This window comes from Arthrobacter mobilis (genome assembly GCF_012395835.1).
In the GTDB taxonomy this organism is placed as follows: domain Bacteria; phylum Actinomycetota; class Actinomycetes; order Actinomycetales; family Micrococcaceae; genus Crystallibacter; species Crystallibacter mobilis.
Window position 1 is genome coordinate 1 of the sequence record NZ_JAAZSQ010000027.1, and the last position, 43197, is coordinate 43197.

38 protein-coding genes and 1 pseudogene are annotated in these 43197 nt (G+C 65.3%); 29 read left to right on the forward strand and 10 right to left on the reverse strand.

The window, feature by feature from the left end; all coding sequences use genetic code 11:
* Window positions 1–199 precede the first annotated feature (199 nt).
* On the forward strand, window positions 200–529 hold the full coding sequence (locus HGG74_RS18855; RefSeq protein ID WP_205762189.1) for a hypothetical protein: 330 nt from the start codon (window positions 200–202) through the stop codon (window positions 527–529).
* A gap of 143 nt (window positions 530–672) precedes the next feature.
* Here the strand turns inward: HGG74_RS18855 and HGG74_RS18860 are convergent, their stop codons facing one another.
* Entirely contained in the window at window positions 673–1572 is a 900-nt protein-coding gene (locus tag HGG74_RS18860) for a LysR family transcriptional regulator (RefSeq protein ID WP_168488913.1), read from the reverse strand.
* Window positions 1573–2075: 503 nt separating this feature from the next.
* On the opposite strand from HGG74_RS18860, the gene HGG74_RS18865 reads away from it, so the two are divergent.
* The 3 genes from HGG74_RS18865 to HGG74_RS18875 all read left to right on the forward strand — a co-directional run bounded on the left by HGG74_RS18865 (window position 2076) and on the right by HGG74_RS18875 (window position 5505).
* Window positions 2076–3329, forward strand: coding sequence for an NAD(P)/FAD-dependent oxidoreductase (locus HGG74_RS18865; protein WP_168488915.1), 1254 nt, complete (start codon window positions 2076–2078; stop codon window positions 3327–3329).
* Window positions 3330–3903: 574 nt separating this feature from the next.
* Window positions 3904–4920 (forward strand): zinc-dependent alcohol dehydrogenase, encoded by a 1017-nt coding sequence (locus HGG74_RS18870; RefSeq protein ID WP_281356184.1) that lies wholly within the window; start codon window positions 3904–3906, stop codon window positions 4918–4920.
* Between the two features lie 270 nt (window positions 4921–5190).
* Window positions 5191–5505 (forward strand): hypothetical protein, encoded by a 315-nt coding sequence (locus HGG74_RS18875; protein ID WP_168488918.1) that lies wholly within the window; start codon window positions 5191–5193, stop codon window positions 5503–5505.
* Between the two features lie 970 nt (window positions 5506–6475).
* Here HGG74_RS18875 and HGG74_RS18880 read toward each other — a convergent pair.
* The 3 genes from HGG74_RS18880 to HGG74_RS18890 form a co-directional block, all read right to left on the reverse strand.
* The gene (locus HGG74_RS18880; RefSeq protein ID WP_281356183.1) at window positions 6476–7417 is read right to left on the reverse strand and encodes a DMT family transporter; all 942 of its coding nucleotides are present in this window, start codon (window positions 7415–7417) and stop codon (window positions 6476–6478) included.
* An 84-nt stretch (window positions 7418–7501) separates the two neighbouring features.
* Window positions 7502–8890: an MFS transporter gene (locus tag HGG74_RS18885; RefSeq protein ID WP_168488922.1), complete on the reverse strand. Its 1389-nt coding sequence runs from the start codon at window positions 8888–8890 to the stop codon at window positions 7502–7504.
* 164 nt (window positions 8891–9054) lie between these two features.
* Window positions 9055–10296 carry an NAD(P)/FAD-dependent oxidoreductase gene (locus HGG74_RS18890; RefSeq protein WP_168488924.1) on the reverse strand — a complete coding sequence of 414 codons (1242 nt, stop codon included), beginning with the start codon at window positions 10294–10296 and terminating at the stop codon, window positions 9055–9057.
* 169 nt (window positions 10297–10465) lie between these two features.
* On the opposite strand from HGG74_RS18890, the gene HGG74_RS18895 reads away from it, so the two are divergent.
* Complete coding sequence (locus HGG74_RS18895) at window positions 10466–11416, forward strand: aldo/keto reductase (protein ID WP_168488926.1); 951 nt, start codon at window positions 10466–10468, stop codon at window positions 11414–11416.
* An 83-nt stretch (window positions 11417–11499) separates the two neighbouring features.
* Here HGG74_RS18895 and HGG74_RS18900 read toward each other — a convergent pair whose 3' ends face one another.
* Entirely contained in the window at window positions 11500–12666 is a 1167-nt protein-coding gene (locus tag HGG74_RS18900; RefSeq protein WP_168488927.1) for a zinc-dependent alcohol dehydrogenase, read from the reverse strand.
* Window positions 12667–12939: 273 nt separating this feature from the next.
* On the opposite strand from HGG74_RS18900, the gene HGG74_RS22200 reads away from it, so the two are divergent.
* From HGG74_RS22200 to HGG74_RS18920, 4 genes are all read left to right on the forward strand, one after another.
* Window positions 12940–14067, forward strand: coding sequence for a PucR family transcriptional regulator (locus HGG74_RS22200; RefSeq protein ID WP_168488929.1), 1128 nt, complete (start codon window positions 12940–12942; stop codon window positions 14065–14067).
* Between the two features lie 188 nt (window positions 14068–14255).
* Window positions 14256–15533, forward strand: coding sequence for a cytochrome P450 (locus tag HGG74_RS18910; RefSeq protein WP_168488931.1), 1278 nt, complete (start codon window positions 14256–14258; stop codon window positions 15531–15533).
* Between the two features lie 14 nt (window positions 15534–15547).
* Window positions 15548–15868, forward strand: coding sequence for a 2Fe-2S iron-sulfur cluster-binding protein (locus tag HGG74_RS18915; RefSeq protein WP_168488933.1), 321 nt, complete (start codon window positions 15548–15550; stop codon window positions 15866–15868).
* A complete protein-coding gene (locus HGG74_RS18920) occupies window positions 15865–16383 on the forward strand; it encodes an HtaA domain-containing protein (RefSeq protein ID WP_168488935.1) in 519 nt (172 codons plus the stop codon). The genes HGG74_RS18915 and HGG74_RS18920 overlap by 4 nt, the downstream gene beginning before the upstream one ends.
* Window positions 16384–16437: 54 nt before the next feature.
* Here the strand turns inward: HGG74_RS18920 and HGG74_RS18925 are convergent, their stop codons facing one another.
* Complete coding sequence (locus tag HGG74_RS18925) at window positions 16438–17244, reverse strand: HpcH/HpaI aldolase family protein (RefSeq protein WP_168488936.1); 807 nt, start codon at window positions 17242–17244, stop codon at window positions 16438–16440.
* A gap of 484 nt (window positions 17245–17728) precedes the next feature.
* Between HGG74_RS18925 and HGG74_RS18930 the strand changes: the two genes are divergently transcribed.
* From HGG74_RS18930 to HGG74_RS18950, 5 genes are all read left to right on the forward strand, one after another.
* Window positions 17729–18031, forward strand: coding sequence for a hypothetical protein (locus HGG74_RS18930; RefSeq protein ID WP_205762191.1), 303 nt, complete (start codon window positions 17729–17731; stop codon window positions 18029–18031).
* Window positions 18032–19130: 1099 nt separating this feature from the next.
* Window positions 19131–20525, forward strand: a complete 1395-nt coding sequence (locus HGG74_RS18935) for an NAD(P)/FAD-dependent oxidoreductase (RefSeq protein ID WP_168488938.1) — start codon at window positions 19131–19133, stop codon at window positions 20523–20525.
* Between the two features lie 32 nt (window positions 20526–20557).
* On the forward strand, window positions 20558–21739 hold the full coding sequence (locus HGG74_RS18940) for an epoxide hydrolase family protein (protein WP_168488940.1): 1182 nt from the start codon (window positions 20558–20560) through the stop codon (window positions 21737–21739).
* Window positions 21736–22710, forward strand: coding sequence for a PDR/VanB family oxidoreductase (locus HGG74_RS18945; protein WP_168488942.1), 975 nt, complete (start codon window positions 21736–21738; stop codon window positions 22708–22710). Before HGG74_RS18940 ends, HGG74_RS18945 begins: the two co-directional genes overlap by 4 nt.
* A gap of 202 nt (window positions 22711–22912) precedes the next feature.
* Window positions 22913–24082, forward strand: a complete 1170-nt coding sequence (locus tag HGG74_RS18950) for a phosphotransferase (protein WP_168488944.1) — start codon at window positions 22913–22915, stop codon at window positions 24080–24082.
* Between the two features lie 166 nt (window positions 24083–24248).
* On the opposite strand, the gene HGG74_RS18955 is transcribed toward HGG74_RS18950, so the two are convergent.
* Window positions 24249–25832, reverse strand: coding sequence for a GMC family oxidoreductase (locus HGG74_RS18955; RefSeq protein WP_168488946.1), 1584 nt, complete (start codon window positions 25830–25832; stop codon window positions 24249–24251).
* A gap of 413 nt (window positions 25833–26245) precedes the next feature.
* The gene (locus HGG74_RS18960) at window positions 26246–27079 is read right to left on the reverse strand and encodes a mycofactocin-coupled SDR family oxidoreductase (RefSeq protein ID WP_312856911.1); all 834 of its coding nucleotides are present in this window, start codon (window positions 27077–27079) and stop codon (window positions 26246–26248) included.
* 582 nt (window positions 27080–27661) lie between these two features.
* Between HGG74_RS18960 and HGG74_RS18965 the strand changes: the two genes are divergently transcribed.
* The 3 genes from HGG74_RS18965 (at window position 27662) to HGG74_RS18975 (ending at window position 31937) form a co-directional block, all read left to right on the forward strand.
* Window positions 27662–29176 (forward strand): aldehyde dehydrogenase family protein, encoded by a 1515-nt coding sequence (locus HGG74_RS18965; RefSeq protein WP_205762193.1) that lies wholly within the window; start codon window positions 27662–27664, stop codon window positions 29174–29176.
* 369 nt (window positions 29177–29545) lie between these two features.
* Window positions 29546–30955: an MFS transporter gene (locus HGG74_RS18970; protein WP_168488948.1), complete on the forward strand. Its 1410-nt coding sequence runs from the start codon at window positions 29546–29548 to the stop codon at window positions 30953–30955.
* A 184-nt stretch (window positions 30956–31139) separates the two neighbouring features.
* Window positions 31140–31937 (forward strand): tyrosine-protein phosphatase, encoded by a 798-nt coding sequence (locus HGG74_RS18975; RefSeq protein WP_168488949.1) that lies wholly within the window; start codon window positions 31140–31142, stop codon window positions 31935–31937.
* A 169-nt stretch (window positions 31938–32106) separates the two neighbouring features.
* Here the strand turns inward: HGG74_RS18975 and mftR are convergent, their stop codons facing one another.
* Window positions 32107–32718, reverse strand: coding sequence for a mycofactocin system transcriptional regulator MftR (gene mftR / locus HGG74_RS18980; protein ID WP_168488950.1), 612 nt, complete (start codon window positions 32716–32718; stop codon window positions 32107–32109).
* Window positions 32719–32832: 114 nt separating this feature from the next.
* On the opposite strand from mftR, the gene mftA reads away from it, so the two are divergent.
* The 11 genes from mftA (at window position 32833) to HGG74_RS19035 (ending at window position 41812) form a co-directional block, all read left to right on the forward strand.
* Window positions 32833–32931, forward strand: a complete 99-nt coding sequence (gene mftA, locus HGG74_RS18985; RefSeq protein WP_168488951.1) for a mycofactocin precursor MftA — start codon at window positions 32833–32835, stop codon at window positions 32929–32931.
* Window positions 32931–33212, forward strand: coding sequence for a mycofactocin biosynthesis chaperone MftB (gene mftB, locus HGG74_RS18990; RefSeq protein ID WP_168488952.1), 282 nt, complete (start codon window positions 32931–32933; stop codon window positions 33210–33212). Before mftA ends, mftB begins: the two co-directional genes overlap by 1 nt.
* A complete protein-coding gene (mftC, locus tag HGG74_RS18995; protein ID WP_168488953.1) occupies window positions 33209–34456 on the forward strand; it encodes a mycofactocin radical SAM maturase in 1248 nt (415 codons plus the stop codon). Before mftB ends, mftC begins: the two co-directional genes overlap by 4 nt.
* 70 nt (window positions 34457–34526) lie before the next feature.
* Window positions 34527–35822, forward strand: a complete 1296-nt coding sequence (mftD, locus tag HGG74_RS19000; RefSeq protein ID WP_168488954.1) for a pre-mycofactocin synthase MftD — start codon at window positions 34527–34529, stop codon at window positions 35820–35822.
* Between the two features lie 9 nt (window positions 35823–35831).
* Window positions 35832–36518, forward strand: coding sequence for a mycofactocin biosynthesis peptidyl-dipeptidase MftE (gene mftE / locus HGG74_RS19005; protein WP_168488963.1), 687 nt, complete (start codon window positions 35832–35834; stop codon window positions 36516–36518).
* On the forward strand, window positions 36515–37111 hold the full coding sequence (locus HGG74_RS19010) for an SDR family oxidoreductase (RefSeq protein ID WP_205762195.1): 597 nt from the start codon (window positions 36515–36517) through the stop codon (window positions 37109–37111). The genes mftE and HGG74_RS19010 overlap by 4 nt, the downstream gene beginning before the upstream one ends.
* Window positions 37108–38637, forward strand: coding sequence for a mycofactocin biosynthesis glycosyltransferase MftF (mftF, locus tag HGG74_RS19015; protein WP_168488955.1), 1530 nt, complete (start codon window positions 37108–37110; stop codon window positions 38635–38637). Before HGG74_RS19010 ends, mftF begins: the two co-directional genes overlap by 4 nt.
* A gap of 370 nt (window positions 38638–39007) precedes the next feature.
* Window positions 39008–39241, forward strand: a complete 234-nt coding sequence (locus tag HGG74_RS19020; protein WP_168488956.1) for a hypothetical protein — start codon at window positions 39008–39010, stop codon at window positions 39239–39241.
* Window positions 39242–39853: 612 nt separating this feature from the next.
* Window positions 39854–40513: a TetR/AcrR family transcriptional regulator gene (locus HGG74_RS19025; RefSeq protein WP_168488957.1), complete on the forward strand. Its 660-nt coding sequence runs from the start codon at window positions 39854–39856 to the stop codon at window positions 40511–40513.
* A gap of 387 nt (window positions 40514–40900) precedes the next feature.
* The gene (locus HGG74_RS19030; RefSeq protein WP_168488958.1) at window positions 40901–41131 is read left to right on the forward strand and encodes a hypothetical protein; all 231 of its coding nucleotides are present in this window, start codon (window positions 40901–40903) and stop codon (window positions 41129–41131) included.
* 471 nt (window positions 41132–41602) lie between these two features.
* Window positions 41603–41812: a hypothetical protein gene (locus tag HGG74_RS19035; RefSeq protein WP_168488959.1), complete on the forward strand. Its 210-nt coding sequence runs from the start codon at window positions 41603–41605 to the stop codon at window positions 41810–41812.
* Between the two features lie 325 nt (window positions 41813–42137).
* On the opposite strand, the gene panB is transcribed toward HGG74_RS19035, so the two are convergent.
* Window positions 42138–42998, reverse strand: coding sequence for a 3-methyl-2-oxobutanoate hydroxymethyltransferase (panB, locus tag HGG74_RS19040; RefSeq protein WP_168488960.1), 861 nt, complete (start codon window positions 42996–42998; stop codon window positions 42138–42140).
* Window positions 42999–43120: 122 nt separating this feature from the next.
* Here panB and HGG74_RS21770 point away from each other — a divergent pair.
* Window positions 43121–43197 (forward strand): annotated as a pseudogene (locus tag HGG74_RS21770) (GntR family transcriptional regulator); the annotation flags it as partial.

A 43197-nucleotide genomic window follows, 5' to 3' on the forward strand; every position in this document is an offset into this window, starting at 1 on the left:
GCCAGCCAATCCCAGACCAGCCACCCCAATCCTCACAGGCGGTATAAGGGACTGAGTTTCATTGGATGCGAGAACTCCCGTCTGACAACGACTTCGCCGTCTTCGCAGGTCAGGATCCAATCCTGCAGCTTCATCGCTCGATGTGGACCGAGCTGCATCCGACCGCTGTTCCCAATCAGTCGCAGGTACCTTGCATTTAATGCGCGTTTCCACGGCTTCGGGATGGAACCGGCTATCTCCATCCCGGCCTCAGTTGCGCGCCTGCTCACCGATCCGGCAACTGCCAGTGCTCCAGATCAGCCTCATGCTTGCCTGGCTGCTGGTCGAAGTGCCGCTGGACTACATCTTCAAGGTCGACTTCCGCCACACCCGGTGGATGATCATCGGCTACGTCGCCCTATTCTTCACAGCACCGGAGGCATGCTCCGTGAGCCCGCAACCGCAGGCCCCGCTGGATCGCCACGGCCGCATCCTGTTCCGTGCGATGGCCGTACTGGCCTTCGTGCAGCTCGGTTTGAACGGCCAATAGTCGGTCCCGGCTCGATCATCTTGGCGAACCTGACTGTCGAAGCCCTACTCCCGGCTCGCGAACATCCGCCCATGCCAGTAGGCGGCGTCGAGTTTTACCTGCTGCGAGCACCGCGATCTGTTCGGTACACGGACCCTGACCGATTAGCGCGGCACCTGGGGGGCGCCGATGCGCTTAACCATGGCACGCAGGCGCTCGATGGCCGTCGCGGCCGGTTTGGACAGCCGCATTCCCTGCAGGAAATACAGATTGATCTGATACAGGCTCGGGTCCTGGGTAAACTCGACCGGCAGACTGATTAGGGTTGATTCGGGGTTCTGCCATGCCGTAATGAAGATAGAGTCCGTGGACGCGGCAATCCCGGCCAGAAGGTGGAAATTATCCACTTGGACGGTGGCCCTGAGCAGGGCCGCCTCGTGCGCCGGCAGGCCGGCCAAGGTGTCGTTCCAAGCGGTGCCGGACAGTCGCGGGTATCCGGCAAGATCGGCCAGGGCCACGCTCTCCTGCGCGGCCAGAGGATGCTCGGGCCGGACCTGGAATCTGGCCGGGGTCGAGGCGAACGGCAGCCGGCGGACGCGAGTGGATGGCTTCTGTCCGAATGACTGGCCCAAGTAGAACTCGATGTCCCCGGCCAGAAGCTTGGGATACATGACGGCAGTCGAATCGACGACGACCGTTGCTTCCAGCCCGGGGTAGTCCCGGTAAAGGCCGAGGAAGAGTTCCTGGAGGGTGGCCCCGGCCAGCATCGGACCGATGCCGAATGCCAGGGAATGGTGCCCGCCGTCCCCGCTGCCGGTCAGCGACCGCTCCATCTCCTCGCCGAGGTTCAGGAGTTCATCGGCGTAGCGCAGCAGCTCGTGGCCGCCCTGGGTCAGCTGAATCCCCATTCTGCCCCGCTGCCGCTCCAGCAGCCGGAGGCCGTACTGCTTCTCCAGTGCCTGGATGCTGCGCGTCAGCGAAGGCTGTGAGAGGTTCAGTTCGGCGGACGCACGATTGAAGTTCCCGGTCCGTGCGAGCGTGCGGAAATGGAGCAGTTTGTGCATGTCCAGCATGAGAGGCTTCCCGGTCGATGCGGCTTATTAGTCAAAGCTATAAATAGCCGTAGAAACATTCATTAGACATCAAGTGATGCATACCACTTGACTGGATGTCAACACGGCACATGCCTGCTTGGTCGCAGGCCCCGGCGACGAAAGGACCCCCGGTGACTGGCTGGACGACTATCGGCAACGACCTGCTCATTCCCGCCCGGTACACCAGCGACGATCATCACGAGACCTTCCGGATTGTGCGCCATGACGACGCGACAGCATCAGCGGATGCGGCGGCGCAATCTCCCACGACAGATGCCCATCACGTCAAGCCGCCGGGGAAGGAATCCGTCCGCGGCCTCCAAGGATGGGCGAGGGCTGCTCGAAATGGCTGACGACGCCACCGAGGACAGCCACCTGACCTGTCAGATCAAATGCACACAGGCTCTTGGACGGCACGTCCGCCAATGTGGCCTGACCCGCTGAACGCGGAATCAGGGAAGGAAGACGAAGATATGAGCAGAAATTTTGATTCCCTCATCGTGGGCGGCGGCAATAGCGGCGCCCAGACGGCCCTGGCCCTCAGGGACGCAGGATACGGGGGATCGATCGGAATTGTCACCGCGGAAAGACACCCGCCCTACGAGCGGCCCCCACTCTCGAAGGACTACCTATCGGGGATCCGCACCGAGGCGGAGCTGCTGCTGCGCCCCGAAGCGTTTTGGTCCCGGGCGGAGGTGGACGTGGTTACCGAGCGCAGGGTCATCCGGGTCCGCGCCGGGGAGCACTTGGCCGTCCTGAATGACGGGCAGGAGGTTTCCTACGGCAAGCTCGTGTGGGCCACCGGCGGGGAGCCCCGCAAGCTGAACCTGCCAGGCGCCGACCTGCAGGGGGTGTTCACATTCAGGACCTTGGACGACGCCCGGGCGGTCAAGGAGGCCACGGGTTCCGCCCGCAGCGCCGTGATCATCGGCGGGGGCTACATCGGGCTGGAGGCCGCCGCGGCCTTCCGCAAGGCCGGGCTGCCGGTGGCCGTTCTGGAAGCGCAGGACCGTCTGCTGGCCAGGGTCACGGGCCCGGACGTATCCGACTTCTTCCTGCAAATGCACCGGAAGGCCGGCGTTGACGTCCGCCTCGGCGTCGGCGTAGAGGCGATTACCGGCAAGCTGGGCCGTGCGGCTGCAGTACGGCTGAGCGGGGGGGAAGAGCTTGCCGCCGACCTGGTGCTCGTAGGCATCGGCCTGATACCCAATTCCGGCATCCTGGCCGAGGCCGGAGCCGCGTGCAGCAACGGCGTCGACATCGACAGCAGGTGCCGCACTACGCTGTCCGACGTCTACGCGGTTGGGGACGTTGCCAACTTTGCGTCGGAGTTCTCCGCCACCGGTGCCCGGGTCCGTCTCGAATCCGTACCGAACTCGGCCGAACACGCGCGGATCGCCGCCGCGGACATCACCGGAACCGCACCCCCAGCTCCTGCCGTGCCGTGGTTCTGGTCCAGCCAGTACAACATGAAGCTGCAGACCGCCGGCCTGATCACGGGCTACGGCCAGACTATCCTGCGCGGCGACCCTTCCACAGGAAAGTTCAGCGTCCTCTACCTCCACAACGGTGCCGTGATCGGCGTAGACGCCATCAACAACACCAAGGACTTCGTTCAGGGCAAGGCGCTCGTGGCCGCCCGTGCCGTCGTGGACCCCGAACTGGCAGCAGATCCGCGTCTCCTGCTCACCGACGCAATCCGGACGCCCCAGGCGGCGGCTTCATGACCGTCCTGGCAGGACTGCTGCGGGAGATCCGGGACAGCCTCACTGAGGCAGGAACTGACTGAAGTGGCCGGCGTCTACCCAGAACTGTACGAGTTTCCCCTCACCGAGACGCCGAGCAGGCCAGCGGCGGGGATTCCATGGCTAGGTATTCCGGACACGTCCGGTTCCTGGGGCACGGCAGTCTGCTCGACGCGCCGATCAGGGATCCCTGGACCCAGATCCGCGGTCGCTAGATCGTGCCGGGCATTGCCCGGACGGCAGCCCGGGGAGCCGCGGCCCCGCGCATCGTCCTGGTGCTGCCCTCCGGGAAGCCACAGCCGCCGTCTCCTGGCTCAGGGACAGTTGCCCCGCTCCGAACCGAGCTTCGAAGACTCCTGCGTCTTTGGAAACATCCATCCCGGGCACCGTAACGGGCCCGCGCGGCAACCCCAGCGGCCTGCCACCTCTGAACGATCACTCAGGACAACGACAAGTTAGGACAGCAATGGAATCACACGCACGTGCCGCCGTATACGAAGGCCCCGAGAACTTCACGATCCGGCGGATACCCCTTCCGGATGTCGGACCTGCGGAGATGCTCGTGGAGGTGGTCCTCTGCGGCGTTGACGGCTCGGAACTGCACATGTACAAAGGCGAAATGGCCTGGGTCAACGAGCAGGCACCGGTGGTGTTCGGTGATGAGATCATCGGCAGGGTTTCGTCCATCGGTGCGGACGCAAAGGCCTGCCGCGGGTTGGATGTAGGCGACCTGGTCACCGTCGAATCCCGCTGGCCCTGTGAAGGCTGCCGTACCTGCGACACCGGACAGTACTACCTGTGCGAAAAGCGAAACGTCTTCACCGGCTACGGGACGCTTCCGATGTCCCATGCGCCGGGGCTCTGGGGAGGATACGCCACACACGTCTTCGTCCCCGAGTACGCCCTTGCCTACAAGGTGCCGGAAGGACTTTCCGAACGTACGGCACTCATCGCCTGCTCCCCTCTGGCTAACGGCATCCGCTGGGTGGAGAAGGGCGGCACCAAGCCCGGTGATCATGTTGCCGTGATCGGCCCCGGCACCCAGGGCCTAGCCTGCGCCCTCGCCGCCGTCAGGCTGGGGGCCAAAGTAACCTTGATCGGGCTTGAGGCCGACTGCGAACGGCTGGAGGTAGCCAAGGGATTCGGTGTCTTCCACACCGTTGCCATGGAACGCGGCGAGACCGTGGACGTGACCATTCGCCGCATTCAGGAGGCTGCAGGGGATGTTGACGTGGTGGTTGAAACGGCCGGAGCCGGCACCGCCAAGAAACTGGCGCTGGAGCTGGTCCGGCCGCTGGGAACGGTTGTAAATGTCTCCGTGACCACACCGGCTGAGCAGCCCGTGGACTGGCCGTCGCTCATCCAGCGTGAAGTCACGTTGGTCAATCCGCTGTCCCACCCTGGTGCTGTCGACCGGGCCTTCGAACTCGCGCAGGAACTGCTCGCCGACGGCATTGACATCGGCGAATGGATCACCCACGTCTACGGCTTGGAGGAAGCAGACAAGGCCATTGAGGCGGCAGCCTACAAGCTCGACGTACGGCCGGTGAAGGTTGCCCTGCAGCCACGATAACTAGGGATCCCCGCCCGGCCGACGGATTGTTCCGGTCCGCGGACAGCGTGCCGGTGGCCGAACGGCGCCGCCGCTGCCCCGGCGGCCCTGTCGGCGGCCGGCATTGCCGACGTCCTCCGCCAACGCACGCAATACGGTCGGCCGGAGCATTCCACACCAGCCGTGCGGGGCCGGAGGGAATGATTCGGAAACCGCCAAGCCCCGCAGGCAGACCTGCGCCACCGGAAAATAACTCGTCCCGGAACTCAGGTCCGCCTCCAGTCTGCGTCCTTGCAGAAAACCAAGGGATATCACATGCTTCATGAAGCTGGTCACTCACAAGCACAGGCCTGCCCGGACGCCTTCTTCCCGGCCCCGATGAGAGGCTACCCGTTTGATGAATGGGACAGACTGGTCGGGGCAACGGTTGAGGTCCGGCTCAACGGCAACCGCGTCCGCACCGGCCTGGTCGACGCGGCGACGCCCGATGGTTCGATCATCTGGCTCTCTCAGGACGGCCCCCTGGACCGGGTCCTGATCGAGAAGGCGCAAGGGTATGAAATGTGGATCAGCCCCGCGCAGCTCCGGGAACGGGAAACCCAGTAAATCCGGCCCGGCGAAGAGCGTCCGTACGGTCTGCACTATCACGGCGGTCTGGTAACTGGCTTTGCAAGACCCGCGGAGGGCCCGATCCAGAATTTATGGTTTCGGGCGAATTACCTGCTCTTCAGAAACTCACGGCAGCGGTGACACCCGGGGAGCTTGGTCACACCGTGTCCTATTTTACAGATGTGCTAATTCAATCACTTCACACAAGGTTGGTTGCCGGTGCCTTGTGGGCAAGTTCGTCATCGGCTACCGGCAAGTGCATGAACTCATTCTGCGTAGCAATGCCGGCGACTACGTAGAATATCCCCCTCATTACGGTTCCCCACCATCCGTATGCGGGAAGGTGCGGCCCCTGACCCCTTGGAAATGCTCGGGGGCCGCACTCTCAAAGATGCTTCCCTAACGCGAACGCGGTCTCTGCTGATGCCTCTTTACGCATGCCAGGATTCAGGGCCCGTCCCCCGAAAACTGCCCGCCGACAGACGTGCCAGATCCGGCTCAATGAGAGCCCGGATTCTGGCATTCCGCGGCGCCGGACTCCAGGCTGCAGTCATCCTGCTCCTCGGCCGCTGCCCGTACTGCCGGCAACGCGCACCAACCTAACGAAGTACTACTAGGCCGGCCCCACCGTGATGCGTTCTCGCTGCTCCCGGCCGTTGAGGAGTACCCATGAATGCTGAAATCTTCGATTCGCGTATACCTCGCCGCAGAAAGCACGGCGAAGGTCCGGCTGATTCTAAGGGTGGGTGGATGCAACGGGAGGTAAGTCCGGCGGGCTGGGCGGCTATGCCCGGCCTCCTGACAGGTGTAGGGGGCGGCGGGTTGTTCTTCGGGCTTCCGCCCTTCCGCCCCAGCCAACCGCGGCCAGATGGTGCCCGGGCACGCAGTCAGCGGCCCCGAGACCAAGGAACCGGGAGCCGCTCACCTGTGGGTTCTTGGGATCTGAACCCACAACCAGCCGGTCCCCTCAGTCGGTTTCCGAAAGCGGCTTCCGGTTCGTCAATAACCTCAGCCGGATAACGCCGGCCGGCTGGATGAACACCAGCGCAAGGAGCGTTATCGCCGCTCCGGTCAATTGGTTCCAGGAGATCGTCTCGCCGAGCACCAGCACGCCGAGCACAATACCGATTACGGGCGCCAGGTAGAGGCTCGACGAGGCAACCGAGGCACCCCAGCCGCGGATCACGTTCAGGCTCCACAGCACTGCAAGTCCGGAGCCGAACACACCCAGAACGATGATGGCGGTCACCACCGCCCAGTCAAGCTGCACGGGTGACAGCGCGACGACGGGGGTGAGCACGAGCATGATGACGGCCGCGATACACGTCATCAGCACCGACAGAGATGCGCCGGGAAGCTCCTCTGGCTGCACGAATTTGCGGATGTATGCGAAGCTGAAGCCGAAGCTCGCCGTCGCAAGCAGGCAGGCGGCCGACCCCCAGAAGTCGGCACGGACGTCACCTGACTGCCAGGGTGCCATGATGACGCTGACGCCAACGATGCCAAGCATCAGCCCGACGACCTGGATGATGCGCAAGCGTTCGATGCCGAAGATGAGCGCGGCCCAGATGACCGTCATGATCGGCGTCGTCGCGTTGTAGACCGAGGCCAGGCTCGAGGTGATGTACTGCTGGGCCCAGGACAGCAGCAGGTACGGCATCACGAGGTTCGTTATCGCGAGTACCGTCAGGTGGACCCAGGCCGCGGCCCTGCAAGGCAGCCTGATTCGGATGCTGAACACCGCGGCACATAGCAGGGCAGCGGCACCGAGGATGGCGCGCGTCCAGACGACCTGAGTGAAGCTCATGCCGGTGAGCGCGATCGTCATGAAAAGGTAGCCGCTGCCGCCGGCGAGGCTCAGCCCTGCGAATTGGGGACCGATCCACCTGGTCCCGGGTCTGTCTGCCATCGTTCCCTTCCGGATCCCTGTGGCGAAGCATGGAAAACGCCAAGACGTCCCCGGCGGGCTGCCGGGGACGTCATCACAACCCGGCTATGTCCGGATGTTCTGCGCTGCCGCGGTGACCGGCAGTTTCTGGGCCTCGTCGAACTTGCCGTCGGTCAGCTGCGTCTTCGCTGCCATCCGCTGTGCCATCACGGCAATAGCCGCACCGATGACAAGCAGGCCTGCAATGAAGTAGAAACCGGCGTTCGTGTTGCCCGTCGTGTCGATCAGGTAACCGGTGACGATTGGGCTGAAGAACGACGCGGCTGCACCGAGCGAGTTTACGATCGCGATCGCGGAGTAGGCACCGGCTCCGGCGAACACCCGTGACACGAGCGGCATGTACAGGTTGCCGCTCATGCCGGCCATGCCAACCATGGCCAGCGCGATGATCAGCACGCTGGGGTCACCGGCGACGGTGGTCCACAGGCACCCGATGCCGCCAAGGACCGCGCTTCCGGCGATCAGGATGCCGCTCTGGCCGGTCTTGCCCGCGATCCAGGAGAGTCCGAAGGCGTAGATCATCGCGATGAGCATCGGGATGCCGGCAAGGAGCGCCGACTGGAACATGTTGAAAGTTGTGCCGAACTGTTCCTGGAACCCGGTCACCACGGTCGGTGTCCAGACCTGGATCGTGTACGAGGCGTAGTTGATCGCGAAGAAGCCAAGGCCCAGCACCCAGGCGCGCCAGTCGCCGATGGTCGTCATGATCGACTGATGTTCGATGTTGGCGCCCTTGGCATCGGCGGCCAGAATGTCGGCGTATTGCTGCTTCTCGGTGTCGTTGAGCCAGCGGGCCTCCTTGGGCGTCTCGACGATGCCGAAATGTGCGGGGATTGCGCTGGCGACGGCGAGCAGGCCGAGGAACAGCAGCAGGAAGCGCCAGCCAGGGAACGCCTCGGCGAAGGGCAAAGCGTTACCGGCGCTGATGAGGCCGGCCGAGATGATGGGCCCGAAGATGCTCGAGAGCGCAATGGTCGATCCGTAGATGACAAAGGCCAGGGGGCGGTAGGCACGGGTAAACCATGCGGTGATGTAGAAGTAGATGGTTGGCGTGAATCCGGCCTCGGCGACGCCGAGCAGGAAGCGCAGCACGATCAGGGTCTCGAAGTTCGGCGCGAACGCGATCACACACTGCAGCAGACCCCAGGTGATCAGGATCTTGGTGATCCATTTGCGGCTGCCGGCCTTGGTCGCGAGCCCTGCCGTCGGGACCTCGAACAACACGTAGCCGACAGTGAAGATGCCGACGGCGAACCCGAACATTGTCGCGGTCATCGCCAGCGAGTCGTTCATGCCCTGGGGGCCCGCGAAAGCGAGCGAGATGCGGTCGAGGAACGCGACCAGGCCAAGGAAGCCGGCCAAGGGCATAATGCGCCACATCACCTTGCGGCTTAAGTTCCTGACGATCGCGGGGTCTATTGCCCTGGTCTCCATAGGTGTGTCTCCAAACATCGTTGTTCGCAAATTGCAGTTTTTGCGTCGCTGATTCACCGCTGCGTCAATAATGCATTCCCGGTGCGGGTCCCCGTCCCGACTGCTGTCGCCTAATCAGCCGGGGTCGGGCGACAGTCGCAGGGTCGGGCGCCGGGCCTCGCGAGTCAGGCGGCGCCGACGGAATCGAGGATGAACTTCAGGTCGGCGGACTCACGTACGGCATCGGCCGTCGTCCGCACGCCTTCCTGCACGAGCAGCTTTCCACGCGCGAAGTCGCGCACATTATTAATGCAGTCGAGAGCTATGACGACGCCGTTCCTGAGATAGACCACGCTGAACTTACCGCTGCCAATGTCGCCTCGCACCACGGCTTCGTCGTGGCCGGCCAGGAGGCCGACCGTCTGCAGCTTGGTGTCATACTGGTGCGACCAGAACCAGGGCGGCGCGGGGCTGGCCTGCGGCTGGCCGAGAATCGCATTGGCAACAATCTTGGCCTGTTCGGTCGCGTTCGGCACCGATTCAAGACGCACCCGGCTGCCGCCGGCATAAGGATGCTCACGGTTGGCGCAGTCGCCGACGGCGAAGATGCCGGCAATGCTCGTGCGGCCGTCCGAATCGACGTCGACGCCGTTACTGCAGGAGGCGCCGATACGCGCCAGTGGCTGGATATTGGGCACAAGGCCGATGCCGACAATGACAAGGTCGGCCGTCAGCAGGCTGCCATCCGAGAGCACCGCGCCGCACACGCGCCCGTCTTCACCGACCAACTCGTCCACGCCGGCCGCGAGCCGGACATCGACGCCGGCGTTGCGGTGCAGGGAATGGTAGTAATCCGAGACGATCGGGCAGGTGACTCGGGCCAGCAGCCGGTCCTGGGCCTCGATGACCGTGACGGGGACGTTCCAGTGGCGGAAGGCGGCAGCAAGCTCAAGGCCAATGTGGCCGCCGCCAATGATGGCGGCGGACCGGGCGGATCCGGCGGCTTCACGGATGCGGTCGGCGTCGGTAAGGGAACGCAGGCTCAGCACGCCGTCGAGCTCGGCGCCCGGAATGCTCAGGCGGCGGGGCGATCCGCCTGCGGCCCAGACCAGCTGGCCGTAGCCGAAGCGTTCCCCGTTGTCGTCCGTTACCATGCGGTCTGCCGGATTGATCTCCGTTACGGTCCTGCCGGTGACGAGTTCGACGCCTGTATCGCCGAAGAAGTCGTCGGACTTCAGCGCAAGGTCCGGGCGCCCAACTTCGCCCCGCAGATAGCCCTTCGACAGCGGAGGCCGGTCGTAGGGAGCATGCGGCTCGTCACCGATGATGCCGACGGTTCCTTCATAGCCACCTTGCCGCAGCGAGACCGCAACCTGGGCACCGGCGAGACCTGCACCCACAATAAGAATGTCGGACGTTGAATTCATGCGCTCTACGGCCTTTCTTGAAAATCCCTACCCGCGCGAAACGGATGATGTGGCGGCACCACCTGCGGATACAGTTCATCGTGACGCCAAGATATTTGTCTAATGCATTTTGATTTACAGAAAAATATCTCCAGAACATAAGGGTGGCTGACAAAAAGGAGGAGGCGGGATGCCTGCAGCGGCAAGAGCAGTAATAGGCACGATGAACTTCGGCGGATCGGTCGACCGGACGACGGCGCTCAAGATTATCGGCATGGCCCTCGAGGCGGGCGTGACTCGTTTCGACACGGCGAATATCTATGCGGGCGGATGCAGCGAGCAGCTGCTCGGCGAGCTCCTGCCGCGCCAACGGGACGGCCTCGAAATCGCCACGAAGGTCGGACTGCCCGAACCGGGCGCCGATACGGCGCCGCTCTCGGCCGGCAATATCCGCGCGAGCGTCGAACGCAGCCTGCACCGGCTGCGCGCCGAGCGCATCGATCTGCTGTATTTCCATGCACCGGACCGCTCCACGCCGATCGCGGAATCCCTTGCCGAGGTGGGGCGGCTCCACGAGCAGGGACGGGTGGCGGCGCTGGGACTTTCGAACTTCTCGGCCTGGCGGGCGGCCGAGGCCCGCCACATTGCAGCCGCTGCCGGGGTGCCGGTTCCTGGCACGGCACAGCAGCTCTACAACCTGCTCGCCCGGCGCATCGAAGACGAGTTCGCGGACTTCGTCGCCGCCTCCGCCGTGGAAACCACCGTCTACAACCCGCTCGCCGGGGGCCTGCTCGGCGGAGGACACCACCGTGACCGCCTTCCGGAAGCCGGCCGCTTCGGTGATCCCTCGACCGCTGCAGCATATCGGGACCGCTACTGGCATGCGGACGTGTTCGACGCCGTCGAGCGGCTCGATGTCCTCGCTGGCGACGCGGGGCTCACCCTGCCCGAACTCGCCCTGCGCTGGCTGCTCGTCCAGGACGGGCTGGTTTCCGGCGTGCTTGTCGGCGGGTCGCGGGCCCCGCACTTCGCCGCCAATCTGACGGCGCTCTCGCGGGACCCGCTGCCGGCCGATCTCGCCGCGGCCTGCTCGCAGATGACCGCGCGGCTGCGTGGCACCATGCCGCCCTTCGCGCGCTGAACGGTGAGGACCGAGGCGGCTTGGCGCCCCGGCCCTCACCCGGTTGCCGGCCCAAAGGGGTGCAGGGGGTCGGCTTGATACAGCTAGAGCGCGGGGTTGAGCACGACCTTGATAGGGGACTCCTCGGTGCGGTTGGCGGCGACGTCGATGGCGGCTGCCGCGTCACGCAGCGCGAACTCGTGGGTGACCAGCCTGCCCACATCGAGACCGTTCTCGAGCAGCTCGACGGCGAGATCGAGAGATTTGCCGACGGTGTGAGGGTGCGACATGGGGTTGAGCATCTTGATTTCCTTCATCAGCATCTGCTGGAAGTTGACCGGCTGCTCAATCGGTGATGCGACGGCGACATTGGTCACCGTTCCGAGGGGCGAGACCACCTCGTACGCCAGTTGCTTCGCCGGCGCGAAGCCGGCCCCCTCGATCACGATGTCCACCTCGCCGACCAACGCTCGAATGCGTTCCGCGGTCTCGCCCGGGTTCTCCCCCGGCGCGATTGCCACCGTGTGCGCTGCCCCGAGCGACGACGCGGCAGCCAGCCGTTCGGCGTCACGTTCCAAGCCGACGGAGACAACTGCGGAGCCGGCCCGGACAGCTGCCAGCACGCTGGCGAGCCCCTGGGGGCCGGGCCCGATAACGACAACGGTCTTGCCGGGGCCGGCCCCGGAGACCTCGGTCCAGCGCAGTCCGTTTGCGAGCACCGAGCAGGCGAAAAGCGCGGCCCGTTCCGAGAGCTGCGGCGGAATCCTGTAGAGCAGGGCGTTCCTGGGCACGTACACATGCGAGGCATAGCCGCCCCAGAGCGACGGGGCCTCGGCCAGCGGGATCGAACCATAGCCGCGGTGGCCGGTGTTGTTCAGGCAGATGAAGTACTGGCCGCGGTCGCAGTGGCGGCAGCCCTCGGGACAGGGCCAGCGGGACTCCACGGTCACGAAGTCGCCCATGTCAAGACCCCGCTCCTCCCGGGCTGCCTCGCCGATGGCGGCGATGCGCCCGACGATCTCGTCCCCGAAAATGAGTGGGGCGCGCCCGTTGAACATTTCCAGTTCGCCGTTGAACATGTGCAGCTCGGAGCCGTCGACGCCGCAGAGGGTGACTTCCAGCAGCACGTCGTCGGGACCCACTTCGGGAAGCGGGAGTTCCCGCAGTGAAAAGGTGCGGGGTGCCTCATAAACGACAGCGGTTGCCGTGGTCCCGGCCGCGGATACCGCGGCGCCATCACGGATGGAGGTCACAGAGGTCTGATTGTTCACGATTGCCTTTCCGTTAAGCGGCCGGGCTTCCCGTCTTTGGGTCTCGCGCCGCCGTGGGTACGTACGATGGGGCGAAACGGCGGCCCAAACCGGGTTATGCCTGTGAGCACAGGCTAGGCAGCAGGACCTGGCGGTAGCCAGCTATAGGGGTAGCGGTTTCGGCGTCCGGAACGCGACGGTTCGTCGCCATCAGGCACAATGGTCAGCAGGCACCCTGCCCAAAGGCAGGTTTTCGAGGTGCCGGGCATGTGGGCAATACCGGAGGTTCTGCGCGTGAGTTTCGAGATGCAAGACCTGGTCGACCGCCTTTATGCCGCCCTCGGCACTCCCGTCACCCTTACCGACAGGCAGGACCGCATGTTGGCCTACTCAAGCCAGCCTCTGGACAAGACGGATAAGGTAAGGCAACAGTCGGTGCTTGGACGGCACAGCGATGAAGCGACCCGCCCCGTCAACGACTTTGCCCGGCACGTGCAGTCGACTACACGGTTGCCGGCCGACCCGGCAGCCGGACGGCTCGAACGGGTGATAGTCCCGCTGCGCACCCAGGGACACATCGCCGGCCTTCTGTATCTGATCGACCCGGACCGCCGTGTGACCGACGAAGCCCTCGAGCGGTTCGCCGACGAGTTCGAGGCCGTCGCGCGGCAGATCGAACTCGTGCGGATGCCCCGGTCCACGTCGCAGGCGGCGGTGCGCTCGCTCCTCAGCACCAATGCCGACGAGCGGCAGATCGCGGTCGAGGAACTCAAGGGCTGCCTCGGATCCCCTGCGGACAGGCCTAGCCGCACCGTGGTGTTGGCACCCCCAGGTCGGGACCACTCCATGCCGTTCTGGTCGCGGGTTTTTGGCGCACGTTCACCGTGGAGTGAGATCGACGGACTCTACGTCTATCTGGTCACCGAGGACCTGGACCCCGACGGTGTTGCCAGCCGCGTGCGGTTCGCCGGCGGTTCCGGCGCCGTGTCCGGTGTCGCCATTGGAATTGGTGGATCCTCCCCTGGCCTCGCCGAGGCCTACCTGTCCTACCGCACCGCGCTTCGTGCGTTGCAGCTCGCGAAGTCCGGGCTCACCGGTTCGAACGTCGCGGCGTGGGACACGATGGGATCGTGGCGCACGCTGCTCTCCCTCGACCGCTCGGCTGCGGAGGCTTCGATCGACCCACGGGTGCGCCTGCTCGTCGCCTCCGAGGACGGGACCCTGCTGCGCATGCTGCGCAGCTATCTGGAGCGCGAGAAGGATAATGACGAACTGGCCACCGAGTTCCACATGCATCGCACCACGCTCTACGCCCGCTTCCGGCGCCTGCAGGACAAATACGGGCTTTCCTGGGAACACCCCGAAGACCGCCTTGCCACCATCCTCGGACTTCGCATTACCCTGCTCTACGCAGGCAGCTAACAGGGTGCGGCTGCGGGCCGGATCGCCCCCCAAGCGCAGACTGAGCTGCTCAAGGCAGGGTTTTTATATATGCAGAACATAACTAGTTCATAAATAATGCATTAGACACACCTTTCTTTCGGCGCGAGTATTGCAGGGACACGACAGACGCGGCATCCCTCAACGAGCAAGACCGAAAGGAACCTGTCATGAGCGGCTTAACCGAGTACGACAACAAGATGCTCGACCCCCATTGGTATACAACCGGCGAATACCACGAGGCATTCAAGCGCCTGCGGGACGAGGATCCCGTGCACTGGACGGAAGACTCCAGTTACGGCAAGAACTACTGGGCAATCACTCGGTACGAGGACGTCAAGGACTACCTGCTGAATCCGCAGCGTTTCAGCTCCCGCTGGGACACCCGCATTCCCCGGTCCCCGAAGCGCCGAACCCCCGAGGAACGGCACGCCCAGGGCTGGGACATCAGCATCGCCACCAACGACGACCCGATCCACGACCTGTACCGTAAGCCGATCAACAAGCACTTCAGCGTCCCTGCGATCGCCCGTCTCGGCGAGGACGTGCACGGCATCGTCGACGAGATCATCGCAGAAGTCGGAAACCGCGGCCAGGCTGATTTCGTCGAGGACTTCGCGGCGGATCTGCCCATGAAGGTCATCCTGCGGATGCTCGGAGTCCCCCGCGAGGACTGGGACATGCTGCGCATCGCCTCCTGGCAGTGGCTTGCCGCAGCAGACCCCCGGTGGATCATCGACGGCGACGAGGTCGCGACCTCGCTGCACGGACACAAGGTGCTGCTCGACTACTGCACCGAGCTGGCGCTCAAGCGCCGCCAGGACCCGAAGGATGATTTCGCCACCGTGATCGGCAATCTCGAGATCGACGGCGACAAGCTGAGCGTCCACGAAATGAAGATCTGGTTCGTCACCATGATTGGAGGCGGCCTGGAAACCACGCGCAACGCAGCCGCCGTCGGCACCTGGCTCTTCCTGAAGAATCCCGACCAGCGCCAGCTGCTGCTCGATGACCCCTCCCTCACCAAGAGTGCCGTCGAAGAGGTGCTGCGCTGGAGCACTCCGGCAAAGAACCGCCTGCGCTTGGCGACCGAGGACTTCGACTACCACGGCAAGCGTGTCAAGGCCGGCGACTGGGTGGTCGGCTTCCTGGCCTCGGCCAACAAGGACGAGCGGGTCTTCGCAGATCCGCACCGTTTCGATATCCGCCGCACCCCGAACGAGCATCTCGCCCTCGGCACGGGAATCCATCTTTGCCTGGGCCGCGCGCTGGCGCGGTTGGAACTCTCGGCGTTCTTCAAGACGGTGCTCAGCACGTTTCCCGACCTGGAACTCGTCGACGACGGCGAGCCGGCATGGATCGCCGACCGCAGCGTCACGGGCTTCACGTCCATGCCGGTGAAGTTCACTCCGGTAGACCGCCCCTCGCCCGCCCTGGCCACAGCATAAAGGAGGCCCCTCCTATGAGAACCATTAACTTCACCCTGGCCGACGGCACGGTCCGCACGGTTGAAGGAGCCGACGGCGAGTCTCTCATGCGCATCGCCCTCGGCAATGACGTGCCCGGCATTATTGGCGAGTGCGGCGGCGAACTGTCGTGCGGAACGTGCCACGTCTATGTCGACGCGCAGTGGACCGGCAAGCTGCCTCCGCAGTCGGCCGACGAAGCCGACCTGATGGACATGATGGACAGCTACCGGCCGGAGGCAAGCCGGCTGGGCTGCCAGATCCGCGCCTGCGCGGAGCTCGACGGTCTGACCGTGGAAGTGGCGCCGGACAATTGACCGGCACCGTCCCACCGGTTGAGGCCCCCGCCGGGCCGCTGATTCCAGCGCTGCCGCGCGAACTGCTCTGGGGGGTCAAGCGGAGCTTCCGCGACTATGTGCTGGCACTGGCCGACGGCGCCGAGCAGCTGCTGCCCGGCGCCGGGCGTATCGAAGGCGGCGCCTTCGCCTTCGATACGGACACCGGGTCCGAATGGGACGCCGCCGCCCAGCGGGGAACCCTCCGGTTCCACGGCTCGGTCCTGTTCAGCGGTTACCGCGACATGTTGTACGTGCGGGTCCGCGATCCGTGGATCACCATCGACGCAGGCGGAGCAGTGCTGTCCATCATGCATCCGGCTTTCCTCGAGCGGACCGCCGAACGCCTGGTGCTGGCCGAACTGGCCGACATACGTCTTGATCCTAACCGGAACTGGCGGGCGGTTCCGCGCCTGCTCGCCAGCGGCATACACACCTTCGACGAGGTCTATCCACCGGGCACGGAACTGGACCCGGTAACTCTGGTCACCGGCTGAGCTGCCATGCTGTAAGGGGATCCCTGTCCAGGGATCCCCTTACAGCATGTTCCGTTACCTGCCGAGCAGGGTTTGGGCCGGCTGGTACTCCACGAGCGCCGGTTCGGAGGAGCGGTACGCGGCGATCGAGCGTTCGGCCGCCGCACGGAGCGTCGACATGTCGCTGTCCAGGCTTCCGAAGTCGGCCAGCGCGTCGAAGCCGTAGCCGAGCGGGGCACCGGCGCGGACGCCGTGCTTGTGGGCGGTCGCCGCGACATGCTCCCAGAGCTCCACCAACTGGTCCAGGTCGGCTTCCATATCAATCCCCAGGTCCTGCGAGAGGTCGGCGAGCCCGAAGAAGATATAGTCGACGCCTTCCACCGAGACGATCTCTTCGATGTTGTCGACGCCGCGCTTGGTCTCGATCAGCGGCATCAGGATCACGTTGTCGTTCATCTCGGTGCTGTAGCCACCCCAGTTGCTGCCCGAGAAGTTTGTCGCCGGAACGACCGGGCACATGCCGCGGCCGCCGGCCTGGTAGCGCGTGGCCGCGACCGCGCGCCGGGCTTCATCGGCCGACCCGATCTTCGGGACGAGGATGCCCTGCGCACCCGCATCCAGTGACTGCTGGATCAGCGTGGGGTTGTTCTCGAGCACACGGACGATCGGCACCAGCCCGGTCGCCTGGGCTGCCAGCAGGTGGCTGATCATGTGTGAGTTGTCCATGACACCGTGTTCGCGGTCAATCAGCACCCAGTCATAGCCGGATGAACCGTAGACAGCCGTAGTGGATGCATCACTTGACATGACGAACACGCCGGTCGGCCTCCGGCCTTCGGCGAGGATCGAATCGAATGTGGCGCGGGCACGCTTCATTGCCATTCTGTGTCCTTTCAAGACTTCTCAAAACTTCGTCGCCGGGCATCGTCACCCGGAGGGAACCGACGGATGAGCGGCTCTCCGGCAAGCCTACGTAGGATGCCGGCCCCGGCAGCACGCACAGGTGTCGCGCCTTTGAGCCTCCACTGCGCACATCCGTCCGGCCACGGCTGCACCGCCGTCATCGCCGGGCCGTTCGGCGGCGGGAGTCAGGTGGTCCTATAGGGAACCAGGAGGCCGGATACCACAGGGCTGGCCCGCCCGGGGAGCGGGCCAGTATGTGAATCGGCAGGCGGAACTTCTCCTCGCCGTTCTCCAGCATCGGGCCACTGCCTTGCCGCAGCACTGGGCGCCGCTTAGCCCTATGTACCGGTGGGCCTGGCAATTGGGGGCCGCTGTCATCGCGCCAATATACGCAGACTGTATTTGTTCACGGCGAAAAATGCATTGGACAGTGAAGGTGTGGTGGAGTTGAACTGGCAGAGCCGTGATGCGCATCGCAGGTGTACCTGTCGGCCCGGGCTTCTCCGCCCCTTCCCTGAAAGAACCATCTTTCGTGAAAAACCACCTTCAAGAAATCACCGTTCATCCCCCCGCCGGAAGCGGCTGGGACACCGTCCAGGGGCAACTCGAAAGTGCCGCCGAAGATATGCGCCTTGTGGCCATGGCCGAAAAACGCCACGGAATCCTCGTAACGCGTCACCGGCAGCATACCTTTACCGTCGCCATCAGCCCCGAAGTGCCCTACGGAATGACCTACGAACGCGACGAGCACGTCTTGACCCGATAGGGAATACCAGGTGGCGCGCCCGGATGAACAGATCCGGTTGAGACCTGGAGAGATACCTCGCGGATGCCTTTGGGGACGGGCGTTTCCGCCAGGGAGCACCAGCATTATCAACGCACCGCCGTTTTCGACGGCATCGTTCTGCCGGTCACGACGGGTGGCTGCGCCGGACCGGGCCTGTCCCCGCCACCCCAGGGAAGTCAGAGGGAACCTCATGAGGTCTTCCCGTTACCGCGGACCTGAGCCGCCGAAAAAGATCGTCCCGCCTCGCTCCCTTTGCACCCTAACCACGGGGCGGGTCATTAGGGTCCGGCTGCCGGCATAGGTCTTTACCGGGAACGCAAACCAGGGAGTTCTCTCACGACGTGGCCTCGGCAGCATACGGCCGGGATCAGAATGCCAACTACAGGCTCGCAGCCACCCCCGCCCGGACAACCCTCTGACCATCAGCCGTGACAAAGGTAGTCCGGTCTGCTCCGCGGCTTCGGCGGCGACCTCGCCGGGCAGAGAACCGGCAGCTGCATCCGGGGCCTGCTGGACATTTCGCCTCTAACTGCGGCCCTGGCCCCAGAGTCCCACCGGTGCATCAAGGCCAAGCTTTGCGATCTTGGGAGGTGCGGAAGCCAAGGTTGCAGCTGGCGGAGCCGAGAAGTTCAGGTACGTGCCACCACCAGCCATGCGGTACCCGCTGCAGTGGAAGGCGTGGCAGAGGAATCCGCCGCACATCTTTCGGCTCTTCCGCCGGCGGGGCCGGGAGGATCGGCCGCCGGAGACTTCCGGTAGTACCTGCGGAAAACGCGATGCCGGCTGGAGCCGGAGCTCGCGTCTCTGCCTCCGCCTGCCCACTGCTGACTTGCCGGCGGTATTGGTGCCAACTTATGCGCAGGGCGCAATTATGCAGTTATATTCTGCATTGGACACATACGTCTGGTGCCCTCAGGATCAATCTACAGATGGAACGCCCGGCCGCGGCTCGAAGTGACGGCACGGTAATGCGAGGGCTGGTCTTCGGAAATCCTGAATACCGCAGTTCTTTCGCAGATTCACCCCCGGCAGACCGTTCCATCTCGTTATTCCCAACCGAGAAAAATGAGGGACAAAGATGTCATCCAGTTCGCAGAACGCATTCGGTACCGCCGTCGTTGTTGGCGCGAGTATCGGAGGGTCCTCGGTGGCGGCCACCCTGTCGCCCCATTTCGACAAGGTGATCGTCGTCGAGCGCGACGAGCTTCCGCAGGAGCCTGCGAAGCGCAAGGGCGTCCCGCACTCCTACCAGTTCCACACACTCACGGTAGGTGGCCGTCTGGCCTTGGAGGAAATCTTCCCTGGGCTGACCGAGGAGGTCCATGCGGGCGGGGCGCCGAAGCCTATCCTCGTTCGGGACTCACGGTATGCGTCAAAGGCGGGATGGTTCCCGCGCGTGCCCACCGAGCACGAGATGCTGGCTGTCACCCGGCGCTACCTCGAATGGTACATCCGTGGGCGCGCCGGCAAGCTCGGCAACGTGGAGTTCGTGGAGGGTACCCAGGCCCTGGGCCTGGTGGTCAATGACGGTCGTGTCACTGGTTTGAAGGTGCAAAATCTCACGACCAAGGAGAATTCCGTCATCGAGGCGGACCTCGTCGTCGACACCAGCGGGCGCCCCTCCCAGGCACCCCAGTGGCTGGAGGAGGCAGGCTACGAGAAGCCGAAGGAAACCGTCATCAACGCACGGTGGGGCTATGCCACCACCTACGTCGAGGTCCCTGAGGATTGGCACCCGGACTGGCACTCCACCTACATCGGGCCCACTGTCACCGGCGAGGGCACAGCCGCCACCCGGGGCGGCGCGATGTGGCGTCAGGAAGGCAACCGCTACGTGATCACTGCCCAAGGCTGTGCCGGGGACTTCCCGCCCCAGGATCTGGAAGGCTTCAAGGAGTACATCTCCAGCTTCGGATTCACCGACTTCATCGACATGATCAACCAGTTTGGGACCGTGGAACCCGTCGAGGCCTGGCGTAACACCTCCAACCGCCTGCGCGATTTTGCCGGCATGCCGGACCGGCCCGAGGGCTTTGTCGTCGTCGGCGATGCCTGCGCCGCGTTCAACCCCATCTACGGACAGGGCATGTCCATGGCCGCCTTCGCGGCCCAGCGGCTCGGCAACGCCGTTGGCGCTCGGAAGGCGGCGGGCAAGGGCCTCGATGATGGCTTCACCGCAGACTTCCAGCGTGGCTATCAAGAGTTCCTCGCGCCCTTCTGGGAGTTCTCCACGAGCTCGGACTACGGAATTCCCGGCGTCGAGGTCGACGGTGTCGCCGTCGAGGTGAGGGATCGGCCCGAGTCCCAGTACGCAGACCGCCTGCTGGCACTGGCCACGGAAGACGCGGACGTCGCCGTCAAGTTCATGGAGACGGTATCGATGTTGCGCGACACCTCATGGATGGCCGAGGAGTCCCTGCGTGAGCGGGTCCAGGCCGACTGGGACCGGCTCGGCTCCCTCAGCCGCGACTGAGCCAGCACCCATTCCCTCAAAAGGAGATCCCGATGGACTTCACGCCCTTTACCGTCAACGTTCCCCAGGCAGAGCTCGACGACCTGCGGTCCCGCATCGCCGCCACCAGGTGGCCCGACCAGATCCCCGAGTCCGGCTGGAATTACGGCGCAAACATCGACTTCGTCAGGGAACTGTTGGAATACTGGGCCAACGGGTTCGACTGGCGCAAAACTGAGGCCGAGCTCAACGCCTGGCCGCAGTACACCACGACGATCGATGGCCAAAAAATCCACTTCATCCACGTCCGTTCGCCCCACAAGGGAGCACGCCCTCTCGTCCTGCTGCACGGATGGCCGAGCACGACGACGGAATTCAGCAAAGTCATCGGTCCGCTGAGCGACCCTGTCTCCCATGGCGGCAACGCCGAGGATGCGTTCGACATCGTCGTCCCCTCCCTGCCCGGCTTCGGCTGGAGCGGCCCCACCCGGGAGCCGGGATGGCACCCCGGCCGGATCGCCGATGCCTTCGCCGAGCTGCTCGAGGGTCTGGGCTATGACCACTACTTTGTTCACGGTGGCGACTACGGGGCGGTCGTCGCGGGCCAGCTCGCACTGCGGCACCCGGAGCGGGTCACGGCCATCCACCTCACGTTCCTCGTCACCGGCGGCCGGCGCCCGGAGGACGGCGAAGCCACGCCCGAAGAGGCTCGGCTCGAGGCCGACCAGGCCATTTACAACGCCACGGAAACTGGCTACCTCGCCATCCAGGCCACCAAGCCGCAGTCGCTGGCCTATGGACTCAACGATTCGCCGGCAGGACTGGCAGCGTGGATCGTCGAGAAGTTCAACTCCTGGACCGATAACGGGGGCGACCTGGAATCGGTGCTCACCAAGGACGAGCTCCTGGCCAACATCACGACGTACTGGCTGACGCAGACGGCCGGTTCCGCCGCCCGCCTGTACTACGAGACGGCTGCCGGAGGGATGATGGGGCCCTCGGCCGAGCGGGTGGAGACGCCCACCTACGTAGCGGTCTTCCCCAAGGAGCTGTACCGAACGACACGGCGCATAGCCGAGCATCATTACAACGTCCAGCGGTGGACCGAGCAGCCCCGGGGCGGCCACTTCGCCGCCTCGGAGCAGCCCGAGCTCCTCGTGGACGACATCCGCAGCGCTCTGCGGACCGTCGGCGTGGACCGGGTAGAAGACGTCACGGAGGGAGCACGCGCATGACCACGACAACCGGGGCGTTTACAGCTCGCAAGCTCGGCGAGTTCGAAGGCACGCTCACGGTGTCCTGCCGAACGGAGGCCAGCGACGGTGTCGTTGCCCTGGAGCTCACCCCCGACGACGGTACACAGCTGCCCGCGTGGGAGCCAGGCGCCCACATCGACCTCGTGCTGGGTCCGCGCCTCGTGCGCCAGTACTCCCTCTGCGGGGACCCTGGCGACCGGTCACGCTGGCGGATAGGTGTGCTGCGCGAGCCCCAGAGCCGGGGCGGATCGGAGTACGTCCACGACAGGTTGATGGAGGGCGAGCAGGTGCAGGTCCGCGGCCCGCGCAACTCCTTCGCCCTGAAAGAAGCCGATGGCTACGTCTTCATCGCCGGCGGCATTGGCATCACACCGATTCTGCCGATGGTGGCACGTGCCGAATCGTCCGGGGTCCCGTGGCGGCTGCTATACGGCGGACGGACCCGCAACTCGATGGCTTTCCTGGACGAGCTTGAGGCATACGGCGACACCGTTACCGTACGGCCTGAGGACGAGTTCGGGCTCCTCGACCTGGCAACGGAACTCAGGGATGCGGCACCGGGAACAAAGATCTACTGTTGCGGCCCCGGGCCGCTGCTCGATGCCGTCGAGCGCGCCAGCGCCCACTGGGCTCCCGACGCCCTGAACGTCGAGCGGTTTAAGCCGCTCGCCCTAGCTCCTGGCGGAGCGTTCACGGTCGAACTCGCCCGCAGCAACCTCGAGCTCAACGTGCCACCGGAGCGATCCATTCTCGAAGTGGTCAACGAAGCCGGCATCGACGTAATCAGCTCCTGCGAAAGCGGGATCTGCGGGACCTGCATCACCAACGTGCTGGAGGGGACGCCGGACCACAAGGACGACATCCTCAGTGCCGGAGAGCGCGAGGCAGGCACATGCATGACAATCTGCGTCTCGCGCTCTCTCTCGCCGAAGCTCGTGCTTGACCTGTAAGCAGAGCGGTCGTTGGTGCCCCGCCTGACCTGCCCAGGGAACACGACCGGTCCTCTGCGCTTCGGCTGGACCAGGCGAGCAAATGTACTCCGCGAAAAGTCCGACCAGCCCGTGGAACGACCTGTGCGGAGGGTGTTACCGAAAGTTGTATTCCGTCAGTAGATGTTTGATCCCATGAATCGGGAATTAAGGAGAATCCGGGATGGACGAAAAATTCATCGCACGGGTAACCAAAGCGTACGAGGCCGACCAGCAGCGCCTCGAAATCCCGCTGGCAGTGGGCGAACTGCCGCTGGCCTACGAATCGATCACAGATGAGTGGCTCACAGACGTCCTGTGCGCCAACTTCCCTGGTGCCGCGGTAGTGGGCCACAGGCTCGGTGCGCCCGACAACGGGTCCTCGAACCGCAGGATCATCCACCTCACCTACAACGAGGCCGGGACGGCGGCCGGCCTTCCGTCCGCGTTGTTCTGCAAGGCAAGCCACGATCTTGTGAACCGGATTGTGCTCGGCGCCGCAAATTCGGCATCCGGTGAGGAATTCTTCTACAGCCAGATTCGGCCGCAGATCGAGATCGAAGCACCGAAGAGCTATTTCGCCCGAGTCGACGACCAATCGTTCAACTCAATGATTATGCTCGAGGATCTGACCGGGCGAAGCGAATTCCTGAACCATGCCAGCACGATCAGCCTTCAACGCGCCAAGAGCCAGATCCGGCTCCTGGCGGGGCTCCATGCCGCCTGCCACGAGGGAACCGAGCTGGGAGCGAAGGCCAAGAACGTCCAAACCTGGCCCGAGTTCTTCCGGAAGACCCTCAACATGGGGATGAAGGAGGGCTCGCAGGCCGGTTTCCTCGGCGCCGAGGAGGTTATCCCCGAGCGGCTGTACGCCCGTTTCGACGAGATCTGGCCGGCAACGGTGGCCTCGGTGGACGACCACAAGAGCCTGCCGTACACGCTGGCGCATGGGGACGTCCACCTCAAGAACTGGTACGTCGCCGGCAACGGGGAGATGGGTCTTGCCGACTGGCAATGCGTCTCGCGGGGGCACTGGGGCCGGGACCTGGCCTACACTCTGTCGACGGCGCTCACCGTGGAGGACCGCAGACAGTGGGAGCGGGAGCTCATCGAACTGTATCTGGACCTCATGCGCGAGGCCGGCGCACCGGTTCCTGACTTCAACCAGGCCTGGGACATCTACCGCCGTCAGCTCATGACCGCGCTGACATGGTGGACGATCTGCGTGGAGCCCCCGGCAACCATGCCGGATATGCAGCCGCGGGACACGACGATGGAGTTCGTCAAACGTATCGCTACGGCCATCGACGATCTCGAATCGCTGGACAGCTTCCGCACGCCCGCCTTCACCTAGCGGCCACGGCGCCGCTGGACGCCGCCTCGCCGGCGGCGCCGTCACCGGCTGTCGCACCCGTCCTGGGGAGGCCTGCACCCTGAATCCTCCCCAGGATGGTTCTGCGTACCGAGCCGGGCGTCGCCGCCCCGGCATCGGGAACGGCATGCGCGGGGATGCGCGGCCTTCACGCCTCATCCTCGATCATGGTCTGCGCTGCGAGGTATCCGAGCGCCATGGTGGGCGCCGCCGTTCCGCCGGAGGGCTGTCGCGGGAAGACCGAGGCATCGGCCACACGCAGGCCCTCGACGCCGCGCACGCGCAGTCGCGTGTCCAAAACGGCTTCCTCCGAGTCTCCCATGGCACAGGAGCCGACGGCATGAAAGATCCCGGAACCGGCATCCAAGGCATGCCGTGTGGCGCCGTCCTCACCTTGCACGGAGGCGCCGGGCACCTCCTCTCCGACAATGAGGCCGGCAAGCGGGCCGGCCCCCAGCACATCACGGATACGATCCAGCACCACGGCCGTCAAATGACGGTCCTCGCCCGTGGTGAGCGCCGAGGCGTCGATGCGCGGCGGGTCCGTCGGCAGCGGACCACTGACATGGACCGAACCGGCACTGCTCGGCTGCACGGCATAGCCCTGCATCATCAGGCCTGCATGGTCGGCCACGCGCAACCCGCTGTCATCAGTTGCCAGCCTCGAGGTGAGGATCTGGAGGTCCGGAGTATCGCGTCCTGTGCTGTCGGCGAGACCGGCGAGCTCATAGGGGCCCGTCGCGATCGGACCACCTCTGGTGAGCAGATAGCGGGTGGCCTGGGCCGCGACTTTTGTGGGGCTGTCGAGCAGCGGCCCGTCCCCCAGCCCTTCGCGCAGCCTGGCCTTGACGATGACCGAGCGCTGCTCGACCAAGCCCTCGCCCACGGCCCGGGATTCAACGAGTGGCTCGATCCCGGACCTGCGTAAGACTGCGGGATCACCGATGCCTGAACGCTCGAGCAACAGCGGGGTCTCGAGCGCACCGCCAGACACGACGATCTCACGCCGGGCGCGGTGGAGAACCGCCTCACCGTCCTGGACGACCACGACGCCGGTCACGCGCGCCCCGTCAAGCGTCAGACGGAGGGCCTGTGCCCCGGTAACCACCCTCAGGTTCGCACGCCGTGATGCTGGCGATAAAAAGGCTGTGGCAGCCGTCGCTCGTCGCCCGTGCACGATCGTTGCCGGGGTGGCCCCGGAGCGTTGTCCGCACGATGAGTTAAGGTCCGCGACTGTCAGCATGCCGGACAGGGAAAAGGCATCCAGTACCGCCGCTGCAACGTCATCGTCCGCGGCTACGGCCTGCACCGGCAGGCGGCTCTCGACGGCCTGGAAGGCACGTTCCCATGCCGGCCAGGCCCAGGTAGCACCGAGCTCGTCCGCAAGGCGGTCGTAATAGTGGCGTTCGCCGCGTAGATACATCGAACCGTTGACGGTTGTTGAGCCACCAAGGGCGCGGCCACGAAGCCATGTCTGTACCCGCCCGTTGGCCAGCGGTTCGGTCGTGTAGCCGTAGGTGATCCGTGCGGACTGCATCGTGACGATGAATCCTTTGGGGACCGAGACAAAGGGGTGGCGGGCTCGCCGACCCGCCTCGAGGAGCAGTACGCGCCGGGAACCGTCCAGGCTCAACCGGTCGGCCAGAACGCAGCCGGCTGCACCGGCGCCGACGATGATGTAGTCGGCTATGAGTCCCTCCCGCACCTGGCTCTCCCCGTTAGCGCCGTTCAAGGGTCCGGATGTTCCGGGTGAGCGCGGACCGGGAAAGGTGCAGGGCTGCCCCTGCCCGGAGATACCTGTCGCTCCAGGCCAGAGTCACGAAATCATGCAGCTTATGCAGACCCAGCATGTCTTGACACTACCTTGTTGCTTATTTTGTCCTTGCCGCATGGCGTGCATCAGCGCGGCCGGGATGATCTCCCGCATCCTCCGGAGCCAACGCGGCGATGAGGTCCAAGTTCCGGCGTCGGCGGGCGCTGAAAGAACTGCTCCCGTGGCTACCGCCCGGATTGGTCATAAGGATCTTGCTTCTTTACCTACAGTTCCGCCAGGAGCGCTGTGGACTCGCTCCCGGCCGATGCCGCAGTTGCGCCCGCCGCGACCGGGGTCGGGCGCAACTGCGGCAGAAGTGGCTTCGCAGAGCCCTAACCGATGGAGTTGCCGGCGTCCACAGGAAGGGCGACGCCGGTGATGTACCTGGCCTCGTCGGAGGAAAGGAACAGCAGCGCGTTGCTCAGATCGATCGCTTCGATGAGGTTGATCGGGAAAGGATTCAAACCGTGGGTGGCCTCGATGAAGTCTTCCTTGGTCGGATTCTCCAGGTCGGGGCGGAAGACTCGGTAGGTCGGGTCGTTGAACGTCATGTCCGTGGCCACCGTGGTGGGGTGGATGGTATTGACGCGGATCTTGTCCTTGGCCAGCTCAAGCGCCAGGTTGCGCATGAGGCCGACTACACCGGCCTTGGCGGCAACGTAGTGGGCGACGTTCTGCGCCGCCTTCAGCCCGACCACGGAGCTGGTGATGGTGATCGATCCGCCGCCGCTGGCACGAAGATGCGGGATCGCCGCTTTGGCGGTGTGCCAGGGGCCGGTGAGATTTACGTCGAGCATGTCCTGCCAGGTGACCTCGTCCAGCGTCTCGGCCGGCGCGAAGCCACTGACGATGCCTGCGTTGGCGCTGACGATGTCAAGCCGACCGAGCTGTGCCACGCCGTCGTTTAGGGCCTCCGCGAGGCCCTCGTAGTCGCGTACGTCGGCTCTGGTGGCGACAATCCGGCGGCCGAGAGACTCGACCTGGCGAACCGTCTCCTCCAGCTCTTCCTTCGTCCCGAGCTTGTAAGGGACCGAGTCGATGTCTTCCAAGAGATCAACCGTAATGATGTCGGCGCCCTCCTGGGCAAGCCGCACCGCATGACTGCGGCCCTGCCCCTTGGCGCCCCCGGTGATGAATGCGACCTTGCCCTCAAGACGACCTGCCACGTCTTCACGCTCCTTTGAGTGAGTTGGTTCCGGCGCCCGCGCTGGACGCTGGCGAACGACAACGAGTGTCCACATCCAGACAATCCAATGGGGCCCCGCGTGTCCAATGCATTTTTTTCTGATGACATATACGGTCATCGCATATAGGCCTGCGCTGTCGGCTATATCTTCTTCGGCCTTTTCCTGACCTGCGGCGAAAACGAAGCCCCCTGCATGTCACCACGGCAACGGCTCATCGCGCCACCGGCCTCGGAAAATTGCTGTACAAGACGCAGAAGTTTGCGATAAATGTACCTAACGCATTTTTCCTCGTCCTCAAATGCATTGGAAAAACATGGCGGCGTGCCGTTCACTAGCAACAACGCGCTCAGGTTTGCTTCCTCGAGCAAGTGGCACCCTCACCTCCAACGTATGAAGGATTCGGCCGTGACAAGGGACTGGCCTGAGACAGACCACAACCTGCCGACCCCGTGCATCTCAACTGGTGCCTCGCGGAGGGATGCATTCCGTCATCGACAGAACTTTTTGCTGCCCAGTTTGCGGTGCGAGTGAAATAACACACACAATGCCATTTATGGCACTGTGAGCCAGAACTCAGTCCAGCTCACGCCCACAACCGAAGGGATAACAACGATGTCCTCCCCGTACACCATGACCATCGGCGGCCAGCAGGTCGCCACCGACCAGACGTTCGACGTCGTAAACCCGAGCACGGGCCAGGTGTTCGCCCAGGCTCCGTCGGCAACCCAGGCCCACGTCGACGCCGCGTTCACGGCCGCCCAAGACGCATTCCCGGCCTGGGCGGCGGACTCGGCCTCCCGCCGGAGCGCCCTGCGGGCGATCGCCGACGTCACCGAGGCTGCCGCCGACGACCTCGGGCACCTGCTCTCACTGGAGACCGGAAAGCCGCACGAGGACTCGCGCTGGGAGTTCCGTCTGGCTGCGCTCTGGCTCCGTTACTACGCGGACTTCGAGATGGAGCCGGAGGAGATCGTCGACGCCCAGGGCTACCGGGCCACGGTGGTGCGCCGCCCGCTCGGCGTCGTCGCGGCCATCAAGCCGTGGAACACACCCATCATCCAGTTCGCCTGGGCCATTGCACCGGCACTGCGCACAGGCAACACGGTGGTTCTCAAACCCTCGCCCTTCACCCCGCTCTCATCCCTCGCACTGGCCACCCGGATCGCCCACCTCCTGCCGGCAGGCGTCCTCAACATCGCCACCGGGCCAGACCCGCTGGGCGAGCGGCTGACCTCCCACCCGGTACCGCGAAAGATCAGCTTCACCGGCTCCATCCGGGCCGGCAGCAGCATTGCGTCAGCCGCGGCGGCCGACCTCAAGCGCTTCACCCTAGAGATGGGCGGCAACGACCCGGCGCTGGTCCTTCCCGGAGCAGACATCGCGGCGATCGCCGGGTCCATCTTCTGGGCCGGGTTCATGAATAACGGACAGATCTGCGGCGACATCAAGCGCGTCTACGTCCACAAGAGCCAGCACTCCGAAATGGTCGAGGCACTCGCCGAGATCGCACGGTCCGTCAAGGTGGGCGGTCCCTTCGAGGACGGCGTGCAACTGGGGCCGGTCTCCACCCGTCCCCAGTACGACCGTGTCGTGGAGCTCCTCGGCGAAGCGCTCGGAAGTGGCGCGCGCGCCGCGGCCGGCGGTGCACCGCTGGACCGGCCCGGATTTTTCGTCGCCCCCACCATCTTCGACAACGTCGACGACGGGTCCCGAATTGTCGACGAGGAGCAGTTCGGTCCGATCCTCCCGGTCGTTTCTTATAGCGACGTTGAGGACGGGATCCGGCGGGCCAACCGCACGGAGTTTGGACTCACCGCCTCCGTGTGGGGTCCGGACCCGGAGCTGAACGCACAGATCGTTACCCGGCTCGAGGCCGGCATGGTGAGCGTGAACCAGCACGGATTTGGCGTGAGCCCCCACCTGCCGTTCCTCGGCCACAAGGCCAGCGGCTTCGGCGTGGAGAACGGGCGTTGGGGCCTGGAGGAGTACACCCAGGTGCAGGTCATCGGCACCCCGGCCGACGGGCCGAGGCCGGCGATCGACGACCCTGCTCTGGCCGAGACACACACCGGCTGACCGAACCGCACTCGGACACGCAGCACATCCTCGTGACGCATCCGCGGCAGCCCGGCCGGCAGCCCCTCTGAAGGAGCGTGGTGATTGTGCCTCGTTCAGGGGCTGCCGGCCGGCCGACGAACTGCGCGCACGGCGGCTCATGCAAGGACGGCGAGATCCCGACCCACGGCCGGGGCCCTCGTGCGGCTCCCCGGGCTGGATCGGACGCCAACCGGCACGACGGGTGCATCACCCTTCACCGGCCTTCACGGCTTGGCCGAGCGCCTTATTGAAGCACGGCCGTGAATCCCTGCCGGGAGCCCTTCAACAGCTCTTCTGTCCTCAACATCGACTCGCCCCATGGCGAACTGCCCACCCGGAGGAACTTCAATGTCGAATCCGTCTCCCGTCGCCATCACGCGCATTATCGACAATTCACGCTTCTCGAACTTGCAGAAGCGCGTGGTTATACTCTGCCTGCTCCTCGGGTTCGCAGACGGCTTCAACTCACTTGCGGTCGGCTATGCGATCCCCAGCCTGGCCGAGAAGTGGGAGGTGTCTGCCGGCAACTTCTCTGCCGTGATCGTCGCCGGAGTCGTCGGTGAGATTTTGGCGTCGGTCACACTCGCGCCGCTGGCGGACAGGTACGGCCGCAAGCCCATGATCTGGATCGGGATCGTCCTGTTCGGGGTGTGCACAGCGCTGGCAGCCACCGCTGCATCCGTCGCCGCGCTCGTCGTGTTCCGGCTTGTCTCCGGCATGGGCATCGGAACCGCATCTCCGAACCTGTTCGCACTCGGATCTGAGTACTCCCCCCGGTGGTTCAAGGCAACCGCGGTCAGTATCATCGGCACCGGCATGGCAGCCGGCGGCATGGCGTGCGGACTCCTCGCCGCGGTTCTGGTCCCTAACTTCGGCGGAGCAGCGGTCTTCCTCGCAGCCGGAGTGTTCCCGCTGGCGGTCCTGCTCTTCTCGATCGCTTTCCTGCCCGAGTCCGTCGAGTTCTACGCGGCGCGTGGAAAGAATGAGAAAGTCGCGCACCTTCTGAACAAGATCGACGGCACACGGGCCTACCGGTCCACGGATTCTTTCACCGCCAATCACACCGAGAGCGTGCGCAAGGTCAGCGCGCTCGAGCTTTTCCGTGACGGCCGCGCGATCTCCACCGTCCTGGTCTGGTCGATGCTCCTGCTCGGCATCGTGGGATCCTACTTCGTCTTCAGCTGGCTGGTGACGCTGTTGGTCTCCTCCGGTGTACAGGATTCCACCGCCATCCTCGGCACATCTGTCGCGACACTGGGCGGAATCGTCGGCGGGATCGTCCTGGGCATCCTGATGGACCGCTCACGGTTCGGCGTCGGCATCCTCGTCCTTGCCCCCCTCGTACAGATTGCGGCCACGGTCGCCCTCGTCCTCAGCCTCGGCGGCACACCCACCACCGGCCTGATCACCACGCTCTGCTTCTTCCTCGGATTCGGGATCGTCGGCGCCGGCGTCGCGCTCACCGCAGTCGCCGCCCAAGCCTACCCGGCGGAGCTGCGCTCGACGGGAATCGGGTGGGCGGCGGGCTTCAGCCGGCTCGGCGCCATCTTCACACCGGTGGTAGGCGGCCTCCTCATCAACACCGGCATGGCGCCTTCGACCATCCTGTATCTCTCGCTGGTCCCCGCCGCGCTCAACGGCATTCTCTTCCTCGTGTACAAGAAGGTCGGCACGTATGCGGCCGGCACCTCCGGTGCGCAGAACGAGCCGGTTGCGCGCCAGGAAGACGAGGCGGGCGAAGCGGACGTGCTGGTCTGAGCAGGCGATCGCCAGTGGAAGCGCCCCTGGCTCGCCGAGATAGGAAGTAGCCGGCCATGTTGCACGTCTCGCCAATCTTCGCAGGTTGGCCCCGCCAAGACGGGGGCCTGACGGTCCTCGGCCAATGCCGGGGCCAGTTTCCGCGATGCGCCGCCCTGCCCGCAATCCGAGAGAAGCTGGGCCAATGATCACTACCCCCGAAACCGAAGGCACCGCTGTCCCCCTCGCCCCGCTAGTCAACCTCCGTGATCTTGGTGGACTCCGAGTCGAGGGCGGATACGTCCGCCACGGCGCACTGTGGCGCAGCGACGACATCTGCCTGACCACCCACGAGCAGCTCCAGGACCTCGTGTCCGCGGGGCTGCGGGCGGTGATCGATCTGCGTTCTCCCGAAGAATTGAACCGGACCGGCCGCGGACCCTCGATGGCCTATCAGATCGAGCACTACCATCTGCCGCTGACCGATGGCATCTCCACCCCTGCGGTGATGGCAGAGGTGTTCCGAGCCATCCGCACGCCCCGTGATGTGGGGAAATGGTACGCGCAGCTGTTTCGCGACCGGGTGAGTACGATCCTGCACGCTCTACAGGTAATCGCCTATACCGACGGAGGGGTGCTCTTCCACTGCGCCGCGGGCAAGGACCGCACCGGCATTCTCGCCGCTGTCGTCCTAAGCTGTCTGGGCACCGACCAGAGAACCATCATCGCCGACTACGCCCTCACCCGCCACAACATCGCCACCGTCCTGCACCGCTTGGACGGTGGCGGTACACCTCCCCGTTCTGCCACTGGCACATTCACCGGCTACGCCGGTCACCCTCTGATGGGAGCCGACGAGGATAACATGCGCGGTATGCTCGAAACCCTGAGCGGGGAGGGCGGCATGATGCCCGTGCTCCGCGCCGCCGGATACGACGACGACCTGCACTCCGCCCTTAAGAATCGTCTTGTCACTCCAAACCGCCGAGCCCCCACCGAGTAATCGATGCCGGCCTTCATTCTTGCAAGACTCTGCCGGTCATGATTCTTGCCCCATGAGCAAAGAGTCCTCGCCGACCCAATGAAGTTCCTTGGCCTCGGCCTTAACATAGCGTCCGAACAGGCTCCACCTCATAACCCGGTCGGAAGACGGGGAACTGCGGCCTGCCTGTCTATGCCTCGAGATAGGTCCGCAGACCGGTCATGGCGCGGTCGATGAGGTCCAAGAGCCCGTCCGCGTGGGTTTCTTCGGGGTGGGCGAGCCAGGCCTCGTATGCTGCCAGGGAGAGCGCCAGCGACACGTGTCCGGCAACCTGGGGCATCAGATCGTCCGGCTGTGCCCCAGTGCGGCGGGCGACGTGCTCGGCGATCACCCGGCGCCATTCGGCATAGCGCAGCACGGAGTGGGCCTGCAGTTCCGGTGTCGTCAGGATGAGCCGCATGCGTTCGCGGTGTGAAGGCCGGGCGCCTGACGGAAAACGGTTGAACTCAACCACCGCTCGATGGACCCCGGCATGTACTGGCACGTCATCGGGCTGCTGGTCCAGTAGCGCCCGGAAGTGGTCAAGCGTCCGGTCAAACTGACCCCACGGGATGTCATTCTTCGACTGGTAGTAGCGGAACAGCGTCCGGCGCCCGACACCGACCCGCTCAGCGATTGCATTTAGGGTGGTGCCCGCGAAGCCACGTTCGGCGAAGAGCGCGAAGGCCGCCTGCTCGATCGCGCCATGGGAGGTGACCTCGGGGCGACCACGTGCACTGGCGCGCACTTGCTGACTCGTCATGCATTGCAACTTACCGTGCCGATGACGCAATCCGATTTCTTTGCATAGGGGGTAGATTTATTGCCCTTGGTGCCATTAATGTGTGTCAGGACACGCTGGATAAGGAGGATCACCATGAAACCTAAGGCCGAACACCAGGATCAGCAGGCCGAGCTGATCACCGAAGATCTCATCGAGGAGGTCTCGATCGACGGCATGTGCGGCGTCTACTGATGGACGCCCTGCTGGGAGAGCCGTGGATGATCTCGCCGTCGGTGGCGCTGCGGCCCGAGCCCTTCGGGGCACTGGCCTACCATTTCGGCAACCGGAAGCTGACCTTCCTGAAGCGGCCCGAACTGGTCGCCGTCGTCCAAGGCCTTGCATCGGCACCGGATGTGCGGACGGCACTCGAGCACGCGGGCGTCCCGGCCTCCCAGCATGCCGCCTATGCGGCGGCCCTGCGCGGCCTGGCCGCGACCGACATGATCCGCCCCCGGAAGGGACCCGACGCATGAGCACCAATCTGATAGAGCACCCCATTGGCCGTCCGGTGAGGCCGCAAACCGGCACGCTGGTGCAGCAGTTCGAATACGGCCTCGATGCCCCGATCTGCCTGACCTGGGAGCTGACCTACGCCTGCAACCTCGAGTGCGCCCACTGCCTTTCCTCATCCGGACGGCGCGACCCGCGCGAGCTGAGCACGGAGCAGTGCAAGGCGGTGATCGACGAGCTGCAGCGGATGCAGGTCTTTTACGTCAACATTGGCGGCGGCGAGCCGACGATCCGGCCGGATTTCTGGGAGCTCCTGGAGTACGCCGTGGACCACCAGGTCGGCGTGAAGTTCTCCACCAACGGGGTGCGGATCACTCCCGAGCGGGCCCGTTTCCTTGCTGCCACCGATTACGTGGACGTGCAGATTTCCCTGGACGGTGCCACCGCGGAGGTCAACGACTACGTCCGCGGCCCCGGGTCCTATGACACGGCGCTGAGGGCCCTGCAGAACCTGAAGGACGCCGGCTTCAAGGAGGCGAAGATTTCCGTGGTCTGCACCAGGCAGAACATCAGCCAGCTGGATGAGTTCAAGGCCCTGGCCGACCGGTACGGTGCCACGCTCAGGCTCACGCGCCTGCGCCCGTCCGGGCGGGGTGCCGACGTCTGGGACGAACTGCATCCCCTGCCGGAGCAGCAGCGCGAACTCTACGACTGGCTGATGGCCCACGGCGAGGACGTGCTCACCGGCGACTCGTTCTTCCACCTCGCCGCCTTCGGCGAGTCACTCCCTGGCCTGAACCTCTGCGGGGCCGGGCGGGTGGTCTGCCTGATCGATCCCATCGGGGACGTCTACGCCTGCCCGTTCGCCATCCACGACAACTTCCTGGCCGGCAACCTGCTCGCCGACGGCGGTTTCGGGCGGGTCTGGCAGACCTCACCGTTGTTCCAGGACCTGCGCTCTCCGCAGACCGGCGGCGCGTGCACGAAGTGTCAGTTCTTCGACGCCTGCCGCGGCGGGTGCATGGCCGCGAAGTTCTTCACCGGCCTACCGCTGGACGGCCCCGACCCCGAATGCGTCCAAGGGTACGGCGAGCAGGCGCTGGCCGGGGACCGTGTCATCCCTGCGGCCAGTCAGGACCATTCGAAAAAGACCCCCACGCGCAATCAGCCGGTGATGCTGCAGCTTCTCACCCGCCGCCCCGAGCGGCCGCCGGTCTCAGCCTGCGCCGAGAGCCCCCTCGCGGGTTTCGATCCCACCACCCTCTGACCCCGGGCCCGTCAGGTCTTCCAAATACGACCTTGGCAGCCCCGGACACCAACCACTGAAGGCAAAGCACATGAAGTTCGAGAATCCCTGGAAGCAGAACCCCTGGTTCGAATCCGTCGCCGTCGCACATGAGCGCGCCCGCAAGCGGCTCCCGCAGCCGGTCTACGGCGCCCTGGTCGCCGGTTCCGAGCGTGGCCAGAGCATCGCCGAAAACGAGGCGGCGTTCGCCGAGCTCGGCCTGGCGCCCCACGTCGTCGGCCAGCAGCCCGAGCGCAGCCAGGCAACAACCGTGTTTGGGCAGCAGATCGGTTTGCCGGTCATCATCAGCCCCACCGGGGTTCAGGCCGTGCATCCCGACGGCGAGGTCGCGGTGGCCCGGGCGGCCGCGGCGCGGGGCACGATCATGGGCCTGTCCAACTTCGCCTCGAAGTCTGTCGAGGACGTCACGGCCACCGGCGCCACGACGTTCTTCCAGATGTACTGGACCGGCGACCGGGACACCATGATCCAGCGGATGCAGCGCGCCCACGCCGCCGGTGCCGCCGGCCTGATCGCCACCTTGGACTGGTCCTTCTCAATGGGCCGCGACTGGGGCAGCCCGGAGATCCCGGAGAGGATGGACTTCAAGGCCATGGTCCGCCTGGCGCCCAAGGTTGTCACCAAGGCGGGGTGGCTAGGGCAGTTCGGCCGGCAGTACCTCAAGACCGGAAAACTGCCCGACCTCACCGCCCCCAACCTCGCCCCGCCCGGAGGCGAGCCGCCGGCCGCTGCGCCGGGCGGGGAAACCCCGGCAAAACCGTCCTGGGGACCCGCGCCGACGTTCTTCGGCGCCTACTACGAGTGGATGACCACACCGCCCCCCAGCTGGGAGGACGTGGCGTGGATGCGGGAAATCTGGCAGCAGATCTCCGGGACTCCGTTCGTCCTCAAGGGGGTCTGCCGCGTCGACGACGCCCTGCGCGCGGTCGACGCCGGAGTGGCAGGTATCTCGGTGTCCAACCACGGCGGCAACAACCTCGACGGCACCCCGGCCGCGATCCGGATGGTCCGGCCCATCGCCCAGGCCGTCGGGGACCAGATCGACGTGGTCATGGACGGCGGCGTCCGCCGCGGCTCCGACGTGGTCAAGGCCCTCGCCCTCGGCGCCAAGGCCGTCCTCATCGGCCGCGCCTACCTGTGGGGGCTCGCCGCCAACGGACAGGCCGGTGTCGAGAACGTCCTGGACATCCTCTCCGGCGGCATCGACTCCGCCCTGCGCGGACTGGCGCTGTCCTCGACGACCGAGCTGCGCCCCCAACACCTGCTCATCCCGGACGGTTTCGATCGGGCCCTGGGCGCCCCTGAGCCGGCTCTGACCAGTCGCTGAGTGGTCGCCATGACCGTGCTGTCCTCGGCCACCTGGCCCGACACCCCCGCAGGGGCTACCGTCCTGGTGCCCGTAGGCTCCATCGAACAGCACGGGCCGCACCTGCCGCTCGACACCGACACAGTCATCGCAACCGCGGTCGCGTCCGCCGCTGCCAAGGCACTGGTCGCCGCAGGGGAACGGGTCCTGGTGGCGCCGGCGCTGGCCTACGGCTCCAGTGGTGAGCACCAGGATTTTCCCGGCACTTGCTCCATCGGCACGGACGCCCTGCGCACGGTGCTGGTCGAGATCACCCGGTCGGTGCGCACCTGGGCCCGGCGGGTGGTCTTCGTCAACGCGCACGGCGGCAACCTCACCGCGCTGCGGGGCGCGGTCCGCCAGCTCGCCGGCGAGGGCCACGACGTCTCCTGGGTTGCCTGCGCTACCGAAGAGGTCGACCTCCACGCGGGACGCACCGAGACTTCTCTCATGCTCCACCTGCGCCCCGGGGACGTCCGGCTCGAGCGGGCTCAGGCCGGCAACACTGGCCCCCTTACCGAGCTGCTCCCGTTCATGATCAAGGGTGGGATCAGGGCGGTCTCGGCCAACGGGGTGCTCGGCGACCCGGCCGGCGCGACGGCTGAGGAAGGCGCAGCGCTGCTCGCCTCAATGGTGGGCGACGTCATCGCGGCGGTCGCAACGGTAGCTGCGCGATGAGCTCCCGCGTCGTACTGGTTACAGGCGCGGCGCGGAACCTCGGCGCCGTGGCCGTCCGCCGGCTGGTCGCGGACGGCCACCCTGTGCTCCCGGTAGACAGCTGCGAGGGCGACCGAGCAGGTCTGCCGTACCCGCTCGCTACTACGGCCGACCTCGATCTGCTGGTGGCCGCTGCCCCGGACGGCGCCGTCGTCGGCCACATCGCTGACGTCCACGACCGGGCCGGGCTCGCAACAGCGGTTCAGACCGCCTCGACTGCTGGGGACGGCGCGATGCCGTGGTCGCCGCGGCTGCCGTCATGGCCAGCGGACAACCGCTGGGGGGAGACGCCCGCCGCCGGACTCGCAGCTGACCTCGTCGGCACCGGCGTCACCGCCTGCGCGGTGTCTCCGCGCTCGACCCGGACACCGATGCTGGCTGCCACCGGCACACTCTACGACCTGCCCGACGTCAAGGCGTTCGTCGACCACCAGCTGCTCAGACGACGCCTTGACCCGGACGACATAGCCGCGACCATCGCCTTTTGCTGCAGCCGCGAGGCCGCGGCCCTCAACGGCTCGATCGTGCATGTCGACGGAGGATTCTCAGCATGAGCGTCTCCAATCTCTCCGGACGTCAGGCGCTGCCAAACGGCTTCGAGATCCGCCTCCGTGACAACCTCATTGTCGCCGACCGTGGACGGCTGCTTGTCGGCGGCTCGCCTATCCGGACCGTACGGCTCAGTTCGCGAGCACGCACCCTGCTCGCCGACGGCGGACTGGCCGTGGACGGCCCGGCCACCGCATCTCTAGCCCGTCGCCTCCTCGACGGCAATCTCGCCGAGCCCGTGCTCGACCGCGTCGAGGTGTCCTTGGCGGACCTCACGGTGATTATCCCAGTCAGGGACCGGGTCGAACAGCTGGATCGCTGCCTGGCCGCCCTCGCACCGCTGCAGGTCATCGTCGTCGACGATGCCTCGGAGGATGCCATAGCCGTCTCGCGGGTGGTAAGACAGCATGGCGCGCGTCTGGTTTCACTTTCCAGAAATCTTGGTCCTGCCGGAGCCCGCAACGCCGGCCTCGCCCAGGTGGACACTCCGCTGGTGGCGTTTGTCGACTCCGATGTCGAGGCCGGCGCCGGCGCCCTGCTCGACCTGGCCCGCCACTGCGCGGATCCGCAGCTTGCGCTGGTCGGGCCCCGCGTCGTCGGCGTGGCACGGACGGATCGACCGCGCTGGTTCGAGCGGTACGATGCAGCGGCGTCCTCCCTCGACTTGGGCAGGGCCGGGGGTCCGGTCCGCCCCGGAGCTGAACTCGGCTGGTTGCCCTCGGCGTGCCTGGTTGGCCGCACAGCACTGCTGCGCGGCGGCTTCCAGGACACATGGCGGGTGGCCGAGGACGTCGATTTCGTCTGGCGGCTCGTCGATGCCGGCCACGTCGTGCGGTACGACCCGACAGTCGAGGTGTGCCACGACATCCGGCCGAGCGCACAGGCCTGGCTTGGCCGCAAGGTCCTATACGGCACAGGCGGGGCCTCCCTCGCCGCCCGGCACGGCGATAAGGTCGCTCCAGCGGTCCTATCGGTTCCCATGGCTGTCGGCGCTGCGGCGCTTCTCCAACGCAGATGGTGGTCGGTACCGGTCGCCGCAGCCGTCGTGGCTGCGACCGCCCGGTCCCTCCGCACACGCCTGCCCGCCGATAACGGAACGACCATCATTGCCATCCAATTGGCAGTCCGCGGCCTGGGCTGGGCCGTGCGCCAGGAGAGCAGCCTGCTGCTTCGGCACTGGTGGCCGGCTGCCGCGGTAGGAGCGTTCGTCAGCCGGTCGATCCGCCGGACCCTGGTAACTGCCGTCGCCGTTGATCTGGTGCTGTTCCTCCGTGAACGGTCGGGCGTCGGACCGCTCACCGCGCTGATCTGCCGCCGCTTGGACGACCTCGCCTACGGAACCGGGCTCTGGTGGGGTGCCTTGCGCCGGTTAGACAGCCGGTGTCTCGCTGTACGCTGGGTTGGAGGCGACAGGATCAAACGAACCAGAGCGGTGCCACAGGCACGTCTTCGGCGGCGAAGCAAAACTTGGTCGCTAGGCTCAAGCTTTAATCGCCGAGATCGAGCTGGGCACAGCGCCGATCTCAGATAAGCTCTGTTTTACGCAGACCCTGGTGAACCCAACTCGTCTCTGAAGCCGGTCAGGACACTGAATCCGCGTGGGAATAGTCGCGGTATCGGCGTCTCCTACCCATAATGCGTGATGGTCCACCTTTGAATTAGACGCACGGGCGACTGTTTTCCCTAGACTTTGTGCGACCTGTGGACGACCAGGAGTTGCACGTGCTGCCCGTCCTGCTAAATGGAATGACTTTGGCCATCAGTCTCACCGGATAGATCGGCGCACGGGTCGGCCTGGTCGGCGTGCTGATGATCGTCCGAATGAGGACCGCTGTGCTTCAGCATGGCGGCTGCATGGATGCGAGACGCCCCATAGGTTAAGTCGGGCTCGCTAGTACCTTGTGTTCGACGAGGTGCTCGGACAACTTGCGGGGACGGGCAAGCTGCCCCGCACCGCGTACCTGCATGTGGACTACCGCAGCATTAGTCCGATCGGCGTCGATCTGGACTTCACGTCGCGGTTCGTCAAGGAAGAGGGACGCAAACGCTTTCTCACGGTCGAGCTGCGACATGCCGACGCTCTCTGCGTCGACGTCGAAGGTCTTTTCGCCGAACTCAGGCCCGGCCATCCCTGACAGCCGCAGGCAGTGATCAATCGAAGCTGAAATAGGTGTCCATCTTGGTTTCCGGAGTAATTCGCGGCGTCTGGCCAGGGAGCCCTCGTCCCATGTCAGGAACCGGCGCAATGGCGCCGGGAGTGGGGCGATCACTTCACACTTATAGAACCTCGGGTGGATCCTGTGGCAGCACAGCGTACCGCATTGACGTATCGCCGGACCGTTGCCTTATGGGCGGGTCATCGGCTAAGGCTGGAGCGGTCGCCGTGCAGGAGTGAATACGGCACGAAATCTTTGCCGAGCTCGCGGACGGTGGCCAGGACGGCGTATCCGCAGTCCCGTCCGAAGGCCGAGTATTCGGTGTGCAGTACCCGGACGGGCTGCACGGCATGAGACCGGCGGATGGTCTCCGGGCCGCCCTCTCGTAAGAAACGGCCCCTTCCCTCCTCGATCAGTTCCCTGACGGTCCCGCCACGTCGTCGATCGGCACTTCCGGATTCACACGGTGCTGGTAGAGCGCGTCGAGGTGATCCCTGCCGAGGACCCTGAGACGGTTCTCGGTGAGATGCCGGATATGTCGGATTCACCGTATTTACAACACAGCTGTGCAGTAAGTGTTATGGTGGTCACATGACGACATTGCAGGGACGCCAACGCACCCGGAGCGGGAGGGCGGATACGCTGGATCCGCGGTCCCTTGCCACCCGCCGGAAGCTGGCGGCTGCTCTCCTGGCCGCTGCCCGGGATGAGGGCCTGCAGACCGTGTCCGCCTCCGGCCTTGCCCGCGAAGCGGGCCTCAGCCGCAGCGGCTTTTACGAGCACTTCGCGAACGTCGACGAGCTGGCGTTTTTTGTCCTCGACGACCTGCTGGCCGACATCGGGGCCCTCGATTTGGAAGCGCGTCGGAAGGAGGGCGTAGACGGGCGGGCGGTTGGCGAGTGGGCCCTGGAACTGCTGCTCGACCGGATCTTGGAGCACCAAAACTTCTATACGCATCTGCTAGTCGCCGGTGGGTTTCCCGGAGCTGCGGGCAGGATCATCGAAAAGTTTGCCGAGCACCAGCAACCCGGCGTGCGTCTCGAAAAACCGGAGTGGACAGAGTCACGGATCGACCTCGTCACGGAGTCCGTTGCCGGGATGCTTGTGAGCGGCATCCGGTACTGGCTCCGGACGGGGGCACAGGAAAGTCCGCGCGAATTTGCCCAGGAGCTCATGCAGATCGTGCCGGGCTGGCTCTACCGGATGCCCCGCGAAGACCCCACGGCACCGCTACGCGCCGGACTCCCGTGACCGGCCCGGCGCTACATGCCCAGCAACCCCAGGGAAAGGAATGGAAAATGAGCGGACGTTAGGAAGGAAAGGTCGCTTGGATCAGCGGCGGGACCACCGGAATGGGTCTTGGAACCCTGGAGCTCTTCGTTGAGGAAGGTGCCAAGGTTCTCCTGGCCGATATGCAGGACCAGCGGGGGCTGGACTTGGAGACGAAGTACCCCGGACAGGTCAGGTTCGCCCATATTGACGTAACCAGCACGGCGTCGTTCCCTACCCGCCGCAGTCCCATCGCCGATACGGATTCCTCCGAGCCGTCGATGAAACGGCGAACGAACGACTGCAACAGTCTTTAGTCCGCCCTTGTGGGCGCCTCCCCCGGGTCTTCCCTTGAAAGGACCACCTCCCATGGCACACCACCGTCAAGAAATCATCATCCGTCCTGCCGCCGGAACCGGTTGGCAGGGGGTCCAAAGACAGCTGGAAAGCGCCGCCGAAGAGGCGCGCCGCGCGGCGATGGCAGACAAACGCCACGGCATCCTCGTCACCCGCCACCGGCCGGACACATTTACCGTAGCCGTTAGCCCGGAGGTGCCCTTCGGTATGACCTATGAACGCGACGACCTCGGAATCCCATAAGAAATACCCGTGCTGCCACACGCCGCACCCCACCAAGACCTGGCGGCCCATGAAACGGCGCCGCCGGAGACGGACGCTTCTCCCCAAGGGGAGCACCGGCATTGCCGGCTGCCGGTGCTCCCCGGGCGTCCGTTGCGCCGGTTACTACCGGCCGGCGCCGGATCCGGACCCCATCCCCCTGCAAGGTCCGGATCCGGCGCTAACCCAAACACTGTTTCAAAGGAAGGCCCGGCTCCCCCGAGACCTCCCCGCTGTCCCGCAGGCCAGCCCTTCACCGCGACACTTCCCGTGTGAGCTCTGACCGGGGCAGGACCACGGCCATGGCCACCTGCCCGGCCCTCAGGACCGCATAGGCCGCCCGGAGCCTCCCCGGCTACCTCTGTCCCGGATGGCCAGTGTCTCCGACGGGTCCCGCGGCGGCGTGTGACCGTTCCCCGCACGACCGGCAACCCGGAGAAAGGAAATGGCGCCATGACCAACAACACCGGCAGCGCCCTCGACGCCGCCGCCCTCGGACCCGGCGACCACGTCGAGGTCCACGGGAATGGACACATTCGCTACAGCGGATACATCGAGGACACCATGCCGCAGCTGAACATAGTCTGGATCCGGGAACTGCGGACCGGGGAACGCAGAATGCTCTTCACCGACGAGTGCCGCATCTTCCGGGATGGGACCTGACACATTCGGACGCAGACCCCCGATCTCGGGCACCGGACAGATCAGGCCAGTCCTGCAGCACCTGGTGCCCGTGGGTCCTGTCCTCGACGGCATTCGAACTGACCTCTCTCCTTGAAACAACAGGCCTCCTGTTGATCGGACGTTCGGTGATCCGCTGACTCTGTCCCCTAAGCCAGGGACCGCACGACAAGCGCGGACGGGTACCCAATGCCCGTCATGCGTGCAAGATCGATTCGGACATAGTCACGGTTATCGGCTGTGCAAAACCATTCGTGAGGGGCTTTCAGGGCAGGCCGCGGTTGGTGATGCGCCCGTGGGAGGCGGCTCAGAAGGCATGTTCGGGGCCGGGGAAGGAGCCGTCCTTGACGTCGGCGGCGTAGGAGCGGGCGGCGTCCAGGAGTATGCCGTGGAGGTCGGCGTACTGCTTGACGAACCGGGGCAGCCGGCCGGTGTTGAGGCCGAAGGCGTCCTGCCAGACCAGCACCTGCCCGTTGGTATGGTTGCCGGCGCCGATGCCGATGGTCGGGATCTGCAGTTCCCTGGTGACCTCTGCGGCCACCTCCCCGGGGACCATCTCGAGAACGACCGCGAAGGCGCCGGCATCCTGGACGGCGCGGGCGTCGGCGAGCAGGCGCCCGGCCGCGTCGTCGCGGCCCTGGACGCGGTAGCCGCCCAGGACGTGCTCGTACTGCGGGGTGAACCCGATGTGGGCGCAGACGGGGATTCCTCCCCGGGCGAGCCGCTTGATCTGGGGCGCCATCTCGGCCCCGCCCTCGAGCTTGACCGCGGCGACCTGTGCCTCCTTCATGAAGCGGGCCGCGGTGAGGTAGGCCTGCTCGGGCGAGGCCTGGTAGGAACCGAACGGCAGGTCGGCAAGGACCAGCGCGCGCCTGGCGCTCCCGGCGACCGCGCGGGCCAGCGGGATCAGTTCCTCGACCGTCACCGGCAGGGACGTCGGGTAGCCGAAGACGTTGTTGGCCGCCGAGTCGCCGACCAGGATGGCGTCAATGCCGGCCTCGTCGAAAACCCGGGCGGTGTACATGTCGTACGAAGTCAGCACGGTGAACCTCTCGCCGCACTCCTTCATCTGGCGCAGATGATGGGTCCGCACCTTCTTGGCCGGCGCGGCCGGGGACGGGGCGCCGCTGCCGTACGGCGCGGTTTCCTCACTGCTGGTATCCGACATTGAACTGCCTTTCGTGGGTCTGGGTGTTTTCCTGCTGAGGGGTCTCTGGGCAATGTATACAAAGTGAGGCTTTATTGCGACTGTTGTGGCCATATCCACGATCCATGTATACACTGCACTGCATGCGTGCCAGTGACCGGGCTTATTCGGCCCTGCGGGAGGACATTGTCGAATGGCGCCTGCCTCCGGGTACGGTGCT

What these genes read in the sequence shown, in the direction of transcription:
- HGG74_RS18855 (WP_205762189.1), top strand. Translation starts at nt 200, where the DNA reads ATGCGCGTTTCCACGGCTTCGGGATGGAACCGGCTATCTCCATCCCGG.
- HGG74_RS18860 (WP_168488913.1), bottom strand. Translation starts at nt 1,572, where the DNA reads ATGCACAAACTGCTCCATTTCCGCACGCTCGCACGGACCGGGAACTTC.
- HGG74_RS18865 (WP_168488915.1), top strand. Translation starts at nt 2,076, where the DNA reads ATGAGCAGAAATTTTGATTCCCTCATCGTGGGCGGCGGCAATAGCGGC.
- HGG74_RS18870 (WP_281356184.1), top strand. Translation starts at nt 3,904, where the DNA reads ATGCTCGTGGAGGTGGTCCTCTGCGGCGTTGACGGCTCGGAACTGCAC.
- HGG74_RS18880 (WP_281356183.1), bottom strand. Translation starts at nt 7,417, where the DNA reads ATGGCAGACAGACCCGGGACCAGGTGGATCGGTCCCCAATTCGCAGGG.
- HGG74_RS18885 (WP_168488922.1), bottom strand. Translation starts at nt 8,890, where the DNA reads ATGGAGACCAGGGCAATAGACCCCGCGATCGTCAGGAACTTAAGCCGC.
- HGG74_RS18890 (WP_168488924.1), bottom strand. Translation starts at nt 10,296, where the DNA reads ATGAATTCAACGTCCGACATTCTTATTGTGGGTGCAGGTCTCGCCGGT.
- HGG74_RS18895 (WP_168488926.1), top strand. Translation starts at nt 10,466, where the DNA reads ATGCCTGCAGCGGCAAGAGCAGTAATAGGCACGATGAACTTCGGCGGA.
- HGG74_RS18910 (WP_168488931.1), top strand. Translation starts at nt 14,256, where the DNA reads ATGAGCGGCTTAACCGAGTACGACAACAAGATGCTCGACCCCCATTGG.
- HGG74_RS18915 (WP_168488933.1), top strand. Translation starts at nt 15,548, where the DNA reads ATGAGAACCATTAACTTCACCCTGGCCGACGGCACGGTCCGCACGGTT.
- HGG74_RS18925 (WP_168488936.1), bottom strand. Translation starts at nt 17,244, where the DNA reads ATGGCAATGAAGCGTGCCCGCGCCACATTCGATTCGATCCTCGCCGAA.
- HGG74_RS18935 (WP_168488938.1), top strand. Translation starts at nt 19,131, where the DNA reads ATGTCATCCAGTTCGCAGAACGCATTCGGTACCGCCGTCGTTGTTGGC.
- HGG74_RS18940 (WP_168488940.1), top strand. Translation starts at nt 20,558, where the DNA reads ATGGACTTCACGCCCTTTACCGTCAACGTTCCCCAGGCAGAGCTCGAC.
- HGG74_RS18945 (WP_168488942.1), top strand. Translation starts at nt 21,736, where the DNA reads ATGACCACGACAACCGGGGCGTTTACAGCTCGCAAGCTCGGCGAGTTC.
- HGG74_RS18950 (WP_168488944.1), top strand. Translation starts at nt 22,913, where the DNA reads ATGGACGAAAAATTCATCGCACGGGTAACCAAAGCGTACGAGGCCGAC.
- HGG74_RS18970 (WP_168488948.1), top strand. Translation starts at nt 29,546, where the DNA reads ATGTCGAATCCGTCTCCCGTCGCCATCACGCGCATTATCGACAATTCA.
- HGG74_RS18975 (WP_168488949.1), top strand. Translation starts at nt 31,140, where the DNA reads ATGATCACTACCCCCGAAACCGAAGGCACCGCTGTCCCCCTCGCCCCG.
- mftR (WP_168488950.1), bottom strand. Translation starts at nt 32,718, where the DNA reads ATGACGAGTCAGCAAGTGCGCGCCAGTGCACGTGGTCGCCCCGAGGTC.
- mftA (WP_168488951.1), top strand. Translation starts at nt 32,833, where the DNA reads ATGAAACCTAAGGCCGAACACCAGGATCAGCAGGCCGAGCTGATCACC.
- mftB (WP_168488952.1), top strand. Translation starts at nt 32,931, where the DNA reads ATGGACGCCCTGCTGGGAGAGCCGTGGATGATCTCGCCGTCGGTGGCG.
- mftC (WP_168488953.1), top strand. Translation starts at nt 33,209, where the DNA reads ATGAGCACCAATCTGATAGAGCACCCCATTGGCCGTCCGGTGAGGCCG.
- mftD (WP_168488954.1), top strand. Translation starts at nt 34,527, where the DNA reads ATGAAGTTCGAGAATCCCTGGAAGCAGAACCCCTGGTTCGAATCCGTC.
- mftE (WP_168488963.1), top strand. Translation starts at nt 35,832, where the DNA reads ATGACCGTGCTGTCCTCGGCCACCTGGCCCGACACCCCCGCAGGGGCT.
- HGG74_RS19010 (WP_205762195.1), top strand. Translation starts at nt 36,515, where the DNA reads ATGAGCTCCCGCGTCGTACTGGTTACAGGCGCGGCGCGGAACCTCGGC.
- mftF (WP_168488955.1), top strand. Translation starts at nt 37,108, where the DNA reads ATGAGCGTCTCCAATCTCTCCGGACGTCAGGCGCTGCCAAACGGCTTC.
- HGG74_RS19025 (WP_168488957.1), top strand. Translation starts at nt 39,854, where the DNA reads ATGACGACATTGCAGGGACGCCAACGCACCCGGAGCGGGAGGGCGGAT.
- HGG74_RS19030 (WP_168488958.1), top strand. Translation starts at nt 40,901, where the DNA reads ATGGCACACCACCGTCAAGAAATCATCATCCGTCCTGCCGCCGGAACC.
- HGG74_RS19035 (WP_168488959.1), top strand. Translation starts at nt 41,603, where the DNA reads ATGACCAACAACACCGGCAGCGCCCTCGACGCCGCCGCCCTCGGACCC.
- panB (WP_168488960.1), bottom strand. Translation starts at nt 42,998, where the DNA reads ATGTCGGATACCAGCAGTGAGGAAACCGCGCCGTACGGCAGCGGCGCC.